At 67.4% G+C, this 55556-nt stretch carries 51 protein-coding genes (1 of these 51 running past the window's edge); 16 read left to right on the forward strand and 35 right to left on the reverse strand.

The genetic code is table 11. The annotated features are described in order from the left end of the window. The coding region (locus AC1DYN_RS01420; RefSeq protein WP_477957307.1) for a glycoside hydrolase family 5 protein at positions 1 to 1104 on the forward strand (1104 nt) is incomplete at its 5' end. Positions 1105 to 1108: 4 nt separating this feature from the next. Here AC1DYN_RS01420 and katG read toward each other — a convergent pair. Further along, on the reverse strand, positions 1109 to 3370 hold the full coding sequence (gene katG / locus AC1DYN_RS01425) for a catalase/peroxidase HPI (RefSeq protein WP_477957308.1): 2262 nt from the start codon (positions 3368 to 3370) through the stop codon (positions 1109 to 1111). Between katG and AC1DYN_RS01430 the strand changes: the two genes are divergently transcribed. Beyond that, entirely contained in the window at positions 3254 to 5356 is a 2103-nt protein-coding gene (locus AC1DYN_RS01430) for an eCIS core domain-containing protein (protein ID WP_477957309.1), read from the forward strand. The genes katG and AC1DYN_RS01430 overlap by 117 nt on opposite strands. Here the strand turns inward: AC1DYN_RS01430 and AC1DYN_RS01435 are convergent. Beyond that, a complete protein-coding gene (locus tag AC1DYN_RS01435; RefSeq protein ID WP_477957310.1) occupies positions 5328 to 9659 on the reverse strand; it encodes a DEAD/DEAH box helicase in 4332 nt (1443 codons plus the stop codon). The genes AC1DYN_RS01430 and AC1DYN_RS01435 overlap by 29 nt on opposite strands. A gap of 92 nt (positions 9660 to 9751) precedes the next feature. On the opposite strand from AC1DYN_RS01435, the gene AC1DYN_RS01440 reads away from it, so the two are divergent. The 3 genes from AC1DYN_RS01440 to AC1DYN_RS01450 are packed head-to-tail and all read left to right on the forward strand — an operon-like array spanning position 9752 to position 11099. Then, positions 9752 to 10270 carry a helix-turn-helix transcriptional regulator gene (locus tag AC1DYN_RS01440; RefSeq protein WP_477957410.1) on the forward strand — a complete coding sequence of 173 codons (519 nt, stop codon included), beginning with the start codon at positions 9752 to 9754 and terminating at the stop codon, positions 10268 to 10270. Next, positions 10267 to 10674: a VOC family protein gene (locus tag AC1DYN_RS01445; RefSeq protein WP_477957311.1), complete on the forward strand. Its 408-nt coding sequence runs from the start codon at positions 10267 to 10269 to the stop codon at positions 10672 to 10674. Before AC1DYN_RS01440 ends, AC1DYN_RS01445 begins: the two co-directional genes overlap by 4 nt. 14 nt (positions 10675 to 10688) lie before the next feature. Next, positions 10689 to 11099, forward strand: coding sequence for a DUF1801 domain-containing protein (locus AC1DYN_RS01450; RefSeq protein WP_477957312.1), 411 nt, complete (start codon positions 10689 to 10691; stop codon positions 11097 to 11099). Here the strand turns inward: AC1DYN_RS01450 and AC1DYN_RS01455 are convergent. The 5 genes from AC1DYN_RS01455 to AC1DYN_RS01475 all read right to left on the reverse strand — a co-directional run bounded on the left by AC1DYN_RS01455 (position 11096) and on the right by AC1DYN_RS01475 (position 14178). Continuing rightward, complete coding sequence (locus tag AC1DYN_RS01455) at positions 11096 to 11770, reverse strand: DUF5071 domain-containing protein (RefSeq protein WP_477957313.1); 675 nt, start codon at positions 11768 to 11770, stop codon at positions 11096 to 11098. The genes AC1DYN_RS01450 and AC1DYN_RS01455 overlap by 4 nt on opposite strands. Before the next feature lie 161 nt (positions 11771 to 11931). Next, positions 11932 to 12285 carry a DUF6959 family protein gene (locus tag AC1DYN_RS01460; RefSeq protein ID WP_477957314.1) on the reverse strand — a complete coding sequence of 118 codons (354 nt, stop codon included), beginning with the start codon at positions 12283 to 12285 and terminating at the stop codon, positions 11932 to 11934. A gap of 30 nt (positions 12286 to 12315) precedes the next feature. Then, positions 12316 to 12909 carry a DUF4304 domain-containing protein gene (locus tag AC1DYN_RS01465; RefSeq protein ID WP_477957315.1) on the reverse strand — a complete coding sequence of 198 codons (594 nt, stop codon included), beginning with the start codon at positions 12907 to 12909 and terminating at the stop codon, positions 12316 to 12318. A 38-nt stretch (positions 12910 to 12947) separates the two neighbouring features. Next, positions 12948 to 13775 carry a methyltransferase family protein gene (locus AC1DYN_RS01470; RefSeq protein ID WP_477957316.1) on the reverse strand — a complete coding sequence of 276 codons (828 nt, stop codon included), beginning with the start codon at positions 13773 to 13775 and terminating at the stop codon, positions 12948 to 12950. Between the two features lie 13 nt (positions 13776 to 13788). Beyond that, complete coding sequence (locus AC1DYN_RS01475) at positions 13789 to 14178, reverse strand: nuclear transport factor 2 family protein (protein WP_477957317.1); 390 nt, start codon at positions 14176 to 14178, stop codon at positions 13789 to 13791. Between the two features lie 90 nt (positions 14179 to 14268). Between AC1DYN_RS01475 and AC1DYN_RS01480 the strand changes: the two genes are divergently transcribed. Then, complete coding sequence (locus AC1DYN_RS01480) at positions 14269 to 15273, forward strand: alpha/beta fold hydrolase (protein WP_477957318.1); 1005 nt, start codon at positions 14269 to 14271, stop codon at positions 15271 to 15273. Positions 15274 to 15352: 79 nt separating this feature from the next. Here the strand turns inward: AC1DYN_RS01480 and AC1DYN_RS01485 are convergent, their stop codons facing one another. From AC1DYN_RS01485 to AC1DYN_RS01515, 7 genes are all read right to left on the reverse strand, one after another. Continuing rightward, a complete protein-coding gene (locus AC1DYN_RS01485) occupies positions 15353 to 15502 on the reverse strand; it encodes a hypothetical protein (protein WP_477957319.1) in 150 nt (49 codons plus the stop codon). 35 nt (positions 15503 to 15537) lie between these two features. Then, entirely contained in the window at positions 15538 to 15849 is a 312-nt protein-coding gene (locus tag AC1DYN_RS01490) for a hypothetical protein (protein ID WP_477957320.1), read from the reverse strand. A gap of 66 nt (positions 15850 to 15915) precedes the next feature. Further along, positions 15916 to 16434, reverse strand: coding sequence for a hypothetical protein (locus tag AC1DYN_RS01495; protein WP_477957321.1), 519 nt, complete (start codon positions 16432 to 16434; stop codon positions 15916 to 15918). A 10-nt stretch (positions 16435 to 16444) separates the two neighbouring features. Continuing rightward, positions 16445 to 18643, reverse strand: a complete 2199-nt coding sequence (locus tag AC1DYN_RS01500) for an RHS repeat domain-containing protein (protein WP_477957322.1) — start codon at positions 18641 to 18643, stop codon at positions 16445 to 16447. A 206-nt stretch (positions 18644 to 18849) separates the two neighbouring features. Further along, positions 18850 to 19761, reverse strand: a complete 912-nt coding sequence (locus AC1DYN_RS01505) for a rhodanese-like domain-containing protein (protein WP_477957323.1) — start codon at positions 19759 to 19761, stop codon at positions 18850 to 18852. 63 nt (positions 19762 to 19824) lie between these two features. Beyond that, on the reverse strand, positions 19825 to 20418 hold the full coding sequence (locus AC1DYN_RS01510) for a hypothetical protein (RefSeq protein ID WP_477957324.1): 594 nt from the start codon (positions 20416 to 20418) through the stop codon (positions 19825 to 19827). Positions 20419 to 20497: 79 nt separating this feature from the next. Continuing rightward, positions 20498 to 22228, reverse strand: coding sequence for a DUF6055 domain-containing protein (locus AC1DYN_RS01515; protein WP_477957411.1), 1731 nt, complete (start codon positions 22226 to 22228; stop codon positions 20498 to 20500). A 23-nt stretch (positions 22229 to 22251) separates the two neighbouring features. Here AC1DYN_RS01515 and AC1DYN_RS01520 point away from each other — a divergent pair, with 23 nt between their 5' ends. Then, positions 22252 to 22479: a hypothetical protein gene (locus tag AC1DYN_RS01520; RefSeq protein ID WP_477957416.1), complete on the forward strand. Its 228-nt coding sequence runs from the start codon at positions 22252 to 22254 to the stop codon at positions 22477 to 22479. Between the two features lie 198 nt (positions 22480 to 22677). On the opposite strand, the gene AC1DYN_RS01525 is transcribed toward AC1DYN_RS01520, so the two are convergent. From AC1DYN_RS01525 to AC1DYN_RS01535, 3 genes are all read right to left on the reverse strand, one after another. Continuing rightward, entirely contained in the window at positions 22678 to 23625 is a 948-nt protein-coding gene (locus tag AC1DYN_RS01525) for a DMT family transporter (RefSeq protein WP_477957325.1), read from the reverse strand. 38 nt (positions 23626 to 23663) lie between these two features. Further along, positions 23664 to 25037 (reverse strand): DUF2403 domain-containing lipoprotein, encoded by a 1374-nt coding sequence (locus AC1DYN_RS01530; protein ID WP_477957412.1) that lies wholly within the window; start codon positions 25035 to 25037, stop codon positions 23664 to 23666. A 284-nt stretch (positions 25038 to 25321) separates the two neighbouring features. After that, on the reverse strand, positions 25322 to 26011 hold the full coding sequence (locus AC1DYN_RS01535; protein WP_477957413.1) for a TetR/AcrR family transcriptional regulator: 690 nt from the start codon (positions 26009 to 26011) through the stop codon (positions 25322 to 25324). Between the two features lie 37 nt (positions 26012 to 26048). Here AC1DYN_RS01535 and AC1DYN_RS01540 point away from each other — a divergent pair, with 37 nt between their 5' ends. Both AC1DYN_RS01540 and AC1DYN_RS01545 read left to right on the forward strand, forming a co-directional pair. Beyond that, positions 26049 to 26726: an O-methyltransferase gene (locus tag AC1DYN_RS01540; RefSeq protein ID WP_477957326.1), complete on the forward strand. Its 678-nt coding sequence runs from the start codon at positions 26049 to 26051 to the stop codon at positions 26724 to 26726. Further along, the gene (locus AC1DYN_RS01545; protein ID WP_477957327.1) at positions 26723 to 27589 is read left to right on the forward strand and encodes an SDR family oxidoreductase; all 867 of its coding nucleotides are present in this window, start codon (positions 26723 to 26725) and stop codon (positions 27587 to 27589) included. The genes AC1DYN_RS01540 and AC1DYN_RS01545 overlap by 4 nt, the downstream gene beginning before the upstream one ends. A gap of 44 nt (positions 27590 to 27633) precedes the next feature. Here AC1DYN_RS01545 and AC1DYN_RS01550 read toward each other — a convergent pair whose 3' ends face one another. Genes AC1DYN_RS01550 through AC1DYN_RS01565 form a run of 4 tightly spaced genes read right to left on the reverse strand, consistent with a single transcriptional unit; the run spans position 27634 to position 30292 of the window. Beyond that, positions 27634 to 28203 carry a cysteine dioxygenase family protein gene (locus tag AC1DYN_RS01550; RefSeq protein ID WP_477957328.1) on the reverse strand — a complete coding sequence of 190 codons (570 nt, stop codon included), beginning with the start codon at positions 28201 to 28203 and terminating at the stop codon, positions 27634 to 27636. A gap of 32 nt (positions 28204 to 28235) precedes the next feature. Next, positions 28236 to 28682 (reverse strand): hypothetical protein, encoded by a 447-nt coding sequence (locus AC1DYN_RS01555; protein ID WP_477957329.1) that lies wholly within the window; start codon positions 28680 to 28682, stop codon positions 28236 to 28238. A gap of 19 nt (positions 28683 to 28701) precedes the next feature. Further along, the gene (locus tag AC1DYN_RS01560; protein WP_477957330.1) at positions 28702 to 29379 is read right to left on the reverse strand and encodes a phytanoyl-CoA dioxygenase family protein; all 678 of its coding nucleotides are present in this window, start codon (positions 29377 to 29379) and stop codon (positions 28702 to 28704) included. Then, positions 29363 to 30292, reverse strand: a complete 930-nt coding sequence (locus tag AC1DYN_RS01565) for an AraC family transcriptional regulator (RefSeq protein WP_477957331.1) — start codon at positions 30290 to 30292, stop codon at positions 29363 to 29365. Before AC1DYN_RS01565 ends, AC1DYN_RS01560 begins: the two co-directional genes overlap by 17 nt. Before the next feature lie 97 nt (positions 30293 to 30389). Here AC1DYN_RS01565 and AC1DYN_RS01570 point away from each other — a divergent pair, with 97 nt between their 5' ends. Together AC1DYN_RS01570 and AC1DYN_RS01575 are read left to right on the forward strand one after the other, a co-directional pair. Beyond that, a complete protein-coding gene (locus AC1DYN_RS01570; protein ID WP_477957332.1) occupies positions 30390 to 31139 on the forward strand; it encodes an SDR family oxidoreductase in 750 nt (249 codons plus the stop codon). 85 nt (positions 31140 to 31224) lie between these two features. Next, entirely contained in the window at positions 31225 to 31518 is a 294-nt protein-coding gene (locus AC1DYN_RS01575) for a hypothetical protein (protein ID WP_477957333.1), read from the forward strand. On the opposite strand, the gene AC1DYN_RS01580 is transcribed toward AC1DYN_RS01575, so the two are convergent. The 4 genes from AC1DYN_RS01580 to AC1DYN_RS01595 form a co-directional block, all read right to left on the reverse strand. Continuing rightward, positions 31494 to 32597, reverse strand: coding sequence for an HD-GYP domain-containing protein (locus tag AC1DYN_RS01580; protein ID WP_477957334.1), 1104 nt, complete (start codon positions 32595 to 32597; stop codon positions 31494 to 31496). The genes AC1DYN_RS01575 and AC1DYN_RS01580 overlap by 25 nt on opposite strands. A 29-nt stretch (positions 32598 to 32626) precedes the next feature. Then, entirely contained in the window at positions 32627 to 33736 is a 1110-nt protein-coding gene (locus AC1DYN_RS01585) for an HD-GYP domain-containing protein (RefSeq protein WP_477957335.1), read from the reverse strand. A gap of 31 nt (positions 33737 to 33767) precedes the next feature. Next, positions 33768 to 38060: a response regulator gene (locus tag AC1DYN_RS01590; protein WP_477957336.1), complete on the reverse strand. Its 4293-nt coding sequence runs from the start codon at positions 38058 to 38060 to the stop codon at positions 33768 to 33770. Between the two features lie 208 nt (positions 38061 to 38268). Then, complete coding sequence (locus AC1DYN_RS01595) at positions 38269 to 39270, reverse strand: AraC-like ligand-binding domain-containing protein (RefSeq protein ID WP_477957337.1); 1002 nt, start codon at positions 39268 to 39270, stop codon at positions 38269 to 38271. 267 nt (positions 39271 to 39537) lie between these two features. Here AC1DYN_RS01595 and AC1DYN_RS01600 point away from each other — a divergent pair, with 267 nt between their 5' ends. Further along, positions 39538 to 40221, forward strand: a complete 684-nt coding sequence (locus AC1DYN_RS01600) for a hypothetical protein (RefSeq protein WP_477957338.1) — start codon at positions 39538 to 39540, stop codon at positions 40219 to 40221. A 19-nt stretch (positions 40222 to 40240) separates the two neighbouring features. Here the strand turns inward: AC1DYN_RS01600 and AC1DYN_RS01605 are convergent, their stop codons facing one another. Further along, a complete protein-coding gene (locus AC1DYN_RS01605; protein WP_477957339.1) occupies positions 40241 to 40969 on the reverse strand; it encodes an SDR family oxidoreductase in 729 nt (242 codons plus the stop codon). A 241-nt stretch (positions 40970 to 41210) separates the two neighbouring features. Here AC1DYN_RS01605 and AC1DYN_RS01610 point away from each other — a divergent pair, with 241 nt between their 5' ends. Further along, positions 41211 to 42206, forward strand: a complete 996-nt coding sequence (locus tag AC1DYN_RS01610) for a formylglycine-generating enzyme family protein (RefSeq protein ID WP_477957340.1) — start codon at positions 41211 to 41213, stop codon at positions 42204 to 42206. Between the two features lie 61 nt (positions 42207 to 42267). Here the strand turns inward: AC1DYN_RS01610 and AC1DYN_RS01615 are convergent, their stop codons facing one another. The 3 genes from AC1DYN_RS01615 to AC1DYN_RS01625 form a co-directional block, all read right to left on the reverse strand. Next, positions 42268 to 44211 carry a glycosyl hydrolase family 18 protein gene (locus tag AC1DYN_RS01615; RefSeq protein WP_477957341.1) on the reverse strand — a complete coding sequence of 648 codons (1944 nt, stop codon included), beginning with the start codon at positions 44209 to 44211 and terminating at the stop codon, positions 42268 to 42270. Positions 44212 to 44566: 355 nt separating this feature from the next. After that, a complete protein-coding gene (locus tag AC1DYN_RS01620) occupies positions 44567 to 45184 on the reverse strand; it encodes a YdeI/OmpD-associated family protein (RefSeq protein WP_477957414.1) in 618 nt (205 codons plus the stop codon). A gap of 130 nt (positions 45185 to 45314) precedes the next feature. Then, positions 45315 to 46199 (reverse strand): LysR family transcriptional regulator, encoded by an 885-nt coding sequence (locus tag AC1DYN_RS01625; RefSeq protein ID WP_477957342.1) that lies wholly within the window; start codon positions 46197 to 46199, stop codon positions 45315 to 45317. A 185-nt stretch (positions 46200 to 46384) separates the two neighbouring features. On the opposite strand from AC1DYN_RS01625, the gene AC1DYN_RS01630 reads away from it, so the two are divergent. Further along, positions 46385 to 46783: a carboxymuconolactone decarboxylase family protein gene (locus AC1DYN_RS01630; RefSeq protein WP_477957343.1), complete on the forward strand. Its 399-nt coding sequence runs from the start codon at positions 46385 to 46387 to the stop codon at positions 46781 to 46783. 29 nt (positions 46784 to 46812) lie between these two features. Here AC1DYN_RS01630 and AC1DYN_RS01635 read toward each other — a convergent pair whose 3' ends face one another. The 5 genes from AC1DYN_RS01635 to AC1DYN_RS01655 all read right to left on the reverse strand — a co-directional run bounded on the left by AC1DYN_RS01635 (position 46813) and on the right by AC1DYN_RS01655 (position 53226). Further along, a complete protein-coding gene (locus AC1DYN_RS01635) occupies positions 46813 to 47268 on the reverse strand; it encodes a nuclear transport factor 2 family protein (protein WP_477957344.1) in 456 nt (151 codons plus the stop codon). A 64-nt stretch (positions 47269 to 47332) separates the two neighbouring features. Then, positions 47333 to 48832 carry a dipeptidase gene (locus AC1DYN_RS01640; RefSeq protein ID WP_477957345.1) on the reverse strand — a complete coding sequence of 500 codons (1500 nt, stop codon included), beginning with the start codon at positions 48830 to 48832 and terminating at the stop codon, positions 47333 to 47335. 188 nt (positions 48833 to 49020) lie between these two features. Next, positions 49021 to 49344, reverse strand: coding sequence for a luciferase domain-containing protein (locus AC1DYN_RS01645; RefSeq protein WP_477957346.1), 324 nt, complete (start codon positions 49342 to 49344; stop codon positions 49021 to 49023). A gap of 1196 nt (positions 49345 to 50540) precedes the next feature. Continuing rightward, the gene (locus tag AC1DYN_RS01650; RefSeq protein WP_477957347.1) at positions 50541 to 52100 is read right to left on the reverse strand and encodes a hypothetical protein; all 1560 of its coding nucleotides are present in this window, start codon (positions 52098 to 52100) and stop codon (positions 50541 to 50543) included. Next, positions 52072 to 53226 (reverse strand): LamG-like jellyroll fold domain-containing protein, encoded by a 1155-nt coding sequence (locus AC1DYN_RS01655; protein WP_477957348.1) that lies wholly within the window; start codon positions 53224 to 53226, stop codon positions 52072 to 52074. The genes AC1DYN_RS01650 and AC1DYN_RS01655 overlap by 29 nt, the downstream gene beginning before the upstream one ends. Between AC1DYN_RS01655 and AC1DYN_RS01660 the strand changes: the two genes are divergently transcribed. Together AC1DYN_RS01660 and AC1DYN_RS01665 are read left to right on the forward strand one after the other, a co-directional pair. Continuing rightward, positions 53213 to 53374 carry a hypothetical protein gene (locus tag AC1DYN_RS01660; protein WP_477957349.1) on the forward strand — a complete coding sequence of 54 codons (162 nt, stop codon included), beginning with the start codon at positions 53213 to 53215 and terminating at the stop codon, positions 53372 to 53374. The two genes, AC1DYN_RS01655 and AC1DYN_RS01660, sit on opposite strands and share 14 nt — an antisense overlap. 356 nt (positions 53375 to 53730) lie before the next feature. After that, entirely contained in the window at positions 53731 to 54078 is a 348-nt protein-coding gene (locus AC1DYN_RS01665) for a hypothetical protein (RefSeq protein WP_477957350.1), read from the forward strand. Between the two features lie 723 nt (positions 54079 to 54801). Here AC1DYN_RS01665 and AC1DYN_RS01670 read toward each other — a convergent pair. Then, positions 54802 to 55556: the 3' portion of an NmrA/HSCARG family protein gene (locus AC1DYN_RS01670; RefSeq protein ID WP_477957351.1), read on the reverse strand. 115 nt of this gene lie beyond the right edge of the window; only the last 755 of its 870 coding nucleotides appear in the window; its start codon lies off the right edge, out of view; the stop codon is at positions 54802 to 54804.

The raw sequence follows: 55556 nt of genomic DNA on the forward strand, positions 1-55556 counted from the left end.
CCGCCGGCCCCCGTGCCACCCGCCCCGGTTCCGCCCGGGCCCCCGGCCCCCGGCCTGCCGCCGCTGTCGGCCGCCTTGCCCCGCCTGCGCGGCACCAGCATCTTCCCGGACAAGGGCTGGACCGACACCACGACCGGCGCGTGGGCCAACATCCCCGAGTTGCCGACGGCCGGTGCCAACGTGGCCCGCCTGTTCATCCAGCCCTTCGACTTCAGGAACGGCACGGCCTTGCTGCCCGGCGAGTCGCTCGCCAAGCGCCTGCAGGCCTCCGTGGCCCAATGGGGCACGCTGATCGACTGGTGTCTGTCGCAGCGCATGCACGTGATCCTGGCGGTCACGCTCGACGTCAACTGGCCCGCGCGCGGCGTGTGGCCGGACGACGGCCGCGCGCTGTGGTCCGACCCGTCGGCGCAGGCCGAATTCGTCGAGGCCTGGAGCGAGCTGGCGCAGCAGTTCGCCGGCGTGCAAGGCATCGTGTTCGAGCTGCTGAACGAGCCGCAGGGCCGCACCGATGCCGAGATCGACAACAACCATGCGCTGGCCAAGGATGCGTGGAACCAGCTGCACCAGCTCGCGCTGGCCCAGATCCGCCACGTCGATGCCGACCGCTGGGTGATCCTGGAGCCGGTCTGGGGCGACCCGAACAACTTCGCCGATCTGGCGCCCAACGGCGATGCGAAGACCGTCTACAGCTTCCACTGCTACGGCCCGCACTATTTCACGCACCAGGGCGTCGGCGACTACCCGGCTGCCGGCACGGTGCACTACCCGGGCGTCACGCGCGACAGCCCGTGGACGCCGGAGCAGGCCTGGAACAAGGCCGCGCTCGCCGCCGGCATGCAGCCGGCACTCGACTACGCGGCCGCCCACTCGGTGCGCATGATGGTCGGCGAACTCGGCTGCACCCGCGCCGCGCCGCCGGCCGACCGCGCAGCCTGGGTGGCCGACGCGATGTCGATTGCCGAAGCGGCCTCGCTGGACTTCGTGTACTACCAGTACGACGGCTGGGGCGTGCCCAGCGATTTCGCGCTGGGCTGGGCCTTCGAGAACTCGTCGGTCAGCGCGACGGTGCTGGCGTCCTTCGCGCTGAACAAGACGGCCTGACGACTCAGGCGAGGTCGAACCGGTCGAGGTTCATCACCTTGGTCCACGCCGCCACGAAGTCCGCGACGAACTTGCCGCGGGCATCGGTGCTGGCATAGACCTCGGCGATGGCGCGCAACTGCGCGTTCGAACCGAAGACCAGGTCGGCGCGCGTGGCGGTCCAGCGCACTTCACCCGTCTTGCGCGCGCGCCCTTCGTACTGCCCCTTGGCATCGACCGGCTTCCATTCCGTGCCCATGTCGAGCAGGTTGACGAAGAAGTCGTTGCTCAGGCTGCCGGGCTGGTGCGTGAAGACACCGTGCTTCGACGAACCCGCATTGGCGCCCAGCACGCGCAGGCCGCCGACCAGCACGGTCAGCTCGGGCGCGGTCAGCGTCAGCAACTGCGCGCGGTCCAGCAGCAGTGCCTCGGCCGGCACGGCGAACTGCGCCTTCTGGTAGTTGCGGAAGCCATCGGCGACCGGCTCCAGCGGCGCGAACGACGGCACGTCGGTCTGGGCCTGCGATGCATCGGTGCGGCCCGGCGCGAACGGCACGCTGACCTCCTGCCCGGCCGCACGCGCGGCCTGTTCGACGGCGGCACTGCCCGCCAGCACGATCAGGTCGGCCAGCGAGATCTTCTTGCCACCCGACTGCGCCTGGTTGAACTCGGCCCGGATGCCTTCCAGCACCTGCAGCACCTTCGCCAGTTGCTCCGGCTGGTTGACGGCCCAGTCCTTCTGCGGCGCCAGGCGGATGCGCGCACCGTTCGCGCCGCCGCGTTTGTCCGAGCCGCGGAAGGTCGACGCCGACGCCCACGCGGTCGACACGAGCTGCGACACGCCCAGGCCCGAGGCCAGCACCTTCTTCTTCAGCGAGGCCACGTCCTGTGCATCGACCAGCGCGTGGTCGACCGCCGGGAGCGGATCCTGCCAGATCAGTTCTTCGGCCGGCACCTCGGGGCCGAGGTAGCGCGCGCGCGGCCCCATGTCGCGGTGCGTCAGCTTGAACCAGGCGCGTGCGAACGCATCGGCGAACTGGTCGGGGTGGGCCAGGAAGCGGCGCGAGATCTTCTCGTACGCCGGGTCCACGCGCAGCGACAGGTCGGTGGTCAGCATGGTCGGCGCCTGGCGCTTGGCCGGATCGAACGCATGCGGGATGGTGCCGGCGCCGGCACCGCCCTTGGCCACCCACTGGTGCGCGCCGGCCGGGCTCTTGGTCAGCTCCCACTCGAAGCCGAACAGGTTCTCGAAGAAGTTGTTGCTCCACTTCGTCGGCGTGGTGGTCCAGGTGACTTCGAGCCCGCTGGTGATCGCGTCGGCGCCCTTGCCGCTGCCGAAGCTGTTCTTCCAGCCGAAGCCCTGGGCCTCGATGCCGGCCGCCTCGGGATCGTCCGCCACGTGCGAGGCCGCGGCCGCGCCGTGCGTCTTGCCGAAGCTGTGGCCGCCGGCGATCAGCGCGACGGTCTCTTCATCGTCCATCGCCATGCGGCCGAAGGTGTCGCGAATGTCGCGCGCAGCCGCCAGCGGGTCGGGGTTGCCGTCCGGGCCCTCGGGGTTGACGTAGATCAGGCCCATCTGCACGGCAGCCAGCGGGTTCTCCAGGTTGCGCGCGTGCACGTCGCCGTCCGCCTTGTCGTCGGACACCAGCACGGCGCCGGCCTTGTCGACGCCTTCGGAGCCGTGCGCATAGCGCAGGTCGCCGCCCAGCCAGGTCGTCTCGCGGCCCCAGTACACGTCCTGGTCCGGCTCCCACACATCGGGCCGGCCGCCAGCGAAGCCGAAGGTCTTGAAGCCCATGGTCTCGAGCGCGACGTTGCCGGTCAGGATCAGCAGGTCGGCCCACGAGATCTTCTGGCCGTACTTCTGCTTGATCGGCCACAGCAGGCGGCGCGCCTTGTCCAGGTTGCCGTTGTCGGGCCAGCTGTTCAGCGGCGCGAAGCGCTGCTGCCCGCGGCCTGCGCCGCCGCGGCCGTCGCCGATGCGGTAGGTGCCGGCGCTGTGCCAGGCCATGCGGATGAACAGCGGGCCATAGTGGCCGAAGTCGGCCGGCCACCAGTCCTGCGAATCGGTCATCAACGCGGCCAGGTCCTTCTTCAGCGCGGCGAGGTCGAGGCTCTTGAAGGCCTTCGCGTAGTCGAAATCCTTGTCGAGCGGGTCGGACTTGGCGGAATGCTGGTGCAGCAGGTCCAGGCGCAATTGATTCGGCCACCAGTCGCGGTTGGTGGTGCCGCCACCGGTTGCGCCGTGGGGGAACGGGCACTTGCCTTCGGGCTTGTCGTGGGCCATGTCGAGGACTCCTTCAGTTGCGATGCGTCCGATTCTCCGGCGAAGGATCGTCGCCCGCGTCACCAAGAAATTGATGTCGTCGATAGCGTGATGCCGACGGCTCGGATTTGCTGCGGCCGAAGATCAGCATTTTTCCGATGCGCCGGACACGCAAGCCTGCAAAGATCGGCCGGCCATTTCCAGGAGCGAGCGATGTCCAAGGCACAGCATCTCCGGCCCGAAGGAGGTCGGCACCCCGAGCCGGCCGCCCACGGCCGCACGGCTGTCGAGCCGGCCTCGCCCTCGTGGGCCGCGCAGCTCCAGCACAGCCCGCGCCTGGTGGCACAGCGTGAGCAGATCGACCGCACGTTCGGATCGGCGGCGGCAGCGCCCAACCGCACCGGCATGCCCGATGCGTTGAAGTCGGGCATCGAGGCGCTCTCGGGCATCGACATGTCGGCGGTGAAGGTGCACCGCAACTCCGACAGGCCGGCGCAATTGAATGCGCTGGCCTACGCCCAGGGCCGGGACATCCATCTCGCGCCGGGCCAGGAACAGCACCTGCCTCATGAGGCCTGGCACGTGGTGCAGCAGGCGCAGGGTCGTGTGTCGCCCACGCTGCAGGCGGGCAACGGGACGCCGGTGAACGACGACCCGGCGCTGGAGCACGAGGCGGACGCGATGGGCGAGAAAGCGCTGCAAATGAAGCCCGCAGACGGACGCATGGCCGTGCCGCTGCCGCTGCGCGAGCCCGCGTCCACGCAGGCCGTCCAGCGCAAGCTGGGGTTCGAGTTCGAGATCCACGTCAACACCGACACCGAAGGCGACGACGACGATCCCCTGGTCACCGTCAACAAGAAGACGGAGATCGACGAGATGCTCAATCTTCCCGGCGGCAAGCTGTTCGACGTCGTCAGCGACAACACGCGCGGCAACATGGTGGTCAACAAGAACGACTTCGGCAAGCTGGATCCCACCGTGCGCAACCGGAAGATTCTCGAGATCGTGACGGCACCGGTCGACGAGTTCGACCTCAACGCCAGGAACAAGCTGGCGTCCCAGATGGACACGCTGGTGCTGTTCGGCACGGCGATCCAGACGGCCACGCAGAACCTGGCCAAGCCGGTGTCGCTGCAGGCCATCTGCACCGAGTTCTCGCGCCTGCTGGCCAGCGACCTCTACACGGTGACCCCCAAGGACAACGTCATCATCGGGCGCAACCAGGAGGCGCTCGAGGCCGAGGGCGTCCGCAAGAGCGTGCAGACCAAGGTGCAGTCGCTGTCCGCGTCGCCGCACTACACCGTGGGCATCGATTTCGAACAATTGCCTCAGTACCTGACCAAGCTGATCGCGAACCCGGACCTGTCCAACCAGGAGCGGGGCGGCGTCGCGCAGAAGACCCTCCTGGGCGACGTGGCCGGCTTGGCCACCGCGCTGATGTCCGACAAGTGCATCACCGACGTGAACATCGCCGGCGTCGAGGGCGACCTGAAGGGATTCTTCCTGTCGGTCCTGATGAACCTGTCGTTCGGCAAGATCGACCAGTCCCATGCCCTGGACAAGAACTTCGCGCCGCTGCTGGGGCGTACCGACGGGGTGCTGGTGCTGAACGCCATCGACGCGAAGAAGCCGGGCGTGAAGCTGGCACTGAAGGGCAACTGGGGGCCCATCTCGACGAAGATCAAGAGCCTGACCGGAACGACCGGCGGCCATCTCTCGAAGCTGGGCGACAATTCGTTCCCCACGGTCGATGCCTACCTGAACAACCTCGTCAACGGCGCGCAGGAAGGGTTCACGCAGGCCTTCGGCGGGATGAAGAAGATGGGCCCTGAAGAGGTCGGCCCGGAGTTCCTCTTCGACAGCCGGGAAAAGGGCTTCATCTACGAGAACCGCACCATGAAGGGCGGCGATGGCGGGCGCGTGGCGATCGGCGAATGGAAGGCGTTTGCGCTGCGCGTCTTCGACGAGGTCACGGCCGTCAATACGAAGCCGACGACCAAGCTGTGAGCGGCGGTAGCGCGCCGGCGGCGGCAGACACGGCTCCCAGCGAGAGCGCACGCGCGGCGCCGCGCTGCTCCGCCGCGTCCATGGTCACCAGCATCGCCGACTCGCCGGCCACCAACGTCGCGATCGGAATGCCGTCGCGGTACAGCACGCGCGAACCCGCGGTGCGCGGCAGCTTCGGCCCGGGCAGCACGGTGCCCAGCAGGTTCGCCGGATCGGCCGCGGCCAGGCAGACCCAGCGCAGGTCGGGCGCTTGCCGCCTCACCTCGCGCATGCGCGCAACGGCCTCGGGCAGCGCGAACTGCTCGCCCGACACGCCGGCGATGAAGCGCCCGCCGCGCAGTTCGCCGCGCGCTTCCAGGCGCCGGCAGACACGCACCAGGTCACGCCACGGCGGCAGCCAGGCGGCCTCGCGTTCGAGCAGGCGCCACGCGATCACACCATAGCGGCGCAGCAGGATCCTGACCACGTGCTCGACGTCTTCGGACGCCGGCACCTCGCTGGGCGGATGCTGGCGCACGAGCGACCAGCGCCCTGCATCCTCGATGCCGAACATCGGCCGGCGCGAGCGATGCCGCGAACGGCTCGGCGCACGCTTCGATGCCGGCACCATCAGCGCACGCAGCCCGGCGAAGCTGTCGCAGTTGGCCCGCCCACGTACCACCAGTTCGGCCAGCGCGTCCTCGAGCTCGGATTGCAGCAGCCGCGTGCCGTGCAGCATCTCGTCGAAGAAGGATGCGCCGTGCGCCGCCAGGTAATCGGCCAGCCGCCGGGCGCGCGAGCCGAGTTCGGCGTCGTCGTCCAGCGCCGGTGCCACGCGGGCCCACAGCGCCGCGCTGCGCCGCGGCAGCAGCAGCACCGGCGTGGTCCGCAGCGACCCGCCGCTGCTGCGGCCGGTCGCGGTCGACGGGCGCAGCCGGGTCCAGGTGGTGCGCCCGGCGGTGCACAGGTCGTCCAGCCAGGCGCTCGCGTAGTCGCGCACGCGCGCCGGCAGGATTTCGGCCTCCCACTGGCCGGCCGGGGCTTCATAACCTTCCAGCAGCGCGAGCACGGCCGGCAGCGCTTCGGCGCCCTCGACCTGGCTGCCGGCGCCGACCTGCTGCCAATCGAACAGGAAGCGCGCGAAGTCGCGTGGTTCGACCGGCTCGATCTCCTGGCGCAGGCGCTTCAAGGTGTAGCGGTGGATGCGCGCCAGCAGGTGGCGTTCGCACCATTCGACCTCAGCCGTCGCGGGCGTGAAGCGGCCTTGCAGCACCGCGCCTTCGCCCTGCAGCCGCAGCAGTGCGTGCTCGACCTCTCCGCGCGGCAGTTGCAGCTGCGTGCACAGCGCCTCCACCGTCACCGGCCCCAGTCCGCCCAGCCGCGCACGCAGCAGCTCGCGCAGCGCATCCTCGCGCCCGGCCGGCGCGTCGTACCCGGCCGGCGGTTCGATCGCCGGCAGCGCGGTGGCGGCGGGATACAGCAGCCGCATCTCGGCCAGCCGCTCGGCCGTGGTCCACAGGCCGGCCGACAAGCGCGTGGCCCGCTTCGCGCGCGCCAGCGCCGCGAGCCACGCCGCCCAGCCTTCGTTGCCGGCTGCCTCGGCATCGGTGACGGCGCCCAGCATCGTCAAGCCTTCGTGCATCTCATCGGCATCGCGCACCCGCGGCCACGCCTGCTCGCGCACGCTGGCGATCGCGTCGGCATCGAGCTGGCCCAGGTCGTCGGCGCTGTCCGGGTCGGCATAGCGGCGGCTCTGCACGGCCTGCGTGCGGCGCTCTTCCAGCGGCGCATCATCCAGGAAGGCGTAGGGCTTGGCGTTCAGCGCCTCGGCCGCCAGCGGCGACGGGCCGGCCAGGTCGCGCGCGATCACCTCGATCCCGCCGGACTCGAGGCGTCGCAGCATCGCCAGCCAGCCTTCGGCGTCCATCGCCTCGTGCAGGCAGTCGTCCAGCGTCTGCGCGACCAGCGGGTGGTCGGGGATCTCGCGCTCGCCGGCGATGTTCTCGAGGCAGGCGACCTGGTCGGGGAACACCGCCGCGAGCAGGTCTTCGGACTTCATGCGCTGCAGCTGCGGCGGCACCTTGCGCCCGCCGCGAAAGCGCGGCAGCGCCAGCGCGGTGGTCGCGTTCCAGCGCCAGCGCACGCCGAACAGCGGTGCGTCGAGCAGGGCCTGCACCAGCACGCCGAGCGCCGTGCGGCTGTGCAGGTAGCGCGCCACCTCGTCGAGCGGGAAGCTGTGGCTGGTCGACAGCGACAGCACGATCGCATCCTCGGTGGCGGCGGCCTGCAGCTCGAAGTTGAACTGCCGGCAGAAGCGCTTGCGCAAGGCCAGGCCCCAGGCGCGGTTGAGCCGGCTGCCGCGCGGCGAGTGGATCAGCAGCTGCATGCCGCCCGACTCGTCGAAGAAGCGTTCGAGCAGGATCCGCTCTTGCGTCGGCAGCACGCCCAGCGCGGCGAGGCTGCGGCCCAGGTAGTCGACCAGCTGCAGGGCTGCGGGGTCGTCCAGCCCCAGGCTGTCGCGCGCCCAGGCCAGCGCGGCATCGGACGACCCGGCGTGCCACCGCTGCTCGAATTCGGCGCGCAGCCGCGACACCGCGAACGACAGCTCGTCGCTGCGGCCCGGCGCCTCGCCGAGCCAGAACGGGATGTTCGGTGCCGCGCCCTGTGCATCCTCGACCCGCACCTTGCCCGGCTCGACGCGCAGGATGCGGTAGCTGGTGTTGCCGAGCTGGAACACGTCGCCGGCGATGCTCTCGACCGCGAAGTCCTCGTTCACCGTGCCGATCTTGTCGGCCTGCGGCTCCAGCACCACCGTGTAGTCGCCGGCCTCGGGAATCGTGCCGCCCGACGTGAGCGCGGTCATGCGCGCGCCCTTGCGCTCGCGCAGCCGGTGGTGCACGGCGTCGCGGTGCACGTAGCCGGCGCGCGGCCCCTGGCGCGTCGTGAAGCCGTCCGACACCATGCGCACGACGGCGGTGTAGGCCTCGCGCGTCAAGTGGCGGTAGGGCCAGGCGCGCTGCACCAGCGCGAACAGCGCGTCCTCGTCCCACTCCTGGCAGGCGACCTCGGCGACGACCTGCTGCGCCAGCACGTCCAGCGGCGCCGGCAGCACGTGCAGCGCGTCGAGCTCGCCGCGGCGCACGCTGTCGAGCAGGGCCGCGCATTCGACCAGCTCGTCGCGCGTCTGCGGGAACAGCCGCGCCTTCGGCGTGCCGCCCACCGCGTGGCCGGAGCGGCCGGCACGCTGCAGGAAGGTGGCGATCGAGCGCGGCGAGCCGAGCTGGCAGACCAGGTCGACGTCGCCGATGTCGAGCCCGAGCTCCAGCGACGCGGTGGCGACCAGCACCTGCAGCTCGCCGCGCTTGAGCCGCTGCTCGGCCAGCAGGCGCGCCTCTTTCGACAGGCTGCCGTGGTGCGCGGCGACGGCCTCGCGGCCCAGCCGTTCGCCCAGGTGGCGTGCCGCACGCTCGGCCATGCGCCGCGTGTTGACGAAGACCAGCGTGGTGCGGTGCGACAGCACCAACTCGGTCAGCCGGCCGTAGACCTGCTCCCACTGGTCGGTCGACATCACGACGCTGAGCGGCGTCGGCGGCACCTCGAGCGCCAGGTCGCGCCGACGGCTGTAGCCGATGTCGACGATCTCGCACGGCAGGCCGCCGGTCAGGAAGCGGGCCACCTCGTCGATCGGCTTCTGCGTGGCCGACAGGCCGATGCGCAGCACCGGCTGCGGGCACAGCGCCTGCAGGCGTTCCAGCGTCAGCGCCAGGTGGCTGCCGCGCTTGCTGGCCGCGATCGCGTGGATCTCGTCGACGATCACCGTGCGCACGCTGGCCAGCATGCGCCGGCCCGAGGCCGAACTCGCCAGCACGTACAGCGATTCCGGCGTCGTGACGAACACGTGCGGTGGGCGGCGCAAGGCCTGTTGGCGCTCGGCGGCCGGCGTGTCGCCGGTGCGCACCGCGGTGCGGATGTGGACGTCGGGCAGGCCGGCCCGGGCCAGCTCTTCGCGGATGCCGGCCAGCGGCGCTTCGAGGTTGAGCTGGATGTCGTTGGACAGCGCCTTCAGCGGCGAAACGTAGACGACCGAGCATTCATCCGGCAGGCCGCCCGGCGCCAGGCCCTGCCGGACCAGGCCGTCGAGCGCGGCCAGGAAGGCGGTGAGCGTCTTGCCCGAGCCGGTGGGCGCGGCGACCAGCGTGTGCCGCCCGGCCTGGATGGCCGGCCAGGCGGCGGCCTGCGCCGGGGTGGGCGCCGGGAAGGTCCGGGCGAACCAGGCCTGGACGGCGGGGTGGAACTCGTGGGTGGGCATTGCGTGGGTGGGCATTGCGTGGGTGGGCATCGCCATGGGCACGTCGGTGCCGATGCCACGATATCAAGGTCTTGATCGAAATGGTGAATCGGGTAGGGTGCACGGCGATGACTGCTGACAAAGACCCCCTGGCTCCTTCTGCCCTATCCGACCCTGGCCTGTTGCGCCGCCTGCTGCGCGCAAAGGACCGGATGGACGCCGCCTCGCACGAGGCCTGGCCGGTGGAGCGGCTGGCGAGCGTGAGCGGTGTCTCCGAGGCGCATTTCGCGCGGTCTTTCAAGGAGGCCTTCGGCGTGCCGCCGCACCGCTACCTGCTGACACGGCGCATCGAGCGGGCCAAGGCCCTGCTGCGCGACACGGAGCTGCCCATCACCGAGATCGCGTTCCAGACCGGCTGGGGCAGCCTGGGCACCTTCGGGCGCACTTTCCGCGACATCACCGGCGAGAGCCCGGGGGCGGTGCGGGCGCGCGCGAGGGCTGCGGCGGAAGAACATGCGCGCGTGCCGGCCTGCTTCGTCGCCGCCGCGCAGCGGCCCGACCTGACGATCGCAGTTTCGGAGAAGCGGCGCCGCGAGGCGGGCGATATAAACGGGCCTCCAGAAATTCACGCAAAGGAAATCCCATGAGTCAAGGTGTCGATGTGGTGGGTGTGTACGTGCGCGACCAGGACGAGGCGCTCGCGTTCTACGTGGACAAGCTCGGGTTTCGCAAGCACACCGACGTGGGCAACGGCGACTACCGCTGGCTCACGGTGCAGCACCCGGACCAGCCGTCGTTCCAGCTCGGGTTGTTCAAGCCGGGGCCGCCGGTGCTCGACGAGGCGACGGCGCAGGCGGTGCGCGCGATCGTGGCCAAGGGCGCGATGCCGCCGCTGGTGCTGACGGTGGACGACTGCCGCGCGGCGTACGACCGGCTGCTGGGCCGGGGCGTGGAGTTCACGCAGGCGCCGGAAGATCGCTACGGCACGGTGGACGCGGGCTTTCGCGATCCCTCGGGCAACGGGTGGAAGATGATCCAGGCGCGGCGCTGAAGGAGACGGAACCGATGATGAAGAGCCAGGCGAAAGTTCAGGCGAAGGGCGGCGGCGACGCGGCGTCCTCGTTGATCGATGAGCGGATCGAGGGGCTGGGCGACTGGCGCGGCGAGATGCTGGCCCGCATCCGCGCGCTGATCAAGGCCGCCGATCCCGGCGTGGTCGAGGAGTGGAAGTGGTCGAACCCGGTGTGGTCGCACGACGGGCTGATCTGCACCGGCGAGACCTACAAGAAGGCCGTGAAGATGACCTTCGCCAAGGGCGCTTCGCTGGACGATCCGGCCGGGCTCTTCAATTCCAGCCTCGACGGCAACGTCCGGCGCGCGATCGACGTCCACGAGGGCGACGCGCTGGACGAGAAGGCGCTGAAGGCGCTGATCCGGGCGGCGGTGGCCTTGAACAAGTCGGCGGCCCGCAGTTAGCCGGGGAGCGAGCGAAGGACATCGGCGGCGACCTCGCTGACCTCTTCCGCCACTTCCCCTGGCGTTGGCGAGCGAACGAGACGCTCGAGGTCTTGCTGGAGTGCGCGTGCGAGGTCTGGCGAGGAATCGACAACACCTGTCAGCAGGGAGTACTTCCATGCGTCATCGGTGGTGGCCAGCACCCTTCGCACGAACGGGGCCAGTGGCGCCCCGATGCTGGTCAGGAACGGTTGAAAGACGCGCGCGACCGGCCAGTTCAGGTCTTGAACCCATTCCAGCATCTGAGGCAGCACGGGGGCGACGGCGGGATAGCCGAGCGCGACAAGATGCTCGGCCGTCTCTGTCTCCCTCTTGGTGCTCGGCAAGAGGGCCAGGAGGTCATGCTCTGCAAGCGGTGTTTGAAAGACCTGGTGCTCCTGATTCCCCAACACGCAGTGGACGACCTTGAACTGCGTTTCGGAGTGCTTGAAGGCAACCAGATACGCCTCGCCCGGATTGGCGAGCGAGGCGGCCCAGCGAAGAGCGATTGGCTCGTGGGCTTCGTCTTCCGGGACGCCTGAGAGAGCACGGATATCCCTGCGCTCGGGAAAGCAAACGGTCGGCTGAAAGCCGCCGATCCCCTGCTCGCGGATCACGTTGCTCGTGATGGCGGCGAACTGCTCGATTTGCATCGATTGGACTCCTTGGATTCCCTGCACTGATTGAGTGTCATTTGGTTTGCGAAAGCCGTTCTGGCGCATGCTGCCCGAGGTGGCCGGCCAGAAGCAGCTTGAGCTGGTAGACGGCGAATGCCAGTATCTTGGTTTGATCAGGGGCCATGGACGTTGAAGAATCAGCTTCCACGTTTCACTTCCGACGATGCGAGTGCAATGTCATCCGGTATCAGAACGACAAGGTCCGAGGCGCTGGCTGGCTGCGAGTACGGAAGGGCCAGGCCATGCTCGGCCAGCACCTGCTGATAGTGAAGCTGGCGTTCCAGCAATTGCTCTTGCAGCCCTTGGGCCAGATGGAGAAGATCTTCGTCTAGAACACCCAACTGCCGCAGGCGTGCAGAAAGCTCCCTGGCCTGCGCGCCCAGCAGCGACAAGGAATCGCCTTGAACGACGATCCCCGGAAACTGCCGCCCAGGGGCCTTGATCACCGCCTGGTTGGATGCTTCCGAATAGACCTCGAGTTCAACGATCATCATGGATTCCCTGCGGGTCTGTGGGAAGGGTCAGGTGCTGAAGGTCAGGCGAAGATTCGCGGCCACCGATTCGAAGGTGCAGCCGCGATCGGCAAATGTGTCGGCTTGAAGCTGCACCAGGCGCCGGGCCTCTTCCGTGTTGCCCACCACGAAGTGATATCTCGCGGGGAAGTCCCAGTGCACGGCATTGACCCAACCGGTTCGGCCGAAATCCTGCGTGGATGAAACGGCGTTCAGAGGCAGGACAAGGACGCTCTCGAGCCGGTGGGCCAGCCACTCGGCCAGTGCTTTCGGCTCCGTGTCCGCATCGACCTTGACGGATGCGGGCAACTGCGGGTCGAGGGCTTCCCAACGCACCATGAAATCACAGTCCCCGTACTTCGGCAGCAAGGGCGGCTCGATCCCACGCAAGCGATGCATGTCGTCGAACAGCACGCCAGCATTGACATAAAAGCGACCGTCGATTCCCTGGTTCCATTGCGACAGCTGCAGGTTCAGGAAATGCGCGACGGATCCTTGGCGGCGTCCGAAGTTGAAAGCCGATTTCTTGAATCCATGCCGCTGCAGCATGGGAGCCGGGCCGAGCTTGACGGCTTCCTCGATGAGGTCTCTGGCGCTTTGCATGAGATGGCTTCGGGTAACGTGAATGAGGTTGCAGCCTCTCAGAGCCACCGGCGAACGCGCCCCATGTACGCCGCGTATTCGGCGCCGAAGAGCGAGAACAGGACCCGCTCTTCGGGGACGATCTGAAATCGGTGGATGTACAGGGCAAAGAGCGGCAAGGCCGCAAAGGCCAAGGGATTCGACAGGTACACGGCCCATCCCAGCAGGGTCACCAGCAGGCCGACGTACATGGGGTTGCGTGTCAGGCGAAACACGCCACTGCTGACCAGGGACGATGCGGCGCTCGGATTGACCGGATTGATGGTGGTCTTCGCCCGGCGGAACGAGACCATGCCCGAGATGCTGATGCCCTGGCCCACAAACGCAAGTGCGATGGCGAGGCCGATGCGAATGGCGGCCGGCATTCCCAGGCGCGGCCCCAGCGACGGCGTGAGCCACATCAGGAGGGCGAACAGCAGCGCCACGACGGGAGGCGGAATCTTGAGTTCGAACGACTTCATCGCGATGGGGGAGTCCTGCTTCAGCAACAGCGCGTCGATCAGGCCGCGCACCAGGTGCCGGTCGCGATCGGTGTCGGTCTCGGTGTACTGCTCAGGCTCGCGGTTGACCCAGGATTCGGCGACCCGAACGCCGGCGGGTGACTCGTCCAGGCGGAGCGAGTAGATCAGGATGCCGGTCCAACTGCGATGGAACTTCAACCACCCATCGGCGTAGTAGACGAACCACTTGTCCTCCATCGCCTCGGGGATGAAGCCTTGCATCATCTGCCTGGCCTGCTTGCGATCGAAGGTGGCATCGAACTGAAGGTCTTCCATCCGTCTCGGAGGAGGCAAGGTCTTCCAGGACGATCGGGTGGCGGATGTCATGTGCGATCCAGGCCTACTGCTGCGCCTGCAGCATGGCCGCCATCTTCTGGTGGATCAGGTTGATCGCCTTGAGCGGACGGACCAGCACCTTGAAGTCGACGATCCGTCCTTCGTCGTTCCAGCGGATCATGTCGACGCCATTGACGGCGATGCCGTCGATCTCGACCTGGAACTCCAGCACCGCATCGCGGGGGCCGGCGACCTCGCGAACGTATTGGAAGCTTTCGTTGAAGAAGACGCGGAATGCGGCCGCGAGGTACTGGGTCGTGATCGCCTTGCCGACCTGGGGCGTATGGACCACGGGCGAGTGGAAGACGACGTCGTCGGCGAGCAGTGCGGCCAGGCCCTTCGCGTTTCGGGATGCGACGAGCTCGTGCCAGGTGGCCAGGGTGGCGATGGTCATGGGTGTCCTCGGGATGCAGGCGCGTGGGGCGACTGTAGCGCTTGCCTCGCGATGGTTACAGTGACCCCCTTCGCCACCCCGCCCACCGCCATGAAGCTTGCCCTGTCGCTCTCCATCGCCGTGCCCCTGGTGCTGGCCGCCGCCAACGTCTGCGCCCAAGAGGCACCAGCCGACATCAGGCCGGCCGGCATCGCCTGCGAAGAGTGCCCCTATCCCTACCCCAGCAAGTACCTGCCGCTGAACGTGTACGGGCAGGACGTGCGGCTGGCCTACATGGACGTCGCGCCGCAGGGCACGGCGAACGGGCACACGGTGGTGCTGCTGCACGGCAACAACTTCGCCGGCTTCTACTTCGCCAACCTCATCGAGGCGCTGCGCAAGGAAGGCTTTCGCGTCGTGGTGCCGGACCAGATCGGCTATGGCCGCTCGTCGAAGCCGGCGATCCCGTACAACTTCCATGACATGGCGGCCAACACGCGCAAGCTGCTGGAGACGCTGAAGATTCCCAAGGTGATGGTGGTCGGCCATTCGATGGGCGGCATGGCGGCGGCGCGCTTCGCGACGCAGAACGCCGACCTCACCGAGCGCGTGGTGCTCTACAACCCGATCGGCGTCAACGACGCGCGCATCGGCCGCCGGGCGCCCGACATCAACGAGACCTACCGGCAACTGCTCACCAACTCGACCTACGCCTCGGTCAAGGCCGTGCTGCTGCGCTATGTGGGGCACAACCCGTCGGCCTGGAACGAGCAGTTCGAGGCCTACACCCGGCTGCGCTACGCATCGACGCTGGGCGCCGAATGGCCGCGGCTCGCGATGGCCCAGGCGCTGATCACGCAGATGCTGTACGTGGACCAGGTGGTCGACGACTGGGCGCGGATCCAGGCCCCGACGCTCGCGTTCGGCGGGGCGGAAGACCTGCTGGCCGGGCCGGCGTCGGTCTTCCAGGAACGCATGAAGTTCATCGCCGGCGCGGTGCCGAACGGCAATGGCCGGCTGCTGCTGTTGCCGGGCCTCGGGCACGTGCCGCACCTGGAGGCGCCGGAGAAGACGCTGCCACCGCTGGTCGCGTTCTTGAAGGAAGGTGTTCGTTGAGGGGCTCTCCGATCTCGCTGGCTGAGGTTGATTGCCAATCAGGAGTGCCGTTCTCGGGCGTAGGCACAGGACCCCGAACTCATCTGAACTCGCACAGGGACTGCTGGTAGTTCCAATGACCGCCGCCATCTAGGCAGGAATCGATCTGGACGGTGCGACGCACCCAATGCCCGGTCGCAATCAAGAACACCACTACAACGACGCTCCAGACAATCGACTTTCGCTTCATGGCCGCTTCCTCAGGGTTGACAAAGGGAGGCCCGCCTATGGGTGATCAGCATTAGCGCTGTCCTCGGGCAATGCGATGGCGTCGAGAACAGCCGGCATGTCTCTTCTCAGGGAATCGAGGTGGTAGGCGAGATGCTGCAGCAGCTTGATGTCTATATCGATCAGCAACGTCTCCAGTTCATCGCGGGTGAGCTGACGGCCTGCGCTTGTGCCGATCGTCGAAGAAAACCAGTTGCACATTTCAAGCGCATCGGTCAAATCTGCAAACATTCTTCCAGTCAACCCGTCGTCAGGGACAAAGGTCTTGAGCTGGTCAACAAGTGAGCGTGCAGCAAGCTTTTTGTTCATGCCATTTCCTATTCGGCAGCCGGAGGCTGCAGGTGCCGAACTCAAATATCGGTCGACCAGATGGAATCAGCAGGCGACTTTCGCCTCGACAAAAGTTTCGCCGACTGAAGCTTCTGCTTCGCTTCCGGCGACACCGAGCGTGGCTGATCCTGTGCTGCTTGAATCATGGTTGAAGACATTCAGGCGATTGCGGCCTGACAGCAGGCGAGACGGAATCATGACAACGATCTGTCGCTGAAGTTCGCACTTGGTTGAAGTCCAGGAGAACTGCCCCTCGACATCCAGGTGGAGGGTGGCCGAGTCCGGCGAGTCGTATGTGAGATACGGCTCGGACAGTGGCCGTGTGCTGTGAAAGTAGTCGCGCACCACGACCCGGGTGTTGTCATCGGCGGGATGGACGTTCACGAACAGGTCAGCCGGTTTTCCTTCGATCGGACCGCTGACCTGCAGCAGTCCGACCGGATGCCGCTGACAGTGCTCCCAAACCAACCAGGACGAGGTGAGCAAGATGACGGCGCTCACCATCAGCGCGAAACGGCGTCGCCTTGATCCCATACCTTCAAGTTTCGAGGCTGTCGTGAGCATGCAAGAGATCTCAGTGCGTGGGTTGAGGTTGACATCCGTTGCCGAAGCATCGGAACACTCCTGGTTTCGTGAGGTCTGGCTTGTTGTTCAATGGACTGCTCCTGTCCTCGCTCTGAGGTGCATAAACACCAATCTCCCACAGCAGCGTATTCCAGACGTATTGATCTGGTGCGATCACAGGCGTGTCGCCGAGGAGCTTGGACAATTGTTCGCCGATCGAGTCCTTTCCTTGCCCGGTTCTGCACGCATCCAGGATGATCGACTGACCTGGTTTCCAGCCTGTGTTCGTTCGAATGTAGTCGGCGAGTTGCTGCGCGTTCATGAGCCTGACCGATTGCGGACTGCCATGGGAAACGATCAGCAGGGCGTTGACCGGGTCCGGCAACATCGCGGCAGATGCGTACAACATGGGATCCCGCAAAGGATGAAGAAGGATCAACTTCTCCAACCCTGCTGGGTCGGCGCCGTTGGTCGGCTGGCTACCCACGTACGAGAACGTGTTGACTCCACCGACCAAGCCGATGGGGTCGCTCTGCCGATACGCTCCCAGTTCCGAACTGTAGTATCGGTTCCAGTTGTAGAAGAGACCACTCTCCGAATCTGCGTACTGCCCCGGAAAGCGCAGGTTCTGCGCGAAGCTCCCCAGTCCGCTCGGGTTGGTCTCCGGCGCGGTCGTTCCGAAGGGCTCGGCCAGCCAGCGCCAGCGCACCTGGTTGTTGCGGTCCACGACGATGCGCGGTGCATCCAGGTGGTCGGTGTGGATGAAGTACACCAGCGGCGCTCCACTGGGGTTCACCGGGTCCGGCGTGAACATCGCCACCGGCGTGTGCTCCAGCCACACGTACTCGCGGATCGCGTTGCCTGCCTGGTCGTACTCCCCGAGCAACTGCCCGTCGAGGTCGTACACGAAGATCACCGTGCTCGACGGCCCCGCGCTCGTCACCTTGCGAACGCGCCTTCCATCGACGTCGTAGGTGTAGGTCGCGGTGCCCGCGGCCGTCGTGATGGTTTGCAGCTGGCCGCGCAGGTCGTACGTTGCGGTGTACCTCGCGCCATCCCTCGTCGTGCTCCCTGCGCTGTCGTAGCCGAAGCTGCGCACCGGGTTGCTGATGGCGGTCAGCCGGTTGCTCGTCGCCTCGGTCGTGTAGGTGCCCGGTTCGCCATTCAGGCTCACACTCGTTCGGTTGCCGTTGGCGTCATAGGCGATGCTCCAGGTCGAGTTCGCGGTGGCGATCAAGGTCAACCGGCTGTTCGCGTCGTACGAGAACACCTGGTCCAGCGCGGTCTGCGGTGAGCCGTCGCTCGCGTTCAGGTGGGTGAAGCCGGTGATCCGCATCGCCCCGTCGTAGCCCAGGTCGCGGTAGTTCGCGCCCAGCCGATGGCGCACCAAGCGCCCGCCTTGGTCGAAGTAGCGCTCCTGCCTCAGCGCGGTGCTGTCCACCGCCCCTGCCATCGCCCACTTCCACCCCCGCCATGTGCCGAAGGGCTGCCACTGGATGTCGTTGAGCAACGGCTGGGTGTTGCCTCCAGCGCTCTGCGCCAGCGTCAGCGCCCCGATGCGCCGGCCTCCGTAGGTGATGCCCACCTGCCGCCCCGACGGGTACGTGATGCTCGTCAGCCGCCCCAGCGTGTAGCCGTACTGCACCACGGTCGTCACCGCCGCGCTGTTCGCGCCACTCGATGCATTCACCGTCTGCGTCGCCTGCGTCACCCGCCCCAGCGGGTCGTGCTTCCAGCGCGCACTGCCGTGGGGGTGGTCGGTGCGGCCGAGCCGTCCTATCCCGTTGGTGTAGTCCGGCCCCGTCATGTCCCAGCCCCAGCTGAGGGCCTGGGTCTGTCCGTCACGGCTGTAGACCGCCTCGGACAATCGGTTCAGCGCGTCGTAGCTGTAGCGGGTCAGCACCCCGCGGTTGTCGATGCGGGTCTTCAGGTTGCCGGCTTCGTCGTAGGTCATGTTCGTCGTGCCCGTGTCCGGGCTGACGACCTGCGTGACCTCGCCGAAGCCGTTGCGCACGTAGTGGGTGACCAGCCCGCGGGGGTCGGTCACCTGCGTCGGCCGGTCTCGTCCGTCATAGGCGATGCGCGTCTTGCCGTTGGCCGGATCGGTCACCTCGACGACACGTCCGAGGGCGTCGTAGACGAAGTGGGTGTCGAGGGTCGCGGACGGCGCAGGGGTTTGGGCGTTGGCAACCCCGTGGCTGCCCGCCATGAGGGTCAACGTGACGAGGCGTGCAAGCACAACGGCCTTGCACCCGGCAGAACGACATGCCATGCAGTGAGCTCCTGGGGTCGGTTGATCTGGCCCCAACAGCCCGGGCGCGTCGCGCGATCCTAGGAAATCAATTGACCCTTTGGCTCCTTACTGTCTCCACAATTGACAGCTGGCCGATCGGTTCGACAGGCCAAGGCCGATGCTCACGCACCAGCCCAGGCGTCCAGCCCACCGGCCAGCGGCCGCACCCGGTCGAAGCCGAGCTGCATCAGCAGCAGCGCGCCGCTCGCCGCGGAGACGTCGTTCGGGCAATTGCAATACAGCACGATCTCGCGGTCGCGCCGCAACTCCTTGGCGCGCTGCTTGATGTCGTCCAGCGGGAGCGCGATGGAGCCGGGGATGCTGCGGTCATCGACGCTGCGGGCGGCGTCGGAGCGCACGTCGATCAGCACCGGCTCGTGGCCGTTGGACATCAGCTCGCGCAGTTCGGCCACGCTGATGCGGGGCATCTCCACGGTGTGCAGGAACTGGCGCCGCCGCCAGTACTTCAGGCCGACATAGCCCGCGACCAGCAGCGCCAGCACGGCCACCGCCACCATCCCCATCGTGGACAGCACTTCCAGCAGTTGCTGGATCTGCGTGCTGAAGACGGCGCCCACCGCGAGCAGCAAGCCCGACCAGATGGCGGCCGCCAGCGTCTCGTAGCCCAGGAAGGCCGGCCCGGTCATGCCCAGCGCACCGGCCATCGGCGGCGCGACCACCGAGATGCCGGGGACGAACTTCGCGGCGATCAGCGAAGCCCCGCCCCAGCGGGTGAGGAAGGCTTCGCTCTGGCGCACGCATGAGTCGGGCGACATCGAGATGCGGCACAGCAGGCGCAGCACGCGCCGGCCGTGGTGGCGACCGGCCCAGAACCAGGCCCCGTCGCCCAGCAGGTTGGCCAGGATGCTCAACAGCATCGCCAGCGGCCAGTGCAGGTCGCCGACCACGGCCAACGAACCGGCCACCACCATCACCGGCGCGGCCGGCACCGGCGCACCCAGCCGGGCGGCCAGGGTGGCAAGGAAGACCAGCAGCAGTCCGTGCTGGACGAGAAGAACCAGGAGATCGCGCATTTGGGGTGGAACGCTATCACGACACCGCGATCGCCATGAGCGTCACCACCTTTGGAAGCTGTGCTACTCAAACACCTGGAGGGACGCCAACTGCGGCAACAGTGTTCGGACCTGTTGCAGGGTTTGTTGCTCGTACTGGGACTTTGCTTTCAAGTTCGGAAAGAAGTCCTGTATTCGATAGAAGCTCTTCCACGTGACTTGATCCCACGGGAGGTGGGGAGAGTCGTCCGGATGAACAGCAAACAGGCCGTGGGTGGTCATCGTGAGTCGCACGATTCCGAACCAGGACGATGGAATCGTCTCGTTCTCTTTCCCAGCGCTGCCGAGAAAGACAATGAGATTCAGCGGTCCCCATGTTTCAACCTGCGGCGATATCTGATCTCCAAGGCTGGTTCGCGTCGCCTCATCCCACTTCTTGCGGTATTTGACCTCCACGAGCCAATGGCGCTCCATCTCCGCCGCGGAAACGAAGAAATCAGGCATCGAGCGCAGGACTGGTGGCAGGCGAAGTTGGGCGTAGGCGCTGGCCGACATGGTTGCAACCTCACGTATGACCTCCTCTACGCCGAGTGGAACGATCCTGTACCCGCCGTCTTGAAGCAGCGTTCGCACGAGGGCTTGCGTGATTTGCCCCTTGAGGCGGTTGGAGAAGAGCATGGGGTGTGGGTTCTGGTTTGACGTCGGAGCCTGCGGTGCAGGTTCGACGACATTCTGCTGCGCGCGGCATGGGACCGGCTCAGGGCCGCCAGGTCAGCGTCGTCTTCGTGTTGATGTCGGTGGCCGAGCCCACGCTGGACGTCGCATCCACGTATCCGGAGCGGCTCCCCGAACCGAGGTTCAGGCCCGCGCCGCGGTATTCGACGTCGCCATGCAGGTCCAGCGTGCCCGAGGCGCCCTGGTTGGTCTCGAAGAAGCCGAGCGGGTAGAAGGTGGTGCGCACCTTCGCCGAGCCGGAGACCGTGAAGGCGTTGTTGCCCCACGGGCTGCCGGACATGCCGATGACGCTGAGCCCGCCCACCGTTCCGCCCGAGACCGCGCCATTGACGACGACGGCCTGGTCTTCAATGCGCGCATTGCCGCTCGCACTGCCGCTGGACAGGATGGTCGCGTACGGTCCCACATACACCGTGGCCGGCGTGCTGGTGGGCGCACAGCCGCCGCCATTGGCATGGCGCGCAGTGCCCGACGGGCAGGCGTCGCGCTGCCCGTTCTGGAAGCCCTGCGGCCACGCGTTGGCCAGCTCGACCATGTACGGGTAGCGCCAGATGGTTTCATAGGCCTGGTCCCACACGACGGTCTTGAACACCGACGGTGTCGCCGCCACCACCAGGAACAGCGGCTCGCCCGCATTCACCTTGAACGTCAGGTCGGCGTCCAGCCCCTTCTGCAGCGCGCTGTAGCGCGCCGCCGTGAACTGCGTGTTGGTGGCCACCAGGCCCCAGCGGAAATCCGCGTCCGACCCGGCCTGGTTGATGCCGCGGAACTTCACGCTCACCGTCGTCGCGCCATTGGCGGCGTACAGCCGCACGACGTTGTAGCCGAAGCGCTGCGGGGCGCCGTAGAACGGCGCGGCGAAGCGCCGGTTGGCGGCCCAGCCGTCGTCCAGCGCCTCCAGCGGCATCAGCCGGTGCAGCCGCTCGGCCTTGTCGGTCTGCGTGATGTTGCCGTAGCTGTTGCGGAAACTGTCGGGCGTGGCCTTGTAGTCCCACACCACGTTGTGCATCGCCCAGTCGCCGATGAAGTCGTTCAGCTGCGACAGGCTCCAGCCGCGCGACTTCTGGATGTTGGTCAGCGGGTCGGCGCCGGCGGTGGTCCAGATCTGCGTGACCGCCTCGGGGCCGTGCTTGTCCTTCAGGAACTCCATGAACTGCCAGTTGCAGTAGCGGTCGCGCGTGGAGCCCAGGTACAGGTGCGGCGCGTTAGGCAGCATCTCGGAGCAGTGCACGTCGCCCTGGTACTCGGGCAGCTGGTGCGGCGTGAAGTTGGCATGGCTCTCGTGGATCCAGCCGCAGGTGTTGGACTGGTTGCAGGCCATGCCGCCGTTGTAGTTGCTCCATGACTGCCAGCCGTGCGTGAACTCGTGCGTGAGGCCCCAGTGGTCCCTCAGCGCGCCGGGGGCGATCCACATGCCCATGTGCAGCGCGCCCTGGTTGTCGACCCAGGCGCCGCCGGTCAGGCCCCAGCTGGAATGGATGTGGATCGCGGGCTTGATCTTGTCGCTCTTGTTGAAGAACGGCTCGGGCATCAGCAGGTTCGCATTGAACAGGTTCTGCCAGACGGTGTTCTCCAGCGTGTTGGCCGCCAGCGTGAGGTCGGCGTCGGACAGCGTCTCGTCGGAATAGAACGCGAAGTGGGCCGACTCCTTGACGAGCTTGAAGCCGGACTGCTCGGGGTTGGGGCCGCCGGCGCGCCAGGTGCCGGGCGTGACGGTGGGCTTGGGCGTCGTGCCGGTGGCCCACGTGGTCAGGGTCGTACCCTGGTCGACTACTGATGGCGCAGGCGCAGGCGCAGGCGCAGGCGCAGGCGCAGGGGCAGGGGCAGGGGCAGGCGCGGGCGCGGGTGCTGGCGCCGGCGCAGGAGCAGGTGTCGGCGCAGGAGCAGGAGCAGGTGCCGGTGCGGGAGCTGGTGTCGGCGCGGGAGCGGGTGCAGGGCTGGGTGCAGGCGCATTGGCAACCGGCGCAGGTGCTGCATCTCCCGATGATCCGCCGCAAGCGGTGAGCCACAACGACATCAGCAAGGTGCTGACCGCACGCAGACGAAGAGGGGTCTGGTTCATTCGATTCTTTCGCGGATCAAATCGGGACGGAGGGGGCGCACGATTCTGTGATGCGACCGAAGGCCGGAGTTGACGGGCGAATGACGGAGTCGATCCCGTTTGTAATCAAACGATGGTGGGACCGAGGGTGTCGGGACGGCTCAGCGTCGCGCCAGGTTCATCACGGCCATGCCGCTCACCACCAGTGCACCGCCGATGGCGATGGACGTGTCGACCTGCTCGCCCAGCCACAGCGCCGCGAGCAGCACGCCGAACACCGGCACCAGGCAGATGTAGGCCGCGGCGGCGCCGGCGCCCAGGGCGGCCACGCCCTCGAAGTACCAGGCGTAGGCCAGCACGGTGGAGCCGACGGCCAGGAAGGCGAGCGCCGACCATGTGGGTGCGCTCGCGTGCAACGGAGTGGCCATCACCTGCGGCCCCTCGAACAGCAGCGTCGATGCCACCAGCAGCAACAGGCCGAAGCCGGCCGTGACGGTGGTGGTGGTGAGCGCATCGATGCCGGCGAGCAGGCGCCGGCCCATCAGCGTGTACGCCACCCACGTGCCCGCACAACCCAGCAACAGCAGCTCGCCGACGCCGATGCCACCGGTGAACAGCCGCCACGGCGCGCCGTGCGTGATGACCGCCAGGGCACCCAGCGTCGCCAGCGCCATGCCGGCGCCGATCTTCCAGTTGAGGCGTTCACCGAACCACCAGGCGGCGACCAGCGTCGTCAGCACCGGGTTGCAGGTGACCACCAGCGCGGCCCGGCCCGCCGGCACGTGGGCCAGGCCCAGCATGAAGAAGACGGCGTAGCCGAACACGCCCACGCCACCGGCAGCAGCCAGGCCCAGCCATTGCCGCGCCGACAGTGCGCGCAGGCGCGCCAGACCGCCCGTTGCACACAGCCACGCCAGCAGCAGCACCCAAGCGATGCCGAAGCGCCAGGTCGCCGCGGCCAAGGGCGGCAGCGCCTGTGCCAGCACGCGGCCCGCCGGCCATGAAGCACCCCACAGGGCGGCCATGCCGACGAGCTTGAGGTGGACGGACCAATGAGGCGATGCGGGAGCGGCGAGGACGGGTGCGGGCGAGTTCATGCTGGAAGCCATCAGCCATGGTAGCCGCCGCCCGCGCGGCGCCGGGCCCGCTACTTCGGCAGGCGCAAGCCCATCAACCCGTCGACCGCCCCACGCGTAATGGTGTTCGGCAGCGCCGGCACGATGGTCCTGGCTGCTGCGGGGACGTTGCCGGGGTGGATCACCGCCACCTGCACGGCGCGCGATTGCTCGTCGAGCAGCACCAGGTAGTAGCGGTCGTCCTGCGCTCGGCGCCACACCGGCCCCGCGGCGCCGGCCCGGTTGTTGGCATCGATGACCGCGCCTTGCTTCATGACGGACAGGCTGTTCGCGTCCAGCAGGTCGGCGTTGGCGGCGAAATGGTCCATCGTGCAACCCTTGACGCCGCAGGTGGAGCCTCCCAGCGAGCCGACCTGGTACGAGCGGATGCCGGTGCTGATGATGTCGCGGTTGCCGTACTGGGTGCCTTGCGATTCGGCCACCACTTCGAGCAGGTTGATCTGGCCGCAGCCGTCGCCGAGCCCGGCGTTGTTGGAGTTGCTGAAGCAGTGGCACGGGTTGTAGCCCGACCAGCCGTCGCGGAAGAGTTCGGACGGCGCGATGCCGAGCCAGGGCGAGTCTTCGCCGCGCTCGTCCTTGCTGCCCGTCACGCAGCTTAGCGGCTTCATCGTCGGGTCGTCGGCGTAGGGCATGCCGGCCAGCATCACGATGAGCTTCGAGCCCTTCCAGCCGACGTAGTCCAGGTCCGAGCCGGGGCAGTACGGGTCGCTGCCTGGGCCGCACTTGAACGGCTTCTTCTGCGACGCGTAGACGGTGCAGCTGTTGCCCAGGTCGGCCGGCAGCACGGTCGACTTGTTGGGCCCGGAGAACTGGAAGTTGTAGCTCTGCTCCGGCGCGCGCTTGTCCCAGAACGAGCGGATGGCCCAGTTGCCGTTGTTGGCGGCCAGCGGCTGGTAGATGACCAGCTGCTTGATGCGCAGCGGGCCGTCGAGCACCAGCGCAAGCTCTTCGTTGAACGGGCTCAGCTGGTCGTTCGTGACCTCGTGCCTGGTGCGGCAGCAGGAGTCGGTGCCCCACGGGTACGAGAGGGGCACCGACTGCACGTTGCAGCTCGCACTGCCGACGGGCGCCTCGATGCGCCGGCCCCAGTAGCCCTTGGCGCCGATGTTGGTGAAGGTCAGCGTGCCGCCGAGCGTGGGGGCGCCAGTGTTGACCGGCGTCACCGCCGTGTGGGCCGGGGCCTGGGTGTTGCCGAGGTCGGACCAGGTGTCACCTGCTGCAGGAGCAGGGGCGGGTGCAGGGGCCGGGGCTGGCGCGGGCGAAGGAGCCGGAGCAGGCGCAGGCGCAGGGGCAGGGGCTGGCGCGGGTCCTCCCACGGGGGCAGGGGCCGGGCTGCCGCTGTCCCCACCGCTGCCGCTGCAAGCCGTCAACGCGGCAGCGAACATGGCGGCCAGCAGGGCTGCGCGGTGCGGCGACCGCGAGGATGCAGGGACGATGGGGGACGGCGGCACCGAAAGGGAAAGCTTGTTCATGACCTGGAATCGGGCAAGTTGCGGACCACGCCGGCGTGCTGTCGCGACGCATGGCCTACGCATCCGCACTGCTCGCCAAACCGCGCCGGTGCTGCATCTGCGCCATCCATCGGGGCAGCGAATGCCCGCCATTCGCAATCATGAGACGCTGATCGCGTCGCGTCCGGACACTTCCTGTTCCAAGTTGCCACGAACCGTCAGCGGATCTTTCGTGCGTGCCCCGAAGCCATCAGGTACGCGCAGAACATGTCGGCCATCGCCTCGGCATAGGCCTCGATCTGCGCGTCGGTGCGCGGGCTCTCCGAAAAATCCTTGCCCACCGCGCTGAGTGTCGTGGTGATCAGGTCGGCCGCCAACGCGCGCGTCGCTTCGGCGGCGCCGGGCAGCGCTTCGCGCATGAAGGCCTGGATCGTCCGGTCTCCGGCCGCCTTGGCTTCCTTCGCCTCGGGGGCATCGCGGTACAGCGGCGCGGCGTCGTGCAGCGCCGTGCGCACGTCGGCCTCGTCGCATTCCGACCGGATGAAAGCGTGCACCAGGATGCGCAGCCGTTCGAGCGGCGGCTTGCGCGTGTCCTCGAGGATGCGGCACAGCATCTCGGTGGTCTGCCGCCATTCGTCGCTTTGCAGCCGGAAGAGGATCGAGGCCTTGTTCGGGAAGTACTGGTAGACCGACCCGACGCTGACCCCGGCGCGTTCCGCCACCCGCGTCGTGGTGAAGCGGCGCATGCCTTCCTTCGCCAGAACCTGAACAGCCGCTTCGAGGATGGCGGCAATGAGGTCGGCAGAACGTGCCTGCTTGGGCTGTCTTCTCGAGGTGAGGGGGGCGCTTCGGCGATCGGGCATGGGTGGGGTTCGCAACGCGAATAGGAAATCTGAAGGTTCCTTCATATTATTTCCGGACTCAACCAGAAGGACGTTTCTTTCGATGACGACACTGACCACCCCACCCCTGGCGCCGCTGCTGGAGCGCCTGTTCACGCAGGCCGCTGCGCTGTCGCCGGCGGCCGTTCCTGCCTTGGCCGAGCTGTCCGGCGAAGAGCGGGAGCGCCTGATGCGCAGCAAGACCGAGTACCGCAGCTTCTATGCGCAACTGAAGGACTTGCCGCTGGCCGTCTCGCGCGAGACCGGCACGCTGCTCTACATGCTGGCGCGAAGCTGCGGCGCACGCAGCATCGTCGAGTTCGGCACCTCGTTCGGCATCTCGACGCTGCACCTGGCCGCGGCGCTGCGCGACAACGGCGGCGGCCGCCTGATCACCAGCGAGTTCGAGCCGTCCAAGGTGGCGCGGGCGCGCGAGAACCTGGCGGCCGGCGGCCTGGCCGACCTGGTGGAGATCCGCGAGGGCGATGCGCTGCAGACGCTCGGCGTCGACCTGCCGCCGACGATCGACCTGCTGTTGCTGGATGGCGCCAAGGCGCTGTACCCCGAGATCCTGGGCCTGGTCGAAAGCCGCCTGAGGCCGGGTGCGCTGATCGTTGCCGACAATGCCGACGACAGTCCCGACTACCTGGCGCGGGTGCGCTCGCCGCAAGGCGGCTACCTGTCGACGCCCTTCGCCGAAGACGTCGAGTTGTCGATGCGACTCGGGGAGGTGGCGCGATGAACGTCTTCGTCACCGGTGCCACCGGATGGGTCGGGGCGGCCGTGGTGCGCGAGTTGATCGGTGCCGGCCACCGGGTGCTCGGGCTGGCGCGCTCCGACGACAAGGCGGCCGAACTGGCCGCGACCGGCGCGCAGGTCCTGCGGGCGGGGCTGGACGACCTGGAGGTCCTGCGCAGCGCCGCGTCGGTCGCGGATGCGGTGATCCACACCGCGTTCAACCATGACTTCTCCAGGTTCGCCGAGAACGCGGAGCAGGACCGGCGCGCGATCGAGGCGCTCGGCAGCGCGCTGGAGGGCTCGGCCCGCCCGCTTCTCGTCACGTCGGGCCTGGCGGGCATGGCCCGGGGCGCGACCGAATCGGACCTGCCCAGCCCGGTCTCGCCGCGCAAATCGGAAGCGGCTGCCCGGGCGGTGGCGCAGCGCGGCGTGCGCGCCGCGACGGTGCGGCTGGCGCCTTCGGTCCACGGGGCCGGCGACCACGGGTTCATTCCCATCCTGGTCCGGCTGGCGCGGGAAAAGGGCGTGTCGGCCTACCTCGGCGACGGGCAGAACTGCTGGTCGGGAACGCACCGCCTCGATGCCGCGCGCGTCTATCGCCTGGCGCTGGAGCAGGGCGTGACCGAACCCGTCTACCACGCGGTCGCGGACGAGCGCGTGGCGTTCAAGGAGATCGCCGAGGCGATCGGGCGGCGGCTCGGCCTGCCGGTCGAGCCGCGCGAGCGCGAACACTTCGGCTGGTTCGCGATCATGGCCGGCGGGGACATGTCGGTCTCCAGCGCGCGCACGCGCCGTTTGCTCGGCTGGACGCCCAGCGGGCCGAGCCTGCTGGCCGATCTCGACCAGCCCGGGTATTGGGCTGCGTGAGTGGACGAACGCGACGATGAAGGCCGCGTCGATCTCGTGGCGCTTCAGCTTTCGTTGTGCGCAACGGCGATGCGGCGGCGCGTGCGGGCCGTCACGTCGTAGATGTTGAAGTCGCTCATCGTCCTGCCGTAGAGATGCAGGCTGACGGCGCGGGATCGTTCCGCCGGGACGCCCGTGACGTGGATGTGGTCCGGGTTGGGCACGAAGCTGGTGACGGCGCCGTGCCGCAGCAGGATGGTGCCGCCGCGTGCCAGGTCGATGTCTTCGTCGGCACCGCGATCGGGTGACAGCCTCACGTAACTGCGCTCTTCCAGCACGCCCTCGACCACGCCGACGACGCCCCAGCTTCCGTGGTCGTGCACCGGTGTCCATTGGCCGGGAAGCCAGACGATCGCGTACAGCGAGAGGCTGGCATCCGGCGCGTCGTAGACGAGGTTGCGCGCATACCCCGAAGCGCTGCTGCGGAAGTGCTGCGGCTCCAGGAACGTGCCGGCCTGGTCGATCAGGTCCAGCATCAGCGGCGCCAGCGCCAGCACGCAGTCGGCCGGGTCGGGCTGCCGCAGGCTCCGGGCCGTGGCCTGCGCGATGAAGGCTTCGAGGGCAGGGGATGTCATGGGCGGATTGTGCTGCTGGAGCGGCCGGCGGCTCAGTCGGCCAGGTCGTCGATGAGCTCCACCAGCTCGTTGGCACTCCTGGCGCGTGCATCGTCGCCAGCCGCAAGCGGTGCGACGACGTCGCGCATCGCGCGGATGAACGCCCGGACCGCTTGCTGCACGGAAACGCCGCCGTGCACCTCGTGACCGTCTTCCGGAACGAAGGTGCCGCCAAGATCGATCAGCGCCTCCATGGCGGCGCGCTGGGACCATGCGCTTCCATGCTGGAGGATCGGCCCGATCTCGGGCAACACGGCCAGGACGACGGGATAGAACGTGCCTTCATGGTTGCTGCCGAGCGCCCAGAGGAGCCGGTCGCAGGCTTCGTCGGCACTCGACTCGTCGTGGGCATCGCGGAGCGCTTCGAGCGCGGTGTCCACGCTGGTCGGATCGTTCCATTCCGGTTGGGGAAATCGATGGGGCGGCACATCGGCGCTCATTTCCATTCCTTCAGGTGCATCAGGCGGCATGTTGCCACCGCAAGCCATGGCCCGGATCGCGGGGGCCGAACACGACGTGCAGGACACGCCGCCGGCTGCCGCCGCTCGCCTTGGGCGACGCGTGAATCAACAGCGGGCGCATGACGAGCGCGTCGCCTTGCGCGGCGATGCAGGTGAAATCCGGTGCCGTGGCCCGGCCGGCGGCAACCTGGTGGTCGGCGAGGCGGCCGAGGCGATGCGAGCCCGGAACGAGCTTGAGGGGGCCGTCTGCGTCGCCGCAGGGTTCAAGGTGCAGGCGCACGGCGATGAGTTGCCGAAGCAGGTCATCGGGCGCCTGGACGAACAGCGAACCTTCCTTGCGCGACCATCCGCCGAGGCCCGGGCTCTCGACCCTCCCGGCCACGGGAACGCTGAGGTCCTGGTGCGCCGGAACGGACCAGTTGCGAGCGGCAGATTTCTCGAAGTACGTGCATTGGACGGCCACATGGTCGCTCGGGAGCACGGGTGCGATGCCCGGGTGGCGCCGCAGCCGATCGACCAGCGCAGCGCACCACGCCTTGCCCAGCAACGTGCGCGTACCTCCGGAGATGGAGGAAGGCCGAACCCGTCGCGATATGGCTTCGCAGGTCCGGGCGGCCAGCACTGCCGGCACGGTCACGAAGCCGGTCGCATCGAATGCTTCAGCGGTGGGGCTCATGCGGTGTCAACCGGTGCGCCTGCTCGCGCGCGTACTGCGTGGGCGAGCGGCCGACGTGGCGCGAGAAGGCCGCGCTGAACGTGCTGGCGGAGTTGTAGCCGACCCGCTCGGCGATCGCGGCGACGCCGCCTGCGTTGCGGCGCAACAGATCCTTCGCGAGCGCCATGCGCCAGGCGAGCAGGTACTCCATCGGCGCCACGCCCACCGTGCGGCCGAAGCGCTCGAAGAAGGTCGAGCGCGAGAGCGCGGCTTCGCTGGCGAGCTCGGCGACCGTCCAGTCGTGCATCGGGCGTTCGTGCATGACGCGGATGGCGGCTGCGAGGCGATCATCGGCAAGGCCGCGCACGAGGCCCGCCGATGCGTGGGTGCCCGCCGTGGATCGCAGCGCTTCGATGAGCAGAACCTCCAGCAGGCGCGCGAGTATCACGTCGCGCGCGGGCCGTTGCCCGCGCGACTCTTCGCGCACGAGTTGCACGAGCGTGGCCAGCCGCTGCTCGCTGCGAACATGCACGAACTGCGGCAACAGCGAGACCAGCAGCGATGCATCGGGCGAACCGAAGCTGCAGTGGCCCGCCAGCATCCGCAGGTCGACCGGGGCATCCGGCGCGCCGATCCTGAATTCGCCCTGGCCCAGCGCGACGGGCGGTGGCGTCTGGGCGCCCTCCGGCGGCGGCTCGAGGCTGGAGATCGTGATGACGTGGGCCGCGGGGACGAGGGCGAAGTCGCCCGCCAGCAGCTCGATCGGCGCGTGCCCGTCGACCGCGATGCGGCACCCGCCGTCGAGAACCACGCAGTAGAAGGGCTCGCCGGCATCCGAGCGGCTGATGCGCCAGGGGCTGGCCCCGAAGACGAGCTTGGAGAAGCGCGCGCCCGGCTGCAGCAACGTGACCACCTCGGCCAACGGATCGACCATGTCCGGACTATTTCACATGTGATTCGGATTCCGCATTGTAGTGAGTCCGGTCCCGGCGACCTATCGTCGAACCCTCTCCAACACCACCGGAATCCCCATGAAAACCGTCCTGATCACTGGCTGCTCGTCCGGCTTCGGCCTCGAGATCGCCCGCCACTTCCTGGCCCGCGACTGGCAGGTCGTCGCCACGATGCGCACGCCGCGCCACGACGTGCTGCCGTCTGCCGAGCGCCTGCGGGTGCTGGCGCTCGACGTCACCGATGCGCAGGGCATCGACCGCGCCGTGCAGACCGCAGGGCCGATCGACGTGCTCGTCAACAACGCCGGCTTCGGCGTGGCCTCGCCGGTCGAGCTGACCCCGCTGGCCACTGTGCGCGAGGTCTTCGAGACCAACACGTTCGGCACGATCGCCCTGACGCAGGCGGTGCTGCCCCAGTTCCGTCGGCGCGGGGCGGGCGTCGTGGTCAACGTCACGTCGAGCGTGACGCTGAAGGCGCTGCCCTTCATCGCCGCCTACCGGGCGAGCAAGGCGGCGGTGAATGCCTTCACCGAATCGATGGCGCTCGAACTCGCACCGTTCGGCGTGCGTGCGCACCTGGTGTTGCCGGGCCGTTCGCCCGAAACGCGTTTCAGCGACAACGCGCGGCCGCACATGCAGGGTTTCGGGCACGAAGCCTATGCCGAGCAGGCCAGGCAGGTCTTCGCGGGATTGCAGGACGCGACGGCCCCGACGACCCGCGTGCAGGACGTGGTTGAAGCGGTGTGGCGCGCGGCAACCGATCCATCCTGCCCGCTGCGCCTGCCGGCGGGTGCCGACGCGCTGGCGTGGGCCGCCGAGGCGCGCTGACGGCGGCGGTCGCAGCACCGCAGTTTCGGAGAAGCGGCGCAGGAGGGCCGGCGATATAAATCGGGTCCCGAGCAAAGGAGATCCCATGAATCAAGAGATCGAGGCCCCCGGTTCACGCTGGAGTGCGTGGGTGCGGCAAAGCCACCGTTGGCTGTCCATCGCGTTCACGGCCACCGTGGTGGCGAACTTCATCGTCCGCGCACGCGGGGAGCCGCCGGCCTGGGTGACCTACTCGCCGCTGATGCCGCTGTTCCTGCTGCTCTTCAGCGGCCTGTACATGTTCGCGTTGCCGCATGTGGTGCGGTGGCGCGGCGGGCGACGCCTCCAGATCGCATCGACGGGCAACACCCGGCCTCAGCCGGGTTCGCCGTCCGCATAGCGTTCGGCGATGGCGCGGAAGTCGTCACGCCGCCGGTCGAAGGCCGCCACGATGTCGGGATCGAACAGCGTTCCGCTCGCGGCGAAGATCGTGGCCACCGCCTCGTCGTGCGACACGGCCGGCCTGTAGATGCGCGGCGTGACGAGCGCGTCGTACGCGTCGGCCAGTGCCATCAGGCGCGCCGATAGCGGGATGTCGTGGCCGCGCAGGCCATCGGGGTAGCCCGAGCCGTCGAAGCGCTCGTGGTGTGCGAGCACGATCTCCTTCGCGCAACGCAGGAACGCCGCATCGACGCCCAGCCGCTGCTGCGACGCGTCGAGCGCATCGTGCCCGAGCCGGGTGTGCCGCTTCACCCGTGCGAATTCGTCGTCCGTCAACCGGCCGGGCTTGCGCAGGATCGCTTCGGGCACCGTGACCATGCCGATGTCATGCAGCGGAACCGATTGCACGATCAGGTCGATGCCGCGTTCATCCAGTTCGCCGGCGGGAAGCAGCGTCTCGCGCAGGTCCATGCACAGCGATCGCACGTAGTTCTGCGTGCGCAGGATGTGCGCGCTGGTGGTGCCGTCGCGCGTCTCGGCCAGCGAGGCCAGCGCCACCAGCGTCACTTCCTGGATGGACCGCATGTCGCGCGTGCGGCGCACGACCTCCGATTCAAGGTAGGCCGCCTTGTCGCGCAGCACGTCGGCCACCACCTTCAGGTGCAGGTGCGTGGCCACGCGCGCCAGGGCGATGGCCGGGCTGATCGGCTTGGTGATGTAGTCGACGGCACCGAGCAGCAGGCCGCGTTCCTCGTCCTCGGGCCGCGACATCGCGGTGAGGAAGATGACCGGCGTGGTCTGCGTGCGCGGATCGGCCTTCAACCGCGACAGCACCTCGTAGCCGTCCATGCCGGGCATCATGATGTCGAGGAGCACCAGGTCGGGCGGCGCGTCGAAGGCCAGCTGCAAGGCCTTGGCGCCGCTCGCGGCGAGTTGTACGCGGTAACTGTCGCGCAGCAGGTTGGACAGCACGTCGAGGTTCTCCGGCGTGTCGTCCACGGCAAGCACGGTGGGCTTGGAAATCGTCGCAGCGGACATGGCATGTTCCTCCGGCCTGGGCCTGTCGTTCACTCGTGGTCTTCGAAGCGCGACGCGATGGCCAGCACCTGGGCTTCGATGGCCACGAAGGCATCGAGCACGTCGGGATCGAAATGATTGCCGCGCCCCTTGCGCAGGATGTCCATCGCCTCCTGGTGCGAGAAGGCCGGCTTGTAGACGCGCCGGGTGATCAGCGCGTCGTAGACGTCGGCCACCGCCATCAGGCGCGCCGACACCGGAATCTCGTCGCCGGCCAGGCCTTCGGGGTAGCCCGAGCCGTCCCACTTCTCCTGGTGCGAGAAGGCGATCTCGCGGGCAAAGCGCAGGAAGCCGTTGCTGTGGCCGACGTAGCGCTCGACCTCCTGGATGACGTCGCGTCCGTAGACGGTGTGCATCTTCATGATCTCCCACTCGTCGGGGTCGAGCTTGCCGGGCTTCAGCAGGATGCGGTCGGGCACGCCGGTCTTGCCGATGTCGTGCAGCGGTGCCGACTTGTGCAGCAGCTCGATGTTCTGCTCGGTCAGAACCTCGCTGAAGCGCGGATGGTGCTTCAGCGCGTGGGCGAGCGCGGCCACGTAGTTCTGCGTGCGCCGGATGTGGTTGCCGGTCTCGTTGTCACGCGTTTCGGCCAGGCTCGCCATCGCATGGATGGTGGCGTCGCGCATCGTCACGACTTCGGCGGTGCGCTCCTGCACCAGCGATTCGAGCACCGTGTTCTGCTCGCTCAGCACGCGCCGGGCCTGGCTGACGGCAAGCTGGTTGCTCACCCGCACCAGCACGATGGGCGGGGAGATGGGCTTGTGGATGTAGTCGGCGGCCCCCAGCGACAAGCCCTTCTGCTCGTCTTCGACCTCCGCCTTCGCGGTGAGGAAGATCACGGGGATGTCGGCCGTCAGCGCGTCGGCCTTCAGCTGGCGGATGACCTCATGGCCGTCCATGTCCGGCATCATCAGGTCGAGCAGGATCAGGTCGGGTTGCGGCGCCGCTGCCGCGAGCTTCAGCGCCTTGGCGCCGCCGTTGGCGAGCTTGACCTTGTAGTCGTCCTTCAGCAGGTCGGCCAGCAGCGTCAGGTTGTCGGGCGTGTCGTCCACCACGAGGATGGTGCGTCGCGGGGCGCCGTTGGCGCTGGTTGTTGTCATGTTGTCCTCTCCCTCCATGTCGTCCACGGATTCACAGGCTCACCGACTGCAACCGGGTGGCCGAGCGCACGGCATCCAGCGCCAGGTCGAAGTCGTAGCCGTCCAGGGCACGCTGCGTGGCCTGCGCGGCATCCGCGCCGAACGTGCCTGCGAAATCGTACGCCAGCCGGGCGAACCTGGGGGCGGCATCGCCGCTGCATTCCTCCATCAGCGACAGCAGCTCGCGCAGCTCGCCGATCCATTCGGCGAGCGGCCGCGCAGGTGCCGCTGGCGATGCCGCCTGCGTAGCCGGCAAGGCCGCGTCGAGGTTCCGGGCTGCGGTGTCGAGCACGGCCTGCAGCGATTGCAGCAGGCCTTCCAGCGTCGCCCCGTCGCCGCCCTGCCGGAGGGCCGCTTCGGCATCGCCTGCCAGGTGCTGGCCCTGCGCGAGGCCGAGGTTGCCGCACAGGCCCTTCAGCGTGTGGGCCAGGCGCTCGGCCCGGCGCGGGTCGCCCTGCTGCAGGGCCGCGCGGATCTCGGCCGGAACGGCGGGCTGCTCGCTGCGGAAGCGGTGCAGCAGCTTGTGGAGCAGCGCTTCGTTGCCGTTGACGCGACGGCGGGCGGCGACGAGGTCGAAGCCATCGATCGCCCGGAGGCTGCCGGCGGAATGCGAACCGGCGGGCTCGGCCGCCGATGCCTCGCCCGCGAGCTTGGGTGCGAGCCACCGCCGCAGCAGCGCGTACAGCAGCCGGGGCTCGATCGGCTTGGCCATGTGGTCGTTCATGCCGACGGCCAGGCAGCGCTCGCGTTCCTCGCGCATCGCATGCGCGGTCATCGCGACGACGGGCAACGCCGCGAAGCGCGCGTCCTCGCGCAGCAGCCGGGTCGCCTCGTAGCCGTCCATCACCGGCATCTGCAGGTCCATGAAGACGAGGTCGTGGTGGCCCGGCGGCGCGGAATGCAGCCGGTCCAGCGCCTCTTGGCCGTTGTGGGCCACCTCGACGGCGATGCCGGCGGATTCGAGCAGCTCGGTGGCGATCTGCTGGTTGGTGTCGTTGTCTTCGGTCAGCAGCACGCGGGCCGACGCGAAGCGCGGCACGCTGCCCGCATCCACCGGTGCCGCGCCGGCCTCTTGCGGGGCGAAGAGGTCGACCAGCGTGTCGATCAGCGCCGAGCGGCTCAACGGCTTGAGCAGGAAGGCGTCGACGCCGGCCGCCTCGGCGGCGCTGCGCACCTCCTCGCGGCCGAAGGCGGTGACGAGCACCACCTTGAGCGCCTGCGTGGCCGCCGCCTTGGCCTGGGTGGCGAGCTCGATGCCGTTCATGCCGGGCATCTGCCAGTCGGTGAGCAGCAGCTGGAATGCCGCGGGCCCGCTCGACAGCGCCGCCATCGCCTCGCGACCGCCGGACACCGCTTCCACCTGCATCGGCAGACCCTTGAAGGCGTCCAGCAGGATCTCGCGTGCAACAGGGTTGTCGTCCACCACCAGCACGCGCAGCCCGTTCAGCGCCTGCGGCACGACGCGCGGCAGCCTGGCCCGGGCCTCGCTGCGTTCGAGCCAGCAGGTGAACTGGAAGCGGCTGCCCTTGCCGGGCTCGCTGTCGACGCGGATGCGGCCCTCCATCATCTCCACCAGCCGCTTGCAGATGCTCAGGCCCAGGCCGGTGCCGCCGAAGCGGCGTGTCGTCGACCCGTCGGCCTGCGTGAAGGGCTGGAAGAGGCGGACGGTCTGTTCGGCATCCATGCCGATGCCGGTGTCGCGCACGCAGAATTCCAGCTGCACGCGCCCCGCCTGCTCGGCCACGAGCCGGGCCGACAGGTGGATCTCGCCCTGCGGCGTGAACTTGATCGCGTTGTTGACCAGGTTGATGAGGACCTGGCCCAGGCGCAGCGGGTCTCCGCGCAGGCCGCGCGGCACCTCGGCCGGCACGTCGAAGAGGTATTCGAGGTCCTGGTCCTGCGCACGTGCGACGGTCACGGTGGCCAGGTTGGCCAGCACGTCGTCGAGGTTGAAGTCGATCAGCTCCATGTCGAGCCGGCCGGCCTCGATCTTCGAGAAGTCGAGGATGTCGTTGATGATGCCCAGCAAGGCCGTGCCGGCGCCGTGGATCTTCTGCAGGTAGTCGCGCTGCTTGGGCGTGAGCTCGGTGCGCAGCGCCAGGTGAGACATGCCGATGATGGCGTTCATCGGCGTGCGGATCTCGTGGCTCATGTTGGCGAGGAACATCGACTTGGCCTGAGTCGCTTCCTCGGCCACGGCCTTGGCGGCCACCAGCGAGCGCGCATTGGCCTTCTGCGCGCTGATGTCGATCAGCCAGGCCAGCAGGCCGCGTTGTCCTTCGTATTCGTCGGGCAGGTAGGTGGCGAGGATGTCGCGCTGCGAGCCGTCAGGCGCGTGCATGCGCACCTCGTAGTCGCGCACGATGCCGTCGCGCTCCAGGATCTCCAGCATGCGCCGGCGGTCTTCGGCGTCGACGTAGGTGTCGGGCAGGTCGGTGCCCGTCAGCCGGATCAGCTCGTGCGTGCGCGGGTTGGCGAAGCGCACCCGCCCCTCCACCGAGATGGCGACGCCGACCGGTGCGGTCTCGAGGATGCGCAGCAGGCGCTCGCGCTCCTGGCGCAGGTCGCTCAGGGCCTGCTTGCGGTCGGTGACGTCGAGCGCGATGGCGATGATGGAGTCGACCTGGCCGGCCTCGTTGCGCAGCGGCGACAGGCTCAGGTCGATCCAGCCGACGTGCCCGTCGCGGTGGCGGTAGCGCAGCATCGCGCGCGCCTGCACCTGGCCGGCCAATGCATCGGCCACCATGGCGCGCATCTGCCCGCGGTCTTCCTCGGCGATCAGGTCGCCGACCGGCAGGGCGGCGAGCTCTTGCTCGCTGTAGCCGAACAGCGCGGCCGATGCGGCGTTGATCTGCTGGCGCGACAGATCGGCGCCGATGTTGACGATGCCCACGGGGGCGTGGTCGAAGATCGCGTGGAAATAGCGCTCGCGGTTGGCGAGCTCGGCGCGCTTGTGTTCCAGTTCTTCGGTGCGCCTGGCCACCTTGGCCTCCAGCGTGGCGTTGGCGCGGGACAGGTCGTCGGTGGCGGCCAGCAGCATGCGCCGCATCGATTCCTGGGCCTGGGCCAGCGTGCCGATCTCGCGCCAGCGTGCCTGGATCTGCACCGGCTGCGTCAATTGCATGCGGCCGATGCGCTCGCTCTCGGCCGACAGCTGCTCGAGCGGGCGCGCGAACTGGCGGGCGATCCAGGCGGCGAGGCCGGCGGCGCTGGCCACCGAGAGCAGGCCCAGCAGCACCAGCAGGGCGAGATCGGTCCATGTGCCGGGGATGAAATCGCTGGCCGGCGCTGCGACGGCAAGCAGCACCTTCTTCTCGCCGAGCGAGGTGCTGTGCACCAACGCATACCAGGCCCGGCCCCCGCTGGTGTAGCGCAGCTCGCCGGCCGGCTCGGCGTCGGCGCGCCAGCGCTGGATGGCCTGGGCCAGCGCGGGCACGCCGATGCCGTCGACCGGCTGGAGCACGTTGGCCTTGATGGCCTCGTCGGACGTGAAACGCCCGGAGCGGGGCAGGCCCAGCACGCGGCCGTCGGGGTGCAGGATCGCGACCATGCCGTCCTGGCCCGCCACCGCCCTGGTCGTGAAGTGCGACAGGTCGAGCAGCTTCACGTCGTGGCTGATGACGTAGCGGCTCCCGTCCGCGCCGCGCCAGCGCGCCGCAGCGGTGATGCCAGGTTCGCGCGTCGTGAAGAAGACGTAGGGGTCGGTCCATCGGATCGCGCCATCGGAGGGGGCGGCCATGGCGGCGGTGAACCACGGGCGCGTGCGTGCGTCGTAGTCGAGTTCGCGCATCTCGACGCGCACCAGTTGCTGCGCTGCATTCCAGTGCAGCCAATAGCTGCGGCGCCCCCATTGCGCCGGATGGGTGAGCCGGTTGACCCAGGTGCCGTCGGCGTTGCGCAGCAGCAGGATCTCGCGGCCGGTTTCGCTGGCCATCAACACCGAGCTGATCTCGGCGTGGTTGGCGATCACGGAAAAGAAGATCTCGTTGAAGCCGAGCAGGTCGTCGAGGTTGGCCTTGCGCTGCCGGCCCCAGTCGAGCGAGGTGCGCAACGTGGTTTCCACGGTGCCGAGGAGTTGCTGCACCCGGCCGTCGAGCTCGGTCGCGGCCTGGCCCATCTGGGCATGCGCCAGGCGGTCGATGGTCGGCCTGAGGACGAGAAGGCCCACGCTCAACGCGAAGGCCAGCAGGATGGTGGCCGCGAGGAGCGAAATGCGGAACACCAGGGCGCGGCGAATGGTCTCGCTGTCGGCACTCTTGTTGGGGCTCTTGTGAGGCTCCGTCACGCTGTGCTCCCTGGCTGCTCAGGCGGTGAGGCGAGTATGCGGCAGCGGCGCCGCGTGTGCCATCTCGAGGCTTCTGTCGGGTCGCCGGGCATCGATGACGTGCCCCCGGCCGTGAGCGACCTGGAGAAGCAGGCCCCCGTCCGGCCACGGACCCCTCCTCGAACGCGAGTCGTCGTCCCGTCAGGTCATTCCTGCGACCCCAGGCCGCTCAGGCCGGGATCGCCAGACGCAGCGCCCGGGCCTTGGCGCGTGCTTCGCTGGCGGACATGCCGTAGACGTCGCGAAACACCTTGCCGAAGTGGCTCGGGTCGTTGAAGCCCCAATGGCTGGCGATCTCGCCAATCTGGCGCGCGGCCAGCGTCTCGCTTTCGAGGTCGCGCCGGCACATGGCCAGGCGACGCTCGCGAATGTGGGTGGAAGCGGTCTTGCCGGAGTCCTCGAAGAGCTTGTGCAGGTTGCGCTGCGTCATGCGGAACGTGCGTGCCAGCGAGGCCACGCCGAGCGACGGGTCGTTCAGGTGGGCCTCGATGTAGCGCAGCACCTGGTCGAGCACGAGCTGCCGCAGGCGCGGCGCCGGCAACGCGGGCTGGTCTCCGAGGCAGAGGCCCAGCAGATCCAGCGTGGCGCCGAGCGCTGCGGGCCGGCTCGATGCCGGCAGTTCGCCGAAGCGCCGCATCAGCGAACGGAAGTGGTCGAAGAACAGGCCCCCGGCGCCATGCCGCCCGTCCATCGGTCGTCCGACCAGGCTGCGCACACGCGGCATGCGGCGCAGCAACTCGTCCTCGGGCACCAGCAGCGACAGCTGGCGCAGGTTGTCGCCCGTCGTGAAGGACAGTGGGCTGGTGCTGTCCCACAGGGTGAACATGCCTTCGGTGAGGTGCAGTTCGCGGTCATCGCCGAAGCGCAGCGTCTCGGCGCCCTGGGCAATCATCACGACGGTGAGGTAGGCCTCGTCGTCGCCTGCGATCTGGGCGCGCCCTCGCGTGCCGCTCACCCGCGCCGATGCGGTGCAGTCGGTGAGCCGCAGGCCGCCGACCCGGTGCTGGTGCATGAAGGCCGGGAAGCGTTCGCAGGCGATGCTGGGGATGTCCCAGCTCAGGTGCGCGTCGACGATGACCTCGCGCCAGGCGTCGAACTGCCGGTTCGGGGGGAGGTCGGCGGTGCACCAGGCCTCGGACGGGACGCACTGGACGTGATCGGGCGGATTCATGGGCTTGCGAGGCAACAACAGGCAGGAGCTTACAAGCCGGTTCGCAGCGATTCACGGCGAAACCTTGATGGAGAGATGACGGCCTGTGCATTTCTGCAACTTGGCGTGGTGCAGGAAGGAATGTTCATTGGTTCGGTTGCGAAAACGAGCAGGTGGCGCGCACCGCCGGACGGCGAATGCCCGTAGGCTGGCTCCGCCTTTCCACGCAGTACGTTCCAAACCATGACCTGCTCACAAACCAAGACCTCCCTGCCGAAGACCTTCCTGATGGCCTCGACCCTGTGCGCGGTGCTGGCCGCCTGCGGCGGCAGCGACGATTCAACGGCCACCCCGGCGACGCCCGCCGCGGCAACTTTTGCCGGCTGCTTCGAGATGACCGAGGGCGTGGCCTACACCGTGACCGATCCGGGTGGCGTCTCCGACGGCGTCTTGATGACCAAGGAGTCGTTCGAGGGCGCCGTGCAGAACGCCGCGGTGAGTTTCAGGGATGCGACCAGCGTGCGCGACGATGTGACCTACTGGTCGCAGGACGCGAACGGCACCCACCTGTCGGGCGGGATCCTCTACGACGCCAACGGCGCCCCCGCCTACAAGGCCGTCCGTTCCGCAGGCTTCACGCTGCCGCTGGCCATGCAAGCCGGCGAATCCAGGACCCTGGACTACACCGAAACGACCACCGCGCTGGCCGGCTCGTCGGCGGGCCAGTCCTCCACGGCGTCGTTGCAGGAGACCTGGACCTTCGAGGGCTTTGAAACCGTGACGCTGGCCGGCAAGACCTTCCCGGACACCTGCCGGATGAAGACGCTGGACGCGGACGCCGCGGCGAACGGCGATGGCCCGTCGACACTCTGGTTTGCCAAGGGATTCGGCATCATCCGCGCCCTCCACACCGACAGCGCCGGTGCGACCGTCGAGGACATCAAGGTGGAGAGCATCACCGCTCAACCCTGAATCGGCGGCACACGCCGGCCTACAGATCGAACTGTGTCGGCATCATCACGACATCGCGGATCGTCATGCCGCGCGGGCGGGTCAGCATGAAGACGACGACCTCTGCCACCTCGCTGGCCTCGAGCAGGCTGCCGGCCTCGCGCGCCTCCTTCAGCTTCTGCGGCGGCCAGTCGGCCAGCAACGCGCTGATGACCGGGCCGGGCGAGATCGCGCCGACGCGGATGCCGTGCTTGAAGACCTGACGCCGCACGGTCTGCACGAAGCAATTGACCGCCCACTTGGACGAGGCATAGACCGGCTCCCACGGGGTCGGGAAGTGGGCGGCCAGGGAACTCGTGACGATGATGTCGCCGGTGCCCCGCGCGATCATGTGGGGCAGCACGTCGTGCACGTTCTTCATCACGACGTTGACGTTCAGGTTCAGCATGCGGTCGATCGCCTGGGTGTCGTTGTCGACCAGGTCGCCGCCGACGTAGAGGCCGGCGTTGGCGTGCAGGATGTCGATCCGGCCCACCTGGTCCAGCACCCGCGGCACCAGGCTCGCGCAGTCCTTCGGGTCGAGCAGGTCGATGCGCAGCGGGATCACGGTGTCGCCGTGCCTGGCGGACAGCGCGGCCAGCGCCGCCGCGTCCCGATCGACCATCACCACGCGCACCCCTGCGGCGAGCAGGGCCTCGGTGCTGGCCAGGCCGATGCCCGATGCCGCGCCCGTGACCACGGCCACCTTGCCTGTCAAATCACTTGCCACGATGGCTGTCTCCTTGGTTGCGGCGACGCCCCCGCGGGCGATCCGGAATGACGCAACGATAGGCCGAGCGGCGACAAGGATCGGTACGGAAACGGGCGGTTCAGATACTTTTCTGCGCGCGGCGCCGACGCGGGCGGCTGAAACCTGGCCGAAGGCACTGGCAAAACTGAAGGCGCTGTGCGAGAAACGCGCTCATTGACGTCTCACTGGCTGGGTGAGCCGGTGCAACCTCTGGAGCGCCATGAACTGCAGCACCGTACCGCATTGGGTCACCGCCCTGTCCTGCATCGCACTGGGCGCCTGCGCCAGCGGGCCCTCGGTGACCACCAACCGCCTCGGCATGCGGATGGTCCTGGTCCCGGCCGGCGAGTTCGTGATGGGCAACGATGCCTCGGTGGAGGAGATGACCAGGCTCTACCCCGCGTACGAACTCAGGCGACTGCAGGACCTGGCGGACGAAGCGCCCGTTCACCGCGTGCGCATCACGCACCCGTTCTACATGGCGCAGCACGAGGTGACGGTGGGCCAGTTCCGCGCCTTCCTTGCGGCGTCGGGCCACGTGCCGGAGTCGGTGGCCGACGGCACCGGCGGCTATGGCTACAACCCCGCCTACGACCCCGCCACCTCGAAACGAGGTGACGCCTTCGAGGGTCGCGATCCGCGCTACTCATGGCAGAACCCCGGTTTCGACCAGACCGACGCGCACCCGGTGGTCAACGTGACCTGGCACGACGCCGTGGCCCTGGCCCGCTGGCTCAGCGCCACCGAGAAACGCCGCTACCGCCTGCCCACCGAAGCCGAGTGGGAATATGCGTGCCGCGCCGGCACGCGCACGCAGTACCACGGTGGCAACGCGCCCGGCTCGCTGGGCGCGGTGGCCAATGTGTTCGATGCCGATGCGGCGGTGAACTGGCCCCGGTGGAAGGCCTTCGCGCTGCCCACCGCCGACGGCTTTGCGTTCACCGCACCGGTGGGCCAGTTCACGCCCAACGCCTTCGGCCTGTACGACATGCATGGCAACGTGTGGGAGTGGACGGTCGACTGGCACGACGACACCTACTACGCCCGCTCGCCGCAGGACGATCCCCAGGGGCCGGCCGAAGGCGGCGTGAAGGTGCGCCGGGGTGGCTCGTGGCACACCTGGCCGCTGTATGCGCGCTGTGCCTATCGCAACTGGAACGCACCGGACACGCGCTACACCTTGGTGGGGATCCGCCTGGTGATGGAGGCGAACTGAAGGGCCCGCACGCAAAAAAGGCCTTCCCCTCTCGGGAAAGGCCTTTCGACAGCGGCGCGGCTTACTTCGCGGCGCCGGTCGCCCGCATCAGTTCGCCGTTCAGGTCACCGTCCAGCGACCAGCTGAAGATGCCACCCAGTCCCTTGGACTTCAGGTAGTTGATCTTGGTCTGGATGACTTCCGGCGTGTCGTAGCTCCAGAAGTTCGTGCCGTCGAACTTGTAGCTCTGCTTCGTGACCGGATGGACCAGCACCGTGCCCGGGGCGTTCTTCAGGACCTTGTAGTCTTCGATGCCCGCCTCGTAGGTGCCGCGTGCAGGGGCGGTGGCCTTCTGGTAGAGGCCGTTGTTGACGTTCGCCACGCCCGTCCAGCCGCGGCCGTAGAACGGCACGCCGACGTTGATCTTGCCCGGCGGCATGCCCGCCTGCAGCAACACGCCGACCGCTTCGTCGATGTTGTAGTACGACGCCACGGTGCGCACGCCCGGCTTCAGCGGATCGTAGTAGTTCGGGCTGGATTGATCCGCATAGAGGTTCGACTGGAAGTCGGTCGGGCCTTGGGGCTCGAAACCGCCGTGGAAGTCGTAGCTCATCAGGTTGACCCAGTCCATGTACGGGCCGTACTGGCCGGGCTCGGTGGCGTCGATCTTGTCCTTGCCCGAGCCGAGTGCGGCGGTCAGCAGGTAGTGCTTGCCGTTCACCGCATCGAGCTGGGTGCGGAACTCCTTCATCAGCAGCGTGAAGTTGTGGCGGTCCGCCGCGCTCACGGTGTTGTACGGCTGGCCGATCACGGCCGGGAATTCCCAGTCGATGTCGATGCCGTCGAACACGCCGGCCAGCACGCCGTCGCCCCCTCGGCCGCTGTACGGCGGCAGGTTGCCCTTGATGTAGATGTTCAGGCACGAGCTGACCAGCTGCTTGCGCAGCGCGTCGGTCTGGGAGGCGGCGGAGAACCACTTCGACCACGTCCAGCCGCCGAGCGAGATCAGCACCTTGAGGTTCGGGTACTTGGCCTTGAGCTGCTTCAGTTCGTTGAAGGAGCCGGCCAGCTTCGCATCCCATGTGGGCGCGGCACCCACCAGGCGCAGCGGGGTGCGGCCGTAGTCGGCCCAGGCATCGCCACCGGTGCCGGCGCTCGGGTCGTTCGGGTTCGTCGCGCCCGGCTCGAGCTTGTCGATGCCTTGGGCGCACTCGTAGCCGCCATTGCGCTGGTAGATGTTCGCGAAGGCGTAGTTGACGAAGGTGAGCGTGTTGGCCGAGCCCGAGGAGATGATGTCGGCGACTTCATAGCCGCGGCCGTACACGCCCCACTGCGTGAAGTAGGAGCCGACCTGGCGTCCGCCGGGTGCCGGCGCCGGGGCAGGGGCGGGCGCAGGCGCCGGTGCAGGAGCTGGTGCGGGCGACGGCGCCGGAGCTGGTGCCGGAGCGGGAGCGGGAGCGGGAGCGGGAGCCGGTGCCGGCGCCGGCGTGCCGGCGCAATTGCCGACGACCGTCCAGGGTTGGCCGCTGCCTGCGGGGCCGCTGTTGGTGGCCGGGTTCTGGTTCTGCGTCCAGTAGTTGGCCTTGTAGTTCACGCCGTTGTAGCTGGCGGTCGAGCCGCCGGTGTAGGTGGCGGAAGCCGTCCACGCGAGGTAGCAGGTGCCGCCCGGGTTGGGCGCGGGGGCTGGTGCAGGCGCGGGGCTCGGAGCCGGTGCGGGCGATGGCGCAGGGGCGGGAGCCGGTGCGGGTGCAGGGGCGCTGCCGTTCGTCGGTGCCCACAAGGACGGCGTGGTCGTCGGCGTCCAGTTGGTGCCCACCCAGGCGGTGTGCGTGACCAGCGCCACATAGTCGCGGCCGCCATAGCTCACCACCGTGCCGACGGTGTAGGTGACGCCTTCGCGCCAGGCGGGCGCGCTGCTGGCCTGGGCCAATTGCACATCGCTGTCCCAGCTGCCCTGCACGCCGAATGCCGACGCGGCCTGGACTTGCCCCCACAAGCTGCCGATCGCGACGGCAACCATGGTCATACCCAATGTCTTCCCCTTCATCTCGGATCTCCTTCGGTTGAGATGCATCTTTCAAGGCGCGGCGACTCTGTTGGGGCACGCAGAACAACACACGGCTTGCAACAAATTGCGCGGGCCATGGCCCCTCGTTCGCGGCAAACTTGCTTCGCCGGTGGGATCCATGAACCAAAAGGTATTGTGCTGGTACTTAAATGGTATTCCAACCGAGGTTTCTCAAAGACACCAATTCCTACGCCTTGCAAAGCAGGGTTTCCGCGCGTGGCCCCGATGCGGGGCAGGCTGGCGTCAATACCAGTTGGGGAACGTGGAGGAGGGGCAGGCATCTGGCCCAGGAGACCCCGGGTGAACCTCGCGGTCAGGCCTTGGCAGCGGGCTTGAAGATGTGGATCGTCTCGCCGCGCGCCAGCATCTGCACCAGCTGGGCGATGCGCTTGGCGCGCGTCTCGGCCTTCACGGCCGTCTGTATGCGCCACAGCACCGCGTATCGATTGGTCGCATTGATCGTTGCGAAGAAGGCCTTGGCGCTCGGCTCGGCTTCGAGCGCCGCCGCCAGGTCCTCGGGCACCGTGGACGTGCGCGCTCCGTGGTAGGCCTGCGCCCAGCGTCCGTCGGCCTTGGCGGCCTCGATCTGCGCGTGGCCCGGCGCCTGCATGCGGCCCGTCTCGATGAGCGCCGCGACCTTGTCGACGTTGATTTTCGACCAGATGCTGCGCGGGCGCCGCGGCGTGAAGCGCTGGAGAAAGTGCTGGTCGTCGAGGCCCTTCTTCTGGCCGTCGATCCAGCCCCAACAGAGCGCGATCTCCACCGCCTCTGGGTAGGTGACGCTGGGCTCATTGGCACCCTTCTTGGCGATCTTGAGCCAGAGGCCATCGGATGCGGCGTGATTCTTCTTCAGCCAAGTCTCGAAAGCCTTGGCGCTCTTGAACAAGGTCGGGGTCAAGTCGAATGGGATGGTGGATTTGGCGGCGGGCATCGAATGCAGTGTGCCGCAAGAGCGCCGGCGTGGCTCGTCGAACTCGTTCGCGCGACGCGGCCTTGAGCGCGTGTCGATCGACTGCCGCGTGGAGCCGGCCACAAGCGGTCTTGCACCGTCGGCGCGCCTGCTAACTCCTCGAACCGAGGCTCGCGACCAACAAGTCCCGCACGACCTCCTTGTTTCGAGGCGTGGCCAATCCAATGCCGACGGCCAGCTCGTTGCCCTCGACCAGAGCCCGATAGGAAACACCTGCTCGCCGCAGTCTTGCAAACGATTTTGGCAGCAAGGCAATGCCACGCCCGCCCGCCACATCGGCAAGGAGGACGTGATGGTCAGTCGGCTCCTTGACCTTCCGCGGCGCAAAGCCGTGCTGGGCGAAAACACGCTGGCAGTGGTCGTAGAACGCAGGCTGACGCGCACGCTCGAACCAGAAGATGACCTCTGCGGCGAGGTCGGCGAGTCGAACTGTTCGGCGCCGGGCCAGGCCGTGGGACGATGGCATCGCCACCATCATCGGCACCCGGTCAAGCTCCATCACGTCGAGGCCGGAGGCCTCGGTGGGCAGCGCGATGAAAGCTGCCGCCAATCGGCCGGCGCGCAGTTGGCGCACGAGCCTCGGGGACGTGTCGACGACCACCGACACGGCCGTGTCGGGATGCCTCGCCTGGATCCGTTCCGCGAGCCCACCGAACCACGCCGGTTCGACGGCGCTCGTCAGGCCGAGCCTCAAACTCTGCGGCATGCCCTCGTGCGCCAGGCTGGCCTCGGCCTCCCGGAGCAATCTCCCGACGCTTCGCGCATAGGGCAGCAGCTTGCGGCCGGCGTCGGTGAGGCTCACACCCTGAGTACCGCGGTCGAACAGGCGTGTACCCAGCCGCTCCTCGAGTTCACGAATCGCACGGCTCAACGGTGGTTGGGACAAGTGCAGCGTCTCGGCGGCCTGCCGGAAGCTCAACGTGTCGGCCACGGCCAGGAAGAGTGCAAGAGAGCGGGAATCCAAGCGCGATGACATACCAAAAAGGTATCACGAACTTGGTCATTTCACATGCCATGGCCCGCACCTACAGTGGCTTGCATCGAAACTCAGGAGCCGCTCATGGCCATCAAGCATCTCATCGTCGCAGGCAGCCTTGCTGCCATCTGTTTCGGGCATCGGGGCGATGGACGTGTGCGTCGATATCGCCATGGAGCCGCACGATGAGCGCCGACCGCTACGAACGCGGCGCCGCCATGCTGGCTGCCGTAGACGGCCCCGCGGGCCTGGCGGTTGTGGAGGGGCTGGCGAAATCCTTTCCCGATTTCGCGCGCTACATCGTCGAGTTCCCGTTCGGTGACATCTATGCGCGCAAGGGGCTGGGCCTGCGCGAACGCGAACTCGCCACTGTCGCGGCGCTGTGTGCCCTCGGCAACGCTCAGCCTCAACTGCGGGTGCACGTACACGCCGCCCTTCATGTCGGTTGCTCGCCAAGTGAAGTCGTCGAGGTGGTGATGCAGATGGCTGTCTACGCGGGGTTCCCGGCTGCACTCAATGGCCTGACGGTGGTGCGGGAAGTCTTCGCAGAGGCGGGTATTGCGCTGCCCGTGGGTTCCGAGTAGCGGTGTCCTTGACGGAGGGGTTGGGCGTATCAGTTTCGAGTCGCCAACCGAGCAAGAACATCTGGCAGCATTCCGTAGGCGCGAGCAGACGCCAAGTGGTCGATGTAGTCCCGGGATTCGCAGATGACACCAGCGACCACACGAACGACAAAGATGCATCGAGTATTCAATGGTCGCTCGCCAACGGAGCCTGTGTAGCGAAACTCGACAATGACGACTTCCGGGTCGGCGGTCGTGTGCTCCCGAAACTCCTCAACGCCGGACGTGACGGAAACGCCAGCCTGCGACATTCTTGCGAAGTGAGCCCGCAAGGCGTCTCGACCCACGGTTGCCGAGTCAGCATGCTCTGGATGGAAGGGGTGCGTGACGTGTGCGTCAACGGCATACAGGTCTGCCAGTTGTTCAATCTGGCTTTGGTCGCCGTTTCGTAACCGCGTGACGCGGTCAACCAGCTCACGTACTGTTTCGCTGGCAGTGCGCGTCAAAACGATCTCCTTTTCCGAAAGGCCAGAGCCTGGATCACCAGTCTCGCCTTGTCAACTTGCCAAGTCACGTTGCCCCGCCGGACGACGCGACCCGCGATGGCACGGCACCGTCACCGAGGCTCGCGCGGAACACGCGAGCGTAGTTGCCACCAAGGATGCGCTGCACGTCGTCTGCGTTGAACCCATGCTGAAACAGCGCGTCGGCCAGAGCCGGCAGGTCGCGGTATGAGGCGAACGTCGACGGCCCGACCAGGCCGTTCATGTCGCTGCCGAGAGCGACATGCTCGACCCCGACGACCTCCGCCATCCGCGCGATGCCGACAGCCAGGGCTGCCAGGTCGGGGAAGACCGAAGCCGGTGGCCAGATACCAATCACGCCGCCGGTGCCCGCGATTGCGCGTGCGTGGTCCGGCGCGATCAGGCGGCTGCGTGGCCCCGGCGCCGCGGCCAGCGATGTGTGCGACAGCACGAGCGGCTTGTCTGTGACAGACGCGGCCTGGCGGACGAGGTCATGCGTGCCGTGTGCGACGTCGACCACGATGCCGAGCCGGTTGCAGCGCCGTATCACTTCGGCGCCGGTCTGCGTCAGGCCGCCGTGCACCGGGGGCTCGGTCTGGATGTCCCCGAGGTCGTTGACGCGGTAGTGCGTGAGCTGGAGGTGACGCAGCGCCCAGCGCCCGTAGGCGTCGTCGACGCGGTCGACGTGGCCCTCGAGGAAATCGCCGCCTTCGGCCGTGACGATGATGGAGGGGGCTGCGCTGCGAGCTTCGTCCAGGTCGCGCGCGCTGCGCACGATGCGCAAGCCCTGCGCGCGCGCGAGTTCGTGCACGCGCCGGAACGACTCTTCACCGTAGGCCTGCAGCTCGCCGGGCTGCGGGTCACGGAAAGGCCGGATGCGTTTCTCGGCGGTGACGCGGTGCGTTGGCGAGTCGGAGACGATGGCCAGGCACAGCACGGCCATGCCGCCGTCGCGCATCGGGCTCGCGACCGGCGCGAAACGGCCACCGTGCTCGACGCGGTCGAGGCCGATGATGTGGCCGGCGTGCGTGTGAATGTCGACGCTGACCATGGATTCGAGCAGGCGGCGGCTCTCGTTCGGCGCAGGGTGCGGCGCGGATGCCGCAGCAGGCGTCGCGAGCAGGTGGGTCGGCGTGCTGGTGCAGGCTTGCTGCGTGGCTGCCGCGGCCCACGCCAACGTGCGCAGCGCATTGCGCCGGGTGAAGCGGACATCCGGCGCGCGCTGCCGACAGAGCACGCGGGCGTCGTGGAGCTGGAACTTCCAGCCAGACGGATCGTCATCCGGCAGCGCGCGCAGGCGGCCGGCGAGGCGGACGCTCTCGCCGGTGATCGCGATCGGTGCTGCCGCGAACACCTCGATGCGCGACCTCGCGTCGCTCGGCAGGCAACCAACGCAGCATGCGGCCTCCGGAAGCAGGGCGAAATAGGACGCCGCCGTCGCGGGTTCGAATGGCGCAATCCAGCCGTCGATCTGGGTTTCTTCGTCAAGGCGCGCGCCGGAGGGCAATCGCTTGAGCGTCGGGAAGTCTGTGCCTTCGAATGTCATGGGGTTTTCGTCGTCAAGGGCGGGGCGACCGGCGCGCTTCGTGGTCGGAAACACGCATGAACACCAGACGTTAGCTGTCGCGGCCGCTCTGCGTATTGCCATACTGTGAAGCCAGGTATCGATACCTCTCGCCCGCGGCTGACGGGCGTGCAGACGATCGCAACAGTGGCCGATTGCTCAGCGGATCCTCAGGCGGCATTCTTCTTGGCCCGCACCGAGGCCCACGCCTCGCACACCAGTGCAATGAGACGGTGGACGTCTTCGCTGGTGTGGAATTCGAACTCAAGCCAGGCCGACGCTGACTTCCTGAAATGAGCCCGTGGATCGTCCTTGAGAGATGCTTGGATCTTGCGAGGGAGCTTGAGATCGAGCAGGTCATCGGCATGCAAGTGAGCGAACTCCTTGCCGAGGACAGACCAAGCCGGTCGATCTCTCGAGCCGAAGCGAGAGGTGGTTTGCTTGACGCCCGGGAGCGCGAGGATTTGGGCTGCTAGCTCTTGAACTGGTGCCATGTGACCCTCCAGGATCCGAGCGATGTCTTGATTTGACCACCGCGTTGTGCGGGCATGCGTTGCGAGTTGAGGCGAGATTCAGTTCGTCTACCAGAATGACGGCAAACCTCCACAACTACTACGCTATGACATCTCGTCCAGACTGCTGGTCGTCAACTAGGGCGGAGTGGATTCAGCGGCCGATGAGGCGCAGTTGGTGAATGCCATGGCGAACATGCGGCACGGAGTCGCGTCTCGTCTCAGCTTCTACGCGTCAGTTTCATTTCCAGTTTTCGTCTTCGGTGTGTACGGCATCGTCAGCCAGGACTTTTTGGCGACGGCCGTATCGCTCGTTGGGCTTTCGATTTTTGTCGGCTGGAACTTGTCGCAGGAATCGAAATATGTTGGCCTATGCAAATCAGTCTTCGAGAAGGTGGCCCGGCATCAACGAGACAGTGCTCCGCCGGTCCAGCAAGCCGCTGCCCCCGATGTGGGCGGCCCTCCTGAGCAATTGTGTTGTGCGTCTGCTTGGAGGCAATCAATCCGATGTCGGCAGTGCCCGCAACGGGTCGCCCATGGGTCGGCCAGGCGCTGCCGCCGACCGGCAACAATCGGCCAGTTGCTGCCGTTCGGCCAGGGACTTCGAATGTCCGCTCACCGCCGCAATGCTGACGCAGAGAGGCGCCGTCGGCAACGCTGGATGAGGTGAGGTTCGTCTCCACCTCGACCTGGCGCAGGTGGACGTCCGCTCCGCGCGCCCGCGAACGCACACGATCGACCCTTAGCCGCCTGTCGGTTCGCTACGAAGCTGCCCTTCGACCGAGCTTCGGCACAAGGAGCTTCGTGTCCACGAAGCAGCCGTTCGTGGCCTCCGGGGCCCGGCCAGTTGCCGCCATTGGACGCATCGACCCGTTTGAGAGCAAGCGTCCAAGGTTGAAGTTCAGAGAACTGCGACCGCAGACAGCTTGCTTTCAATCGGTTTCGAATGCTGAATGACTAGCCCGACTGGAACCAACCCTACGGGCTGACAGTGCGCGGACGGCGGCAGCGCATCAGAAAAAGGCGGTAGAGAGGCTACCCACTCCGGGGCTTATTGCACTGCAACGTGCGCCCCTCTGCTCGAACAATTGGCGCGACAATTATCAGTCCCGATCAGTACTTCGGCTCTTCAGCACTGATGTCCGCTGACGCTACAGTCTTCTGAACGCCAGCGTACCTCATCCCTTCGTAAGCGACTCGAGAAGCTCTCGAAGTGTCGCCCTCCGAAAATCGGGGAAAGTGATGCCCGATCGCCGTTGCATCGGATCCTTCTGGACCTGAACGCCCCAGCGGCCTTCGTAGTTCGGCGGCCACCACAACTGTGTGGCGCGGTCGACAAGAATGCTCTTGTCGTCGCCAACCCAATGCACGATCTGCGTCGCAACCTCGTGCTTGTCGGGGTCGTCGACGTGCGCGGGATCCTGCTTCAGCGGCTGCGGTACCTCCGCCGGCGTGATGACAATGCCGTATTGCGCTCGCACCGGGCCGTGCTCCAGTTCGTTCTTGCGCCAGTCGTCGGCCGTAGGTTCGTGGTCTGCGCTCGATGACGCTGCCTCGATCAATCCCGCCGCCAATCCACCGATGGCACCGACCAGAGGCAGACCGAAGCTACCGCCGATCGCCGCACCCGCCAAAACCTTCGCGAGCGTGATCGCAACGTCTTCGACGGTGTTGCCAGCGTCGCTCAAGGCGTCTTTGACGTCATCCCCGATCTGACTCGCGCCTTCGCCAACTCCGCACGCCAACTTTCCGACCGCGATGCCGAGCAGTGTGGGGTCGCGCGGCACCTGTTCGCCCGGTGCCACGTAGCTGTTGTGGTAGCCGCGGGAGACATACACACGCGGATGATTGCCGTGATGCTCGACGTTCTTCCACTCCGCCATAGTCATGCCCTGCTTCATGTGTTCGTCGTCCGCAATGTCCTCGGCCAAGCCGCGCAGACGTACGCCATACGCGACTCGATCCGGCGCGGGGAAGGGCGCACTTGGCACCTCCCAGGGAAAGGTCGCCGGCTTGCGCACGATCACGCCCACAGCCTGCCAGTCGCCTTCGTAGTCACCATCGCTCTTCTTGTCGAAGAATGCCTCGCAGCGCCGTAGGAACTCTTCATGCGCGGGATAGAACAGGTAATACCAGATCAGCCAGCAGTCCCCGAGCGCACCGCGAATGAGGTTGCTGGCCGTCGCCGGGCCACTGTTGAGCGTCACCATGATGCGTTCAGTCTCGTCGAGTTCCATCACCTCGCCGAAGTAAGTGAACCGTGTGGCCAGCAGCGTCGAGTCCGGCCCGAATCGCTTCGACAGGAGGTCCAGGTTGCAGGCCTCGTTGCCGGAGGTGTCGGTGACCGCATCGCCATCGTTCCATCCGCCGCAGTCGAGCCACAGCTGTTCGCCTTCAACACTGCGCAGGTAGGGCCGAATGCCGGTCTGCGTGTCGAGATGGCCAAGGAAGTATTCGTTGACGCCATCGCCGTCGGGATCGGAGGCGCCTTCGACGTCTTCGCCCGGGTTCAGTGAAATCCCGTCGCGTGGAATGAGCGGGTTGCGCGGAAAGTTCGGAAAGTTGGGTCTGCCGAGTCCCCAACCAGCCTTCTCACCGGTCCCGTTCCCACGCCACAGCGAGCTGTGCTTCAAGTACACGTCGGGGCGAATCGGAACGAACTGCTCCTGCGGGTGCAGGAAGACGATTGGGGCGTACGCACGGATCAGGCTAATGCGTTGCTGTGCGGTGAGGGCCATCGCGCGGCTCCTGGGTGTTGCAAGGGTCGAGGTCATCCATCGGCTTGCCGACCGTTCGCGAAAGACTCCGGATGTATCGAGCGAACTCTTCGTCGCAGTCGAAACGGGGCAATTGGTCGAGGAAGCCGCTAGCGATCAGGCAGCGCTGCACCCGTTCGATGTACTGCCTGAAGGCGTCGGGCCCGGCGACGCGCGTCATCCATTCGAACCAACGCTTCTGCCAATCCCTCATCTCGTCGCCGTCGATTGAACCGCTCTGCCAGAGCTGCCGATACTCTGCGCTGAGGCGTGCATTCTTCGCGATCGCCTTCTCCCCCTTCGATCGCAGGGCACGCACCACTTCCGTCTGGGCGGCACCGATGCAGCGCATCAGACCGAGGACTCGCTCGCGGCCATGGGGATCACGGAGTTGCGCTTCGATCCACTCGAAGATCGCCTGCCAGCAGGACGCGCCGCAGGCCTGCGTCGGGCGGCCAAGGAAATGACCAAACGCTTCGTCGGGATCCCAGCGCCAGATCTTCACCTCGTCGATCGCGCCGTCGAATGCGTACGCGTCCGTCAGAGTCCAGTTGCCGATGGTGACACCGGTATTGACGACGGGCGGCACACCCGAGCGCAGCGTGTAGTTGGCGGCCACGAGCACGTCGTCGACGAACAAGCGCACAGATGCATAGCCGTCGTGCTCGAAACGCAAGTTCAGCCAGCGGTTCAGCGGCAGGGCGCGCGGCGTTCCGTCAGGGGAGTTGTCCCGGCTGGTGGCACCCTGCCACACGGGTGGGCCGCCCGGGAACTGGGGTCCGTTGTACGAGCCGCACAGGTGCCCCTGTGGATCGATGAAGAATGCGAACGAATCGTCGCCCTCGACGACGTTGCGGCGCTGCCCGAGCGCGTCCACTCGCACGGCGGCTTCGACTTTCAGCGCGAACAGTCGCTTGAAGAGACTCTTCTCTCGCAACGGAATCCGCACGCGGGAGTGTGGAGTCCTGAAGACGAGCGCGCCGCTGCCGGCGGTTGCCCCATCCTTCGCGTACAAGGCGTCGGTGACCAGACCGTCGTTCTGCGCCCCGGAAATATCGATGGCATACGGGCCGCCGCGGTACACGTGATGAAGGATGAGCTGGTACATCGACGACTCCCTGTCGCATGGCTTGCAGGACGACCCCGCCATGCCCGTTGCGCACTTTGACATCAGGCGCCTCGACTGGCGTCCTCTTGTTTATGTATGGTGCCTCGGCGACCCGTTGTGTGCCGAGAACCTCGCGCTGCGGATCTGAGGCCAGTCCGAGGCGGCCGTGTCGGATCGATCGTCCGCAGACCTTGCGAGCGACGAAAGCGACCTCATCACTCCTGTCGATGTCGCGTCAACAAGGACCCTGTCGCACCGGCTCAACGCGCAAAACACCGGGCATATGGGGCTGTGGAGCGGAAGCCTCGACAATGTCACTCGCTGCATGGACTGGCGCTGAGATTCGAGGTCAAGCGTTCGACGAGTGCCTCCCATTCGATTGAGCGATGACACACAGTTCGGTCTTGCGTCGGCAAGAGCCTCTCCGGTCGGCAAGTGATCGGCGACAGTCGGCCACAAGCTGCCTTGCGACCTAGCCTGCTTCGGGTAGGCTAGGCTCTAGAGATGAGCAAATCTGATCCCGATTCCATTTCCTATTCGTTTGTTGTGCGTGGCATTCACGAGGACGTCTTTGCCTCATTTTCCAAGCACTTCCCCCGGCACACTGGCGGTGTGGGGGTGAGAGAGCCCAGGACGGTATACCACCGTGTCGAGTGCGACGTCGGCGACATTGGTGATGCTCTCGCTTGGATTCGAGAGACGCTGTCAGGAAAGTACGCGTCACTGGAACTCGGCATCAATGTCTATACGCCGCGCAACTGGTCAAACCTAGACGTGCCTACTGCGGTTGTTGACGCAGCTCACAAGCACGGTACGCCTCTCCGTGTCATGTTTTCCTCGCCCGCGGTATGAGGAACGCGCCACCCGCGTAGCGCGTCGAACGTCCGCTTTTTGTCGACAAGGCCGATGTTGCGAAGGACTGCAACGGGTCGATAGCGCCGGTTCGCGCACGCTCACAGCGGACGTTCAACCCCACCTCGCTCCATTGGGGCGCGGCGCGTTGACGAGCGTCCTTGCTACCGCGAAGGTCGACCGATCTTTTGTCTACCTCCGGAGTGCTGTCGTGTCCGCATTGCCGGACCAAGCGGACGGCCGGGCGCTCCAAGCGACCGGCATCAACTGCTGCATAGCGGACTGCAGGCTGTGGTGGCCTGCTCAGGCTGGTTCCGGTCAGTCAGGTGCGCCCGCTGAGCGACAGCGCTGGCCAAAGGGCGACGTTCGTCGCTGCTTGCTGCGAGTGAGGGCTATGCGTCGATTGGTCGCCCAGCGATCGCCGATCGGGCGGATCCACTCACTCTGGCTGCAGTGGCTATGGCCGAACGGCTGCACTCGCGCGTCGCGAATCGGAGCTATCGACCCGAAGGCGGCGGTCGTGCCTCCTTGAAGCGGTCGTCAACAGATCGATCCGCCGGGCGACTTGGGGCGCGGTGCTTGGCACGCGCTCGAACAACCACTCGAAATGCGATGGACTGACGAGAAGGCACAACACGTCCGCAAGGTTGGAGGGCGATGCGCGGCGACGTCGCAGGGTGACAGCCGACGCGTGTGCCCGCCCCCCGCGACTGCGCATCCACTCTAAGCTGCGGCGACGGACTCTGCCACGAAGGCTGCGTAGGTGCGCAGGGGGCGTCCGAGGATCGCCTGCAGGCGATCCACCGCGCCGTCTTCGCCCCGCATGCCCAGCTTCTGGATGCCGGCCATCATCAGGCGCATGTCGTAGGCCAGCCAGGCCGGCCCGAACGCAGCCATCTGCCCTTCGAAGGCGGCCACGTCGTCGCCTCCGTACGCGACTTCGCGGCCGAGGGCGGAGCTCCAGATCCCTGCCGCGGAAGTGCCCGTCAGCGCTTGCGGGCCGACCAGGTCCAGCGTCACTCGCGGAAGCGGTGCAGGCGCCCCGTCACGGCGCAACAGCTCGGCGACGGCGAGGTCGGCGATGTCGCGCGCATCGATCATCGAGACGCCGGCCGTGCCGATCGGCATCGGGTAGACGCCGTAGTCCTGGATCACCTGCCGGACCGTGCCTTCGTTCTGCATGAAGTAGGCCGGACGCAGGATGGTCGCCGGCATGTCGAGGCTCTCGATCATGCGCTCGACCGTGTACTTGCTCGTGAAGTGGGGAACGTTCGTGTACTGGTCGGCGTGGATCACCGACAGGTAGACGACGCGCTCGATGCCGGCCTCGCGCGCCAGGTTCAGCGCGATGAGGGCTTGGGTCACCTCATCGGGCGTCACGGCGTTCAGCAGGAACAGCGTTCGCACCGACGACAGCGCTGCACGCATCGAAGGCACGTCGGTCAGGTCGCCGACCACTTCGGTGACGCCTGCGGGGA

It is taken from the genome of Rhizobacter sp. P2_D12 (assembly GCF_056404395.1).

Bases quoted from the DNA above. Each gene is read 5' to 3' on its own strand.
- AC1DYN_RS01430 (WP_477957309.1), top strand. From the start codon at position 3,254: ATGCTGGTGCAGCAGGTCCAGGCGCAATTGATTCGGCCACCAGTCGCG.
- katG (WP_477957308.1), bottom strand. From the start codon at position 3,370: ATGGCCCACGACAAGCCCGAAGGCAAGTGCCCGTTCCCCCACGGCGCA.
- AC1DYN_RS01435 (WP_477957310.1), bottom strand. From the start codon at position 9,659: ATGCCCACCCACGCAATGCCCACCCACGAGTTCCACCCCGCCGTCCAG.
- AC1DYN_RS01440 (WP_477957410.1), top strand. From the start codon at position 9,752: ATGACTGCTGACAAAGACCCCCTGGCTCCTTCTGCCCTATCCGACCCT.
- AC1DYN_RS01445 (WP_477957311.1), top strand. From the start codon at position 10,267: ATGAGTCAAGGTGTCGATGTGGTGGGTGTGTACGTGCGCGACCAGGAC.
- AC1DYN_RS01450 (WP_477957312.1), top strand. From the start codon at position 10,689: ATGATGAAGAGCCAGGCGAAAGTTCAGGCGAAGGGCGGCGGCGACGCG.
- AC1DYN_RS01455 (WP_477957313.1), bottom strand. From the start codon at position 11,770: ATGCAAATCGAGCAGTTCGCCGCCATCACGAGCAACGTGATCCGCGAG.
- AC1DYN_RS01460 (WP_477957314.1), bottom strand. From the start codon at position 12,285: ATGATCGTTGAACTCGAGGTCTATTCGGAAGCATCCAACCAGGCGGTG.
- AC1DYN_RS01465 (WP_477957315.1), bottom strand. From the start codon at position 12,909: ATGCAAAGCGCCAGAGACCTCATCGAGGAAGCCGTCAAGCTCGGCCCG.
- AC1DYN_RS01470 (WP_477957316.1), bottom strand. From the start codon at position 13,775: ATGACATCCGCCACCCGATCGTCCTGGAAGACCTTGCCTCCTCCGAGA.
- AC1DYN_RS01475 (WP_477957317.1), bottom strand. From the start codon at position 14,178: ATGACCATCGCCACCCTGGCCACCTGGCACGAGCTCGTCGCATCCCGA.
- AC1DYN_RS01480 (WP_477957318.1), top strand. From the start codon at position 14,269: ATGAAGCTTGCCCTGTCGCTCTCCATCGCCGTGCCCCTGGTGCTGGCC.
- AC1DYN_RS01485 (WP_477957319.1), bottom strand. From the start codon at position 15,502: ATGAAGCGAAAGTCGATTGTCTGGAGCGTCGTTGTAGTGGTGTTCTTG.
- AC1DYN_RS01490 (WP_477957320.1), bottom strand. From the start codon at position 15,849: ATGAACAAAAAGCTTGCTGCACGCTCACTTGTTGACCAGCTCAAGACC.
- AC1DYN_RS01495 (WP_477957321.1), bottom strand. From the start codon at position 16,434: ATGCTCACGACAGCCTCGAAACTTGAAGGTATGGGATCAAGGCGACGC.
- AC1DYN_RS01500 (WP_477957322.1), bottom strand. From the start codon at position 18,643: ATGGCGGGCAGCCACGGGGTTGCCAACGCCCAAACCCCTGCGCCGTCC.
- AC1DYN_RS01505 (WP_477957323.1), bottom strand. From the start codon at position 19,761: ATGCGCGATCTCCTGGTTCTTCTCGTCCAGCACGGACTGCTGCTGGTC.
- AC1DYN_RS01510 (WP_477957324.1), bottom strand. From the start codon at position 20,418: ATGCTCTTCTCCAACCGCCTCAAGGGGCAAATCACGCAAGCCCTCGTG.
- AC1DYN_RS01520 (WP_477957416.1), top strand. From the start codon at position 22,252: ATGGCGCAGGCGCAGGCGCAGGCGCAGGCGCAGGCGCAGGGGCAGGGG.
- AC1DYN_RS01525 (WP_477957325.1), bottom strand. From the start codon at position 23,625: ATGGCTTCCAGCATGAACTCGCCCGCACCCGTCCTCGCCGCTCCCGCA.
- AC1DYN_RS01530 (WP_477957412.1), bottom strand. From the start codon at position 25,037: ATGTTCGCTGCCGCGTTGACGGCTTGCAGCGGCAGCGGTGGGGACAGC.
- AC1DYN_RS01535 (WP_477957413.1), bottom strand. From the start codon at position 26,011: ATGAAGGAACCTTCAGATTTCCTATTCGCGTTGCGAACCCCACCCATG.
- AC1DYN_RS01540 (WP_477957326.1), top strand. From the start codon at position 26,049: ATGACGACACTGACCACCCCACCCCTGGCGCCGCTGCTGGAGCGCCTG.
- AC1DYN_RS01545 (WP_477957327.1), top strand. From the start codon at position 26,723: ATGAACGTCTTCGTCACCGGTGCCACCGGATGGGTCGGGGCGGCCGTG.
- AC1DYN_RS01550 (WP_477957328.1), bottom strand. From the start codon at position 28,203: ATGACATCCCCTGCCCTCGAAGCCTTCATCGCGCAGGCCACGGCCCGG.
- AC1DYN_RS01555 (WP_477957329.1), bottom strand. From the start codon at position 28,682: ATGAGCGCCGATGTGCCGCCCCATCGATTTCCCCAACCGGAATGGAAC.
- AC1DYN_RS01560 (WP_477957330.1), bottom strand. From the start codon at position 29,379: ATGAGCCCCACCGCTGAAGCATTCGATGCGACCGGCTTCGTGACCGTG.
- AC1DYN_RS01565 (WP_477957331.1), bottom strand. From the start codon at position 30,292: ATGGTCGATCCGTTGGCCGAGGTGGTCACGTTGCTGCAGCCGGGCGCG.
- AC1DYN_RS01570 (WP_477957332.1), top strand. From the start codon at position 30,390: ATGAAAACCGTCCTGATCACTGGCTGCTCGTCCGGCTTCGGCCTCGAG.
- AC1DYN_RS01575 (WP_477957333.1), top strand. From the start codon at position 31,225: ATGAATCAAGAGATCGAGGCCCCCGGTTCACGCTGGAGTGCGTGGGTG.
- AC1DYN_RS01580 (WP_477957334.1), bottom strand. From the start codon at position 32,597: ATGTCCGCTGCGACGATTTCCAAGCCCACCGTGCTTGCCGTGGACGAC.
- AC1DYN_RS01585 (WP_477957335.1), bottom strand. From the start codon at position 33,736: ATGACAACAACCAGCGCCAACGGCGCCCCGCGACGCACCATCCTCGTG.
- AC1DYN_RS01595 (WP_477957337.1), bottom strand. From the start codon at position 39,270: ATGAATCCGCCCGATCACGTCCAGTGCGTCCCGTCCGAGGCCTGGTGC.
- AC1DYN_RS01600 (WP_477957338.1), top strand. From the start codon at position 39,538: ATGGCCTCGACCCTGTGCGCGGTGCTGGCCGCCTGCGGCGGCAGCGAC.
- AC1DYN_RS01610 (WP_477957340.1), top strand. From the start codon at position 41,211: ATGAACTGCAGCACCGTACCGCATTGGGTCACCGCCCTGTCCTGCATC.
- AC1DYN_RS01615 (WP_477957341.1), bottom strand. From the start codon at position 44,211: ATGACCATGGTTGCCGTCGCGATCGGCAGCTTGTGGGGGCAAGTCCAG.
- AC1DYN_RS01620 (WP_477957414.1), bottom strand. From the start codon at position 45,184: ATGCCCGCCGCCAAATCCACCATCCCATTCGACTTGACCCCGACCTTG.
- AC1DYN_RS01625 (WP_477957342.1), bottom strand. From the start codon at position 46,199: ATGTCATCGCGCTTGGATTCCCGCTCTCTTGCACTCTTCCTGGCCGTG.
- AC1DYN_RS01630 (WP_477957343.1), top strand. From the start codon at position 46,385: ATGAGCGCCGACCGCTACGAACGCGGCGCCGCCATGCTGGCTGCCGTA.
- AC1DYN_RS01640 (WP_477957345.1), bottom strand. From the start codon at position 48,832: ATGACATTCGAAGGCACAGACTTCCCGACGCTCAAGCGATTGCCCTCC.
- AC1DYN_RS01645 (WP_477957346.1), bottom strand. From the start codon at position 49,344: ATGGCACCAGTTCAAGAGCTAGCAGCCCAAATCCTCGCGCTCCCGGGC.
- AC1DYN_RS01650 (WP_477957347.1), bottom strand. From the start codon at position 52,100: ATGGCCCTCACCGCACAGCAACGCATTAGCCTGATCCGTGCGTACGCC.
- AC1DYN_RS01660 (WP_477957349.1), top strand. From the start codon at position 53,213: ATGAGCTGGTACATCGACGACTCCCTGTCGCATGGCTTGCAGGACGAC.
- AC1DYN_RS01655 (WP_477957348.1), bottom strand. From the start codon at position 53,226: ATGTACCAGCTCATCCTTCATCACGTGTACCGCGGCGGCCCGTATGCC.
- AC1DYN_RS01665 (WP_477957350.1), top strand. From the start codon at position 53,731: ATGAGCAAATCTGATCCCGATTCCATTTCCTATTCGTTTGTTGTGCGT.